Raw genomic sequence first — 47090 nt, forward strand, 5'->3', positions numbered from 1 at the left:
TGGGTGATGGTCATGGAAGTGTCCACTTCTAAGCGTAGTGGACACTATGGTTAGCGAGCTAAGCGGCTGGGGGAAGGTGAGTTTGCCGGGGGCTTACGGCGCACTAACAACCACCCGGGCCAACCCCGGCACGACCATCCGGTCGCCCCAAAAACAAAAAAGCCAGCATAAGCTGGCTTTCTTGCTAACAACTAACCGACCTGCATCAAGCAGCGGCTTGCTCACCTTCGGGAGCAGCAGCAACTTCAACTTCCGGGCGGTCCAGCAGTTCGACAAACGCCATCGGTGCGTTGTCGCCATCACGGAAACCGCATTTCAGGATACGCAGGTAGCCGCCATTGCGGGCGGAGAAGCGCGGACCCAGCTCGTCAAAGATCTTGACGACGATCTCACGATCGCGGAGGCGATCGAAAGCAAGACGGCGGTTTGCCAGGCTCGGCTTCTTGCCGAGGGTGATCAGGGGCTCAACAACCTTGCGGAGCTCCTTGGCCTTCGGCACGGTGGTCTTGATGACTTCGTGACGGAGCAGGGAGTTCGCCATGTTGCGCAGCATCGCCTGACGGTGGCTGCTGGTGCGGTTGAGCTTGCGAAGACCGTTACGGTGACGCATTTGTAATTACCTCTTCTTCGTTACGCTCAACCGAGCTTTTCCAGCCCGGCCGGCGGCCAGTTTTCAAGTTTCATGCCCAGCGTCAGACCGCGCGAGGCAAGGACTTCCTTGATCTCGTTCAGCGACTTGCGGCCCAGGTTGGGCGTCTTGAGCAGTTCGGTTTCGGTGCGCTGGATCAGATCACCGATGTAGTAGATGTTCTCAGCCTTGAGGCAGTTCGCCGAACGAACGGTGAGCTCGAGATCATCGACCGGGCGCAGCAGAATCGGGTCGATCGCCGGAGCCTTCGGTGCTTCCACCGCAGTCGGCGTACCTTCCAGATCAGCAAATACCGACAGCTGGTCCATCAGCACACGAGCCGCAAAGCGGACAGCCTCTTCCGGATCAACCGCACCATTGGTCTCGATATCGAGAACCAGACGATCAAGGTCGGTACGCTGCTCGACACGAGCGCTCTCGACCGAGTAGCTCACACGACGAACAGGGCTGAACGAAGCGTCCAGCACGATCCGGCCGATGGCCTTGGACTCGCTGGCAGCAGGACGCTGATTGCCAGGAACGTAGCCACGACCCTGCTCGACCTTGATCTGCAGGTCAAGCTTGCCACCCGGCGCCAGGTGCGCGAGCACGTGGTCGGGATTGATCACTTCGACATCATGCGTAACCTCAATGTCCGCAGCAGTCACCACACCTTCACCGGACTTGACCAGAGAAAGCGTCGCTTCATTACGACCGTGCAGCTTGAGCACAACACCCTTGAGGTTCAACAAGAGGTCGACCACGTCTTCCCGAACGCCATCCAGCGTCGAGTACTCGTGCAGTACGCCCTCGATCGACACTTCCGTCGGCGCGTAGCCCGGCAGAGAGGAAAGCAGAATCCGCCGGAGCGCATTGCCCAGCGTATGACCGAAACCGCGCTCAAACGGCTCCATCGTCACGCGAGCGTGCACCGGCGAAACGTTCTGCACCTCAATGATGCGCGGTTTCAGCAGAGCATTACTTTGCATCGACAATCCTTCTGTAGCGTCGCGCCGAACCCGGCGCGACTACCATTAACGCGAATACAGTTCGACTACCAGACCTTCGTTCAGGGTCGCCGGCAGCTCCGCACGTTGCGGATAAGCCTTCAGCGTGCCCTTACCAGCCTTGGCGTCAACCGACAGCCATTCCGGGAAACCGCGGGAATCAGCGGCTTCGAGCGCAGCCTTGACGCGCAGCTGATTACGAGCGCTGTCGGTCAGCTGGATCTCGTCGCCCGGACGAACGGTGTAAGACGGGATGTTGACCCGCTTGCCGTTGACCAGCACGCCGTTGTGACGCACGACCTGACGAGCTTCAGCGCGGGAGGCACCAAAACCCATGCGGTAGGCGACAGCATCCAGACGGCCTTCCAGCAGCTGCAGCAGGTTCTCACCGGTCTGACCCTTGCGGCGATCAGCTTCGGCATAGGTCTTGCGGAACTGACGCTCGAGAACGCCGTACAGACGACGGATCTTCTGCTTTTCACGCAGCTGCACGCCATAACCGGACAGACGCTGGCCGGACTTCTGGCCGTGCTGACCAGGAGCGTACGAGCGACGTTCAATCGCGCACTTGTCGGTAAAACACTTTTCGCCCTTCAGGAAGAGCTTCTCACCCTCACGACGGCACTGACGGCACTTGGGGTCAAGATTACGAGCCACTGTTCAACTCCTTGTCAGATGCGACGCTTCTTCGGCGGGCGGCAACCGTTATGCGGGATCGGCGTGATATCGGTGATCGTGGTGATCTTGATACCCAGCGCGTTCAGGGCGCGCACGCTCGACTCGCGGCCAGGGCCAGGGCCCTTGACACGCACTTCCAGATTCTTGATGCCGCACTCGACGGCCACCTTACCGGCTGCTTCAGCAGCAACCTGCGCGGCAAACGGGGTACTCTTGCGAGAGCCCTTGAAGCCAGCGCCACCGGAGGTAGCCCAGGAGAGCGCATTGCCCTGGCGATCGGTGATCGTGATGATCGTGTTGTTAAAAGAAGCGTGGACGTGGGCGATACCCTCGGCCACGTTCTTCTTGATCTTCTTGCGAACCTTCGCAGCAGTCTTTGCCATGTCTTATCCCTGATTACTTCTTGCCGGCGATCGCCTTGCGCGGACCCTTGCGGGTACGGGCATTGGTACGCGTGCGCTGGCCACGAAGGGGCAGACCACGACGATGGCGCACCCCGCGATAGCACCCCAGATCCATGAGGCGCTTGATACTCATAGTCACTTCACGGCGCAGGTCACCTTCGACGGTGAACTTCGCGACTTCGTCGCGGAGCCGTTCCATGTCGGACTCGGTGAGATCCTTGATCTTGGCCGAACGACCGACGTTGGCCGCGTCACAGATTTGCTGTGCACGAGTACGTCCGATACCGAAAATCGCGGTAAGAGCGATCTCGGTGTGCTTGTGGTTGGGAATGTTTACCCCTGCAATGCGGGCCATGCGTTCACCCCAAAATGCTAAACATTAAATTATAAAGAATGCGGGTGACCGCATCAACCCTGACGCTGCTTGTGACGCGGATCGGTACAGATCACGCGAACGACACCTTTGCGACGGACAATCTTGCAGTTTCTGCAAAGACGCTTGACCGATGCTTGAACTCTCATTTCTAGCTCCTAACTACTAATCTGTTATTTCGCTCGGAATACGATCCGGGCCCTGCTCAAATCATACGGCGTCAACTGCACCGTCACCTTGTCGCCCGGTAGGATCCGGATGTAGTGCATCCGCATCTTTCCGGAGATGTGGCCGAGTACTACGTGACCATTTTCAAGTTTGACCCTGAAGGTCGCATTGGGGAGATTCTCGAGAACCTCACCCTGCATCTCGATGTAGTCTTCCTTCGACATAAGCTCTTACTTGAGAGGTGCCCTCGAGCCCTTGAAGTTAGCCTTCTTCAAAAGGCTTTCGTACTGGTGAGACATGATGTACGCCTGAACCTGGGCCATGAAGTCCATCGTGACGACAACGATGATCAACAGGGAGGTTCCACCAAAGTAGAACGGCACGTTCCACTTCAGGATCAAAAACTCCGGCAACAAGCAGACCAGCGTGATATACACCGCACCAGCCAACGTCAGCCGCATCAAGATCTTGTCGATGTAGCGTGCCGTCTGCTCACCCGGACGAATACCCGGAACAAAGGCCCCACTCTTCTTCAGATTGTCCGCAGTCTCCTTCGAGTTGAAGACCAGCGCGGTGTAGAAGAAGCAGAAGAACACAATCGCCGCCGCATACAGGATCACGTAAATCGGCTGACCCGGTGCAAGCGTCGAACCAAGATCCTTCAACCACGTCATGCTCTCGGACGACCCAAACCACTGGGCAAGCGTCGCCGGAAACAGAATGATGCTCGACGCAAAGATCGGCGGGATCACACCAGCCATGTTCAGCTTCAAAGGAAGATGCGAACTCTGGCCACCGTAGATCTTGTTACCAACCTGGCGCTTTGCGTAATTGACCAGAATCTTCCGCTGACCACGCTCCACGAACACAACCACTGCCGTCACGACCACCACCAGCACGCAGATCACGAGTGCGGTGAAGGGATGCATCGCACCGGTGCGAACAAGCTCGAACAAACCACCCAGCGAGTTCGGCAGACCAGCCGCAATACCCGCAAAGATGATGATCGATATCCCGTTACCGAGGCCACGTTCCGTGATCTGCTCGCCAAGCCACATCAGGAACATCGTACCGGTGACCAGCGTTGACACAGTGACGAACCGGAACATGAACCCCGGATCCAGCACCAGCCCCTGCTGAGACTCAAGCGCAACCGCGATACCCAACCCCTGAAATAGGGCAAGAGCAAGCGTGCCGTAACGCGTGTATTGCGTAATCTTCCGACGCCCCGCCTCACCCTCCTTCTTCAGCGACTCAAGCTGCGGCGACGCAACGGTGAGCAACTGCATGATGATCGATGCCGAAATGTACGGCATGATCCCGAGGGCGAAGATGGTGAACCGAGAGAGCGCACCACCGGAAAAAAGGTTGAACACCCCGAGGATGCCACCCTTCTGACTCTTGAACAGATCCGCTAGTGCAACGGGATCGATTCCAGGAACCGGGATGTGCGCACCAATCCGATAAACGATCAGTGCGCCCAGCAGGAACATCAAGCGACGCTTGAGATCCCCGAATTTTCCCGGCGCCGCCAGCGCAGACGGTTGATTAGCCACGAAGCCTTACTCAGCAGACTGAACGGAACCGCCGACAGCTTCGATTGCAGCCTTGGCACCCTGAGTGACACCAACACCGCGCAGATTCACCTTGCGGCTGATGGAACCAGACAGAATCACCTTGGCGGCAAGCGCGTCGGCAGCGACAACACCGGCCTGTTGCAGGACGAGCAGATCGATGTCGTCAACCGGCAGCGCTTCGAGCTCCGACAGACGCACCTCAGCGATACGGGCACGGGTCAGCGAAACAAAACCACGCTTCGGCAGACGACGCTGCATCGGCATTTGACCGCCTTCGAAACCGACCTTATGGAAACCGCCGGTACGGGACTTCTGACCCTTGTGACCGCGACCCGCGGTCTTGCCGAGGCCGCTGCCGATACCACGACCGACACGCTTGGCAGCGTGCTTGGCGCCCGCTGCAGGTTTGATGGTATTCAGGCGCATTTAAGCCTCACACTTAACGAGGTACGCAACCTTGGTGATCATGCCACGCACCGCAGGAGTATCCTGCAGTTCCACCGTGTGGTGGAGGCGACGAAGACCAAGACCGCGAACAGTTGCACGATGGGATTGCTTCGTACCGATAATGCTCTTGACGAGCGTCACCTTGATTTTCTTATCGGACATGATTTACCCCTGAATCTCTTCGACGGTCTTGCCACGCTTTGCAGCGATGACGGACGGCGCATTGGTCGCCATCAGGCCGTTCAGCGTCGCACGAACGACGTTGTAAGGATTGGTCGAGCCGATCGACTTCGCGATGATGTCGGTAACGCCCATCACTTCGAAGACCGCACGCATCGCACCGCCGGCGATAATGCCGGTACCGGTGGGAGCCGGCTGCATCAGCACGGAGGACGCGCCATGCTTGCCGATCACGGAGTGATGCAGGGTGCCGTTCTTCAGGGACACTTTGTTCATCTTGCGACGAGCTTCTTCCATCGCCTTCTGAACGGCAACCGGCACTTCGCGGGACTTGCCCTTGCCCATGCCAACGCCACCGTCGCCATCACCAACAACGGTCAGTGCGGCAAAGCCGAGGATCCGGCCGCCCTTCACCACCTTGGTGACGCGATTGATGGAGACCATCTTTTCGCGCAGGCCGTCATCGCGCTCGTCGGAGGCCTGCACTTTCTTATTACCTTGCTGCTTAGCCATGCTAAACCTCGCTTAGAACTTCAATCCGCCTTCGCGGGCGGCATCGGCAAGCGCCTTGACGCGGCCGTGGTATTGAAAACCCGAGCGATCGAAAGCCACAGCCTCGATGCCGGCAGCCTTTGCACGCTCAGCGATCAGCTTGCCAACGAGTTCCGCAGCGGCCTTGTTGCCGCCGTTCGCCACCTGGGTGCGCACATCCGCCTCGACGGTGGACGCGGCCGCAAGGACCTTGGAACCGCAACCGGCGATGATCTGCGCGTAGATGTGGCTGTTGGAACGGAACACGGACAGTCGGACTGCCTTCATTTCCGCGATCTTGGCACGGGTTTTCCGTGACCGGCGCAAACGCGTTTCCTTCTTGGTCGTCATGATCCGCCCTTACTTCTTCTTCGTTTCTTTCAAGGTGACCACTTCGTCGGCATAGCGGACGCCCTTGCCCTTGTAGGGCTCAGGTGCGCGATAGGCACGAACTTCAGCAGCAACCTTACCGACAGCCTGCTTGTCGACACCCTTGATCAGAATTTCCGTCTGAGTCGGGGTCTCCACCTTGATGCCAGCAGGCATCTGGTGAGCAACAGGATGGGAAAAGCCGAGAGTCAGATTCAGCTTGTCGCCCTGGGCCTGAGCACGATAACCCACACCAACCAGCGTGAGCTTGCGTTCAAAACCCTTGGAAACGCCGGTGACCATGTTATTGACCAGCGCACGCATCGTGCCGGACATGGCCTTGCTGTTCACAGCGCCTTCAATGGCGGAGCACTGGACACCAGCTTCGCCGCGCTCGACCTTGACGGAGGGATGCAGCGGCTGAGTCAGCGTACCGAGCGGACCCTTGACAACGATATTGCTTGCGTCGATGTTGACTTCAACACCAGCCGGAATGGCGACCGGATTCTTGGCTACGCGGGACATTTCATTCCTCCCTTAAGCCACGATGCACAGCACTTCGCCGCCGGCACCGGCAGCGCGCGCAGCGCGGTCAGTCATCACACCCTTGGGGGTGGACACAATCGCCACACCCAGGCCGTTCATCACGCGCGGCAGATCATCGCGACCCTTGTAAACGCGAAGGCCGGGACGGCTGACGCGTTCAATGCGCTCGATGACCGGACGACCGGCGTAATATTTCAGCGACAGGCCCAGTTCAGCCTTGCCTTCAGCTTGATTCACGACGAAGTCGTCAATGTAGCCTTCGCTCTTCAACACCTTGGCGATCGCAACCTTCAGCTTGGACGAGGGCATCGCGACCGAGCTCTTTTGCGCCTGCTGCGCGTTACGAATGCGCGTCAGCATATCGGCGATCGGATCAGACATGCTCATCTTCGACCCCTTACCAGCTAGCCTTGGTCATGCCGGGCACTTCACCGCGGAAGGCAACTTCACGCAGCTTGTTGCGACACAGACCGAATTTACGGAAAACACCACGCGGACGGCCGGTCTGCTCGCAGCGATTGCGCTGACGGCTCGGGCTGGAGTTGCGCGGCAGTTGCTGCAGCTTCAGACGAGCAACCATGCGCTCTTCGTCGGACAGCTTGGCGTTGTTGATCTGCTCGAACAGGGCAGCACGCTTGGCCGCGAATTTCGCAACCGTTTTAGCACGCTTCTCTTCGCGATTGATCAGAGACAGTTTCGCCATAAAACCCTCAGTTCTTGAAAGGGAACTTGAACGCGGCGAGCAGAGCGCGCGCCTCGTCGTCAGTCTTAGCAGTCGTCGTGATGCTGATATTCATCCCACGCAGAGCATCGATCTTGTCGTACTCGATTTCGGGGAAAATAATCTGCTCCTTGACGCCCAGGTTGTAGTTACCACGACCATCAAAACCCTTGCCAGCGATACCGCGGAAGTCGCGGATACGCGGCATGGCGATCGTAACCAGGCGATCGAGGAACTCGTACATACGAGGACCACGCAGCGTGACCATGCAGCCGATCGGGTAACCATCACGAATCTTGAAGCCAGCAATGGACTTCTTGGCCTTCGTGGTCACCGGCTTCTGACCAGCGATCTTCTGCAGATCGCCAACAGCATAGTCGAGAACCTTCTTGTCGCCGACAGCCTCACCAACACCCATGTTCAGGGTGATCTTGGTGATACGCGGGACTTCCATGACCGACTTGTAGCTGAACTTCTTGAGAAGCTCAGGGGCAACGGTCTCTTTGTAGAATTCTTGCAGGCGAGCCATGACTATCCCTTACGCATCCACTACTTCGCCGGTGGACTTGAAGATGCGAACCTTCTTGCCATCTTCGAGAACCTTGAAGCCGACACGGTCAGCCTTCTGGGTCGCGGCATTGAACAGCGCGACGTTCGAAATCTGAAGCGGCATTTCCTTTTCGACGATGCCACCCACCTCGCCCTTCATGGGGTTCGGGCGCACGTGCTTCTTGACACGATTGATGCCTTCGACGACGACAACGCCCTCATCGACTCGCAGAACCGTACCGCGCTTGCCCTTGTCTTTCCCCGTCAGGACGGCGACTTCGTCGCCTTTGCGAATCTTATTCACAACTACTCCTTAGAGAACTTCGGGCGCCAGGGAGACGATCTTCATGAACTTCTCGGTACGCAGCTCGCGCGTCACCGGCCCGAAGATACGCGTACCAATCGGCTCGCCCTTGTTGTTAAGCAGGACAGCAGCGTTGCTGTCGAACTTGATCAGCGAGCCATCGGGGCGACGAACACCCTTGGCGGTACGAACCACCACGGCGCTATAGACGTCACCCTTTTTGACACGACCACGCGGAGCCGCATCCTTGATACTCACCTTGATGATGTCACCCACCCCGGCGTAGCGACGCTTAGAGCCGCCAAGCACCTTGATGCACATCACATAACGCGCGCCGGTATTATCGGCGACGTCCAGCATCGTTTGCATTTGGATCATTTAAACTCTCCAACTTGACACGCTATGGGCGGCCAGTCTTGGATCCCGTTCGGGTTGATTGGACTTGCGCAGGAACCGCGCAAGAGCAAAGACGGCAATAATAATGGCTTGCCAATCTCTTGGCAAGCCATTTGTACAACTAATACAACTTAAACCACTACGCTCTGCTCAAGGACCTTGGTCACCCGCCAGGTCTTGGTCTTGGAGATCGGGCGGGTTTCCTCGATTTGAACGAGATCGCCTTCCTTCGCAACACCAGCCTCAACGTGGGCGTGGTACTTGGCGGTACGCGTAATCACCTTGCCATACAGCGGGTGCTTCACGCGGCGCTCAACCAGCACCGTCACGGTGTTGGTCATCTTGTCGCTAACAACGCGACCAACTTCGACGCGCTTGTTCTTCTTGACCTGATCGTTCATTTCGCACCCGCCTTCTCACGAAGAATGGTCTTGACCCGTGCGATGTCCTTGCGAACCTTGCCGAGCTGCGACGTGTTGCTGAGCTGCTGGGTCGCGATCTGCATGCGGAGGCTGAATTGAGCCTTCAGCAACTCGAGCATTTCCGCGTTCAGCTGGTCAGCGTCTTTCGCACGCAATTCCGAAGCTTTCATGTTTTACCCCACCATCCGGACAACGAAGACGGTTTCGATCGGAAGCTTGGCAGCAGCCAGGCGGAACGCCTCGCGAGCCAGCGCTTCGTCAACACCATCCATCTCATAGAGAACCTTGCCGGGCTGGATCTCGGCAACCCAGTATTCCGGGCTACCCTTACCGTTACCCATCCGCACTTCCGCCGGCTTCGAAGAGATCGGCTTGTCCGGGAAAACGCGAATCCAAATACGACCGCCACGCTTGATGTGACGGGTCATCGCACGACGAGCAGACTCGATCTGACGAGCAGTAAGACGACCACGCCCAACCGCCTTCAGACCGTACTCGCCAAAGCTAACCTTGGCGCCGCGGGTGGCGAGACCCTTGTTGCGGCCCTTCTGCTCCTTACGATACTTCCTTCTCGACGGCTGCAGCATCATTCACTCCTGCTTCTTTCTTGGTCCGTTTTGCACCATCAGCCTGATCACCGCTCGTGCGGCGCGCGGGACGCTTGGCACCCGGCTTGCTGTCGGCACCCTCGTTGCGACGACGGCCGCGGCGATTGTCGCCTTCGTTCTCCGTCGTTGCGGGCTGCTCGTTACGGGCGAGCGCTTCGCCCTTGTACACCCACACCTTGATGCCGATGACACCGTAGGTGGTGTGCGCTTCCGAAACACCGTAGTCGATGTCGGCACGCAGGGTGTGAAGCGGCACGCGACCTTCGCGATACCACTCGGTACGCGCGATTTCGGCGCCATTCAGACGACCGGAACTCATGATCTTGATGCCCTGGGCACCCAGACGCATGGCGTTCTGCATCGCACGCTTCATCGCGCGGCGGAACATGATCCGCTTGACGAGCTGCTGGGAGATCGAGTCGGCGATCAGCTGAGCGTCGATTTCCGGCTTGCGAACTTCTTCGATGTTCACATGCACGGGCACGCCCATGATGCCTTGCAGATCAGCCTTCAGCTTCTCGATGTCCTCACCCTTCTTGCCGATCACAACACCCGGACGGGCGCTGAAAACGGTGATGCGGGCATTCTTGGCAGGACGCTCGATGACAACACGGCTCACGGAAGCGTGGGCAAGCTTCTTCTTCAGATGCGCGCGAACCTTCAGGTCCTCGTTGAGCATCGTCGAAAAATCGCTACCAGCAGCAAACCAGCGAGAGCCCCAATTACGCGTGACCGCCAGACGGAAGCCGGTCGGATGGATTTTCTGTCCCATGGGATCTCCTTACTCTCCGACCGTCACGTAAATATGGCAAGTCGGCTTGCTGATGCGATTGCCGCGGCCCTTGGCGCGCGCGGTGAAGCGCTTCAGCGTCATACCTTGCTCAACGTAGATCGTCTTGACGCGCAGCGCATCGATGTCAGCGCCGTCGTTGTGCTCGGCGTTGGCGATGGCAGACTCGACAACCTTCTTGATGATCTTCGCGCCCTTTTTCGGGCTGAAGGTCAGGATGTTGAGCGCCTGCTCGACCGTCTTGCCGCGAACCAGATCCGCCACGAGCCGACCTTTTTGTTCCGACAGGCGAACGCCGCGGAGAATGGCTTTGGTTTCCATACTCATATCTCCTTAGCGCTTGGCCTTCTTGCTGGCGGCGTGACCCTTGAACGTCCGGGTCAGCGCGAATTCGCCGAGCTTGTGACCAACCATGTTTTCGGAAACGTACACCGGAATGTGTTGACGGCCGTTATGGACGGCAATCGTCAGACCCACAAAATCCGGCAACACGGTGGAGCGGCGCGACCAAGTCTTGATCGGACGCTTGTCATTCGAGGCCCGAGCGGCGTCAACCTTCTTCAGAAGGTGAGCGTCGATAAAGGGGCCCTTCTTAATAGAACGTGCCATGTCTTACCTCTTATCGCTTGTGCCGACGCTGAACAATCATGGAGTCGGTACGCTTGACGCTGCGGGTACGATAACCCTTGGTCGGCTGACCCCACGGGCTGACAGGCACGCGGCCTTCGCCGGTACGGCCTTCACCACCACCGTGCGGGTGATCCACCGGGTTCATCGCGGTACCACGAACCGTCGGACGGATACCACGCCAGCGGTTCGCACCGGCCTTGCCGATCTTGCGCAGGCTATGCTCTTCGTTGCCGACTTCACCGATGGTGGCGCGGCATTCGATGTGCACGCGGCGAATTTCGCCGGAGCGCAGCCGAACCTGGGCGTAAATGCCTTCACGAGCCAGCAGCTGCACGGAGGTTCCGGCAGCGCGAGCGAGCTGAGCGCCCTTGCCCGGGATCATCTCAACGCAGTGAAGCGTCGAACCGACCGGGATGTTACGGATCGGCAGAGCGTTGCCGGACTTGATCGGAGCCTCGGAACCGCTAACGACGGTCTGACCAACCACCAGCCCCTTCGGGGCGATGATGTAGCGACGTTCGCCATCGGCATAGCACAGCAGCGCGATATTGGCGGAGCGGTTCGGGTCGTACTCGATACGCTCAACCTTGGCAACGATGCCGTCCTTGTTGCGACGGAAATCGACGACACGATAGTGCTGCTTGTGACCACCACCCTTGTGACGGGTAGTGATGTGACCATTATTGTTACGGCCGGCGGTCTTGGACTGCTTCTCAACCAGAGAGGCCAGCGGGGCGCCCTTGTAAAGGCTGGCATTGACAACCTTAACAACAGCGCGGCGACCTGCCGAAGTCGGCTTGACTTTAACGAGTGCCATCTAGATTACTCCCCGGCCGCAAAGTTGATTTCTTGGCCCGGTTTGAGGCACACATAGGCCTTCTTCCAGCCCTTGCGACGCCCCATCATCTTGCCAAAACGCTTCTGCTTGCCCTTGACGTTAGACACCTGAACAGCCTTCACTTCAACCTTGAAGAGAAGCTCGACAGCAGCCTTGACTTCAGGCTTGGTCGCATCGCTGGCAACGCGAAAAATCACCTGCTCGTTCTTGTCAGCGATGTAAGTCGCCTTTTCAGAGATCTGGGGAGCGAGCAGCACCTGCATCAGACGCTCTTCTTTAAATCCGCTCATTGCCACATCTCCTCCATCTTGGCGACCGCAGCCTTCGTGACGAGCACGTTGGGGAAGCGAACCAGGGAAACCGGATCGGTTTCGCTCACTTCCAGAACGAGGACGTTCGGAAGATTGCGGGACGAAAGGTACAGGTTCTCATCGAGCGTATCGGTGATCACCAGCACGGAGTCCAGACCCATGCCCTTGAGCTTCTGCGAAAGCAGCTTGGTCTTGGGCGCCTCAACAGCAAAACCCTCAACCACGGACAGACGACCATCGCGAACCAGTTGAGACAGGATCGCAGCCACACCGGCGCGATACATCTTGCGGTTCACTTTGTGGGTGAAGTTCTCATCCGGCGAATTCGGGAAGGCACGACCGCCCCCACGCCAGATCGGGCTCGAGCCCATACCAGAACGCGCACGGCCGGTACCCTTCTGACGCCACGGCTTGTGGGTCGTATGGGACACTTCGTCACGGCCCTTTTGGGCACGATTGCCGGAGCGGGCATTGGCTTTGTAGGCAACAACGACCTGGTGAACCAGGGCTTCGTTGTACTCACGGCCAAACAGCGCGTCGGACGCCTGAAGGGTCGCAGACGCCTGACCCTGTTCGTTCAACAGCTTCAGTTCCATCACGCCTCCAGTCAGTTGCCAGCCTTGACAGCCGGACGAACGATAACGTCGCCGCCGTCATGACCAGGCACACCGCCCTTGATCAACAAAAGGCCGCGCTCAACATCAACGCGAACCACTTCAAGGTTCTGCACGGTGCACTTCGCAGCACCCAGGTGACCAGTCATGCGCTTGCCCGGGAAAACACGACCCGGATCCTGCGCCATACCGATAGAACCCGGCACATTGTGGCTACGAGAGTTACCGTGAGTAGCGCGACCGGACGCGAAGTTGTGACGCTTGATGGTGCCGGCATAGCCCTTACCAATCGAGACGCCGCTCACGTCGACCTTCTGACCCACAGCGAAGATATCAACACCGACCACATCACCCGCCTTAAGCGAGGACAGACGATCAGCATCAACGCGGAATTCCTTGAGAACATGACCCGCCTCGACACCAGCCTTGGCGAGATGGCCGGCAGCAGCCTTATTAACACGACTGGCACGCCGAACACCGAAGGTCACTTGAACGGCGGAATAGCCGTCCGTTTCAGCCGTTTTGATCTGGGTCACACGGTTATTGGACACATCCAGCACAGTCACGGGAATGGAAGCACCATCCTCAGCGAAAATGCGAGTCATGCCCACCTTGCGCCCGACAAGGCCTAGACTCATTTTATTCTCCTTACCCTGGTTGCGATTGACCAGGACCGATTGTCGTTACAAACTGCGCCAAAAAGCGCAAGGGCCGGATTATACCGGCCCTTGCGCCGTGAGCGCAATAGGTTTAGTTACTGCAGCTTGATTTCGACGTCAACGCCAGCCGGCAGATCCAGCTTCATCAGCGCATCGACCGTCTTGTCGGTCGGATCGACGATGTCCATCAGACGCAGATGGGTGCGGATTTCGAACTGGTCGCGGGAAGTCTTATTGACGTGCGGGGAACGCAGCAGGTCAAAGCGCTCGATGCGGGTCGGCAGCGGCACGGGGCCACGAACGACAGCGCCAGTACGCTTCGCGGTATCCACGATCTCGAGGGCCGACTGATCGATCAGCTTGTAATCAAAGGCCTTAAGGCGGATACGGATCTTTTGGTTTTGCATTTTATTTCCCAAAGAGCAGACGGTGCGGCACCCCATGCGCCGCACCCATACGAATATTACTCGATAACCTTGGCAACGACACCGGCGCCGACGGTACGACCGCCTTCACGGATGGCGAAACGCAGACCTTCTTCCATGGCGATCGGGGCGATAAGCTTGACGGTCATGGAGATGTTGTCGCCCGGCATGACCATCTCGGTGCCTTCCGGCAGGCTGATGGAACCGGTCACGTCCGTGGTACGGAAGTAGAACTGCGGACGGTAGTTGTTGAAGAACGGGGTGTGACGGCCGCCTTCTTCCTTCGACAGCACGTACACTTCGCCAGTGAAGTGGGTGTGCGGCTTGATGGAACCCGGCTTGCACAGCACCTGGCCGCGCTGGACGTCTTCACGCTTGGTGCCGCGCAGCAGCACGCCGACGTTGTCGCCAGCCTGACCTTGGTCCAGCAGCTTGCGGAACATTTCGACGCCAGTGCAGGTGGTCTTGACGGTCGGGACGATGCCGACGATCTCGATTTCTTCACCAACCTTGACGATGCCGCGCTCGACACGACCGGTCACCACGGTGCCACGGCCGGAGATCGAGAACACATCTTCAATCGGCAGCAGGAACGGCAGGTCAACCGCACGTTCCGGGGTCGGGATGTAGGAGTCGAGGGCATCAGCCAGACGGAAGATCGACGGTTCGCCGATTTCGGACTGGTCGCCTTCGAGGGCCTTCAGGGCGGAGCCCTTGACGATGGGCACATCGTCGCCCGGGAAGTCGTACTTGGAGAGGAGCTCGCGCACTTCCATTTCGACCAGCTCGAGCAGCTCTTCGTCGTCAACCATGTCGCACTTGTTCAGGTAGACGATGATGTACGGGACGCCAACCTGACGGGCAAGCAGGATGTGCTCACGGGTCTGGGGCATCGGGCCGTCAGCGGCGGAACAGACCAGGATCGCGCCGTCCATCTGGGCGGCACCGGTAATCATGTTCTTCACGTAGTCAGCGTGACCCGGGCAGTCAACGTGGGCGTAGTGACGAGCCTCGGTTTCGTACTCGACGTGCGCGGTGTTGATGGTGATGCCGCGAGCCTTTTCTTCCGGCGCCGCGTCGATCTGGTCGTAGGCCTTGGCCTCGCCACCGAACTTGCGCGACAGAACGGTCGTGATTGCAGCGGTCAGCGTGGTCTTGCCGTGGTCAACGTGACCAATCGTGCCGACGTTTACGTGCGGCTTTTTCCGCTCGAATTTTTCCTTAGCCATTTTTTAGCTTCCTGATAGGTTTAAACGACAATTATTTCTTGTTGATGATGGCTTCGGCGACGTTCCGCGGAGCTTCGTTGTAGTGCTTGAACTCCATCGAGTAAGTCGCACGACCCTGAGTCAGCGAACGCAGCTGGGTAGCGTAGCCGAACATCTCGGCCAGGGGCACTTCCGCCTTGATTTCCTTGATACCGCCAGGCAGGTCGTCCATACCCTGAACGATGCCGCGACGACCGGACAGGTCGCCCATGACGTTACCCATGTAATCTTCAGGGGTTTCGACAACGACGGCCATCATCGGCTCGAGCAGAACAGGATTGGCCTTGCGCATGGCGTCCTTGAATGCCATGGACGCAGCCATCTTGAACGCGTTTTCGTTCGAGTCCACATCGTGGTAGGAGCCATCGAACAGGGTGACCTTGACGTCAACAACCGGGAAGCCCGCCAGCACGCCGTTCGGCAGGGTTTCCTGCAGACCCTTGTCCACCGCCGGGATGTATTCACGCGGAACCACACCACCCTTGATGGCATCGACGAACTCGTAGCCCTTGCCCGGCTCATTCGGCTCAAGCTTGATCCAGACGTGACCGAACTGACCACGACCACCAGACTGCTTGACGAACTTACCTTCCTGCTCGACAGCCTTGCGAACCGCTTCACGGTAAGCAACCTGCGGAGCGCCGACGTTGGCTTCAACGTTGAACTCGCGCTTCATGCGATCGACGATGATTTCCAGGTGGAGCTCGCCCATGCCGGAAATGATGGTCTGACCGGACTCTTCGTCGGTGCGGACGCGGAAGGACGGATCTTCGGCAGCCAGACGACCCAGCGCCATGCCCATCTTTTCCTGGTCAGCCTTGGTCTTCGGCTCGACGGCGACGTGAATCACCGGATCCGGAAAGACCATGCGCTCGAGGATGATCGGCGCGTTGACATCACACAGGGTTTCACCGGTAGTGACGTCCTTCAGACCCACGACGGCCGCGATGTCGCCGGCAAGCACTTCCTTGATTTCTTCACGATCGTTCGCGTGCATCTGCAGCAGGCGGCCGATACGCTCCTTCTTGCCCTTGACCGAGTTCAGCACCGAAGAGCCGGACTCGAGCACGCCGGAGTAGACGCGAATGAAGGTCAGCTGACCAACGAACGGGTCGGTCATCAGCTTGAATGCCAGGGCGGAGAACTTCTCGCTATCCAGCGCGTGACGGACGACTTCCTTCTCGTCGTCATCCACACCAGCGACCGGCGGGATATCGACCGGCGACGGGAGGTACTGAATGACGGCGTCGAGCATGCGCTGCACGCCCTTGTTCTTGAACGCGGTACCGCAAAGCATCGGCTGGATTTCGCAAGCCAAAGTGCGAGCACGCAGACCGGCAACAACTTCCTCTTCCGACAGCTCGCCGTTTTCGAGGTACTTGTCCATCAGTTCTTCAGACGCTTCGGCAGCAGCCTCAACCATCTTCTCGCGCCACTCGGCAGCCACACCTTCGAGTTCAGCCGGGATGTCGCGGTAGTCGAACTTCATGCCCTGGGAAGCTTCGTCCCAGAAGATCGCCTTCATCTTGAGCAGATCGACGACACCGACAAAGGTGTCTTCAGCGCCAATGGGGATGACCACCGGAACAGGATTGGCGCTCAGACGGGTACGCATCTGATCGACGACCTTGAAGAAGTTTGCGCCGGAGCGGTCCATCTTGTTCACGAAGGCAAGGCGCGGAACCTTGTACTTGGTGGCCTGACGCCAAACGGTTTCGGACTGGGGCTGAACACCACCCACAGCGCAGTAAACCATGCACGCACCATCAAGAACACGCATGGAGCGTTCAACTTCAATGGTGAAGTCCACGTGTCCCGGGGTGTCGATGATGTTGAAACGATGCTCGGGGAAGGACTGGTCCATGCCCTTCCAGAAACAGGTCACGGCAGCGGAGGTAATCGTGATGCCACGCTCCTGCTCCTGAGCCATCCAGTCGGTCGTAGCGGCACCGTCGTGCACTTCACCGAGCTTGTGGCTCACGCCGGTGTAATAAAGGATGCGCTCGGTGGTAGTCGTCTTCCCGGCGTCGATGTGTGCGGAGATACCGATGTTGCGATAGCGCTCGATAGGAGTCTTGCGTGCCACAGGCCTAACCTTGCCTTCCTGAATTTGCGAAGCCACGGATCAACCCACGACTTCGTACTGATACTTTACAAATAAATCGAGCCCCTTTCAGGGCCCGACTTCGATTGCGCCTGAGAAATCAGAAGCGATAGTGCGAGAAAGCCTTGTTGGCTTCCGCCATACGGTGCACTTCTTCACGCTTCTTCATCGCGGCGCCACGGCCTTCGGCGGCCTCGAGCAGCTCACCAGCCAGGCGCTGGGCCATGGACTTCTCGGAGCGCTTACGGGCAGCTTCGCGCAGCCAGCGCATGGACAGCGCCATACGACGGGCCGGACGAACTTCAACCGGAACCTGGTAGTTGGCACCACCAACACGGCGGCTCTTCACTTCAACAACCGGACGCACGTTGGAGAGCGCAGCGGAGAAGACCTCCAGCGGGTCCTTGCCGCCGCCCTTGGCGACGATGGTTTCGAACGCGCCATACACAATGCGCTCGGCAACAGACTTCTTGCCGCTTTGCATGATGGCGTTGATGAACTTGGAAACATCCTGGGAACCGAACTTCGGATCCGGCAGGACTTCACGCTTGGGTACGTCACGGCGACGGGGCATGATTGACTCTCGCTATTCTTTGAATGCCGACAATTAAGACTTCTTCGGGCGCTTGGCACCGTACTTCGAGCGGGACTGCTTACGATCCTTGACACCCTGAAGGTCAAGGGAGCCGCGCACGATGTGGTAACGCACACCCGGCAAATCCTTAACACGGCCGCCGCGGATCAGAACAACAGAGTGCTCCTGGAGGTTGTGACCTTCACCGCCGATGTACGAGATGACCTCGAAACCATTGGTCAGACGAACCTTGGCCACCTTACGCAGCGCGGAGTTCGGCTTCTTCGGAGTCGTGGTGTAAACGCGGGTGCAGACACCACGCTTTTGCGGGCAAGCCTCGAGCGCGGGAACCTTGCTCTTGGAAACGGGCGCTTGCCGGCCCTTACGAACGAGTTGATTAATTGTTGGCATAGCTAAGAATTTCCCAAAACACCGAGGCAGCCCGACAGGACCGCCTCGGATGGTTATTCCGGCTGCGACTGACTACGATTGGCCAGTCCGCAAAAAGAGGCCGGAGTATATCTTCTTCGTCAAGTTTTCGTCAACCGGCTTGTTGCGCGTTCTCGGTTTCGGAAACTTCCGGCTGGGGTGCCCAGGCATGACCTTCACCGAGGTCCTCGCCAATCGCCTGCGACTTGCGGTTACGGTGATAGGCAAGGCCGGTACCGGCCGGAATCAGACGACCGACGATGACGTTCTCCTTCAGGCCACGCAGCTCGTCGCGCTTGCCAAGAATGGCAGCCTCGGTAAGCACACGGGTGGTTTCCTGGAAGGATGCGGCCGAGATGAACGAGTCGGTGGACAGGGACGCCTTGGTGATACCCAGCAGCAGGAAGCTGTAGCTGGCGGGCAGCTTGCCTTCGGCAACAACCTTGTCGTTCTCGTCCAGCACTTCGGCGCGCTCGACCTGCTCTTCACGGATGAAGCCGGTATCGCCCGGATCGGTGATGACCACGCGACGCAGCATCTGGCGAACGATCACCTCGATGTGCTTGTCGTTAATCTTCACGCCCTGCAGACGATAGACGTCCTGAACTTCGTCGATGATGTAACGGGCCAGGGCCTCGACGCCCTGCAGACGCAGGATATCGTGCGGATCGGCGGGACCATCGACGATCAGTTCGCCCTTGTTCACAACCTGACCGTCGTGGACCATGACATGCTTGTCCTTCGGGATCAGGAACTCGTGGACCGTGCCATCCGGCTCGGTAATCACGAGGCGCTGCTTGCCCTTGGTGTCCTTGCCGAAGGACACGGTACCCGTGACCTCGGCCAGAACGCCTGCATCCTTCGGCGCACGGGCTTCGAAGAGTTCCGCCACACGCGGCAGACCGCCGGTAATGTCGCGGGTCTTCGCGGATTCCTGCGGGATACGTGCAAGCACGTCACCCACGGAAACCTGCTGACCATCCTTCACGGTGATCAGCGAGCCGACCTGGAAGGTGATGGACACGGCGTGGTCGGTGCCGGCGATGCGCACTTCTTCGCCAGTTTCGGTGAGCAGCTTGACCTGCGGGCGCACGCCCTTGGAGGTGCTGGCACCGCGACGCTTGGCATCGATCACCACGAGGGTGGACAGGCCAGTCACTTCGTCGATCTGCTTCGCGACGGTGACGCCCTCTTCCACGTTCTCGAACTTCACGAAACCGGCGTATTCGGTAATGATCGGACGGGTGTGCGGATCCCACGTGGCGAGCTGGGTGCCGGCCTTGATGGCCAGACCTTCGTCCACCGACAGGGTTGCGCCGTACGGGATCTTGTGACGTTCACGCTCACGGCCAAGCTCGTCGGCGACCACCACTTCGGCGGAGCGGGAGATCACGATCTTCTCGCCCTTCGCATTCGCCACGTAACGCATGTTCTGGGTGAAGCGGATCACACCAGCAGACTTCGCCTCAACGGCGTTGGCCGCAGCAGCCCGGGATGCAGCACCACCCACGTGGAAGGTACGCATGGTGAGCTGGGTACCCGGCTCGCCGATCGACTGGGCCGCGATGACACCGACGGCCTCACCGGCATTCACCAGCGAACCGCGGCCGAGGTCGCGACCGTAGCACTTGGCGCACAGACCGTAGCGGGTTTCGCAGGACAGCGGAGTGCGCACGCGCACTTCGTCGAGGCCCACGCTCTCGATTTCGTCGACCATGTCTTCATCGAGCATGGTGCCCGCTTCGATCAGGGTCTCCTGGGTGTCCGGATGGACCAGATCATCGGTCGTCACACGGCCGAGGATACGGTCGCGCAGCGGCTCGACAACTTCACCACCTTCGATCAACGCCTTCATCAGGAAGCCGCTCTTGGTGCCGCAGTCGTCCTCGATGACCACCAGATCCTGGGTCACGTCCACCAGACGACGGGTGAGGTAGCCGGAGTTTGCGGTCTTCAGCGCGGTATCCGCGAGGCCCTTACGAGCACCGTGGGTCGAGATGAAGTACTGCAGAACGTTCAGGCCTTCACGGAAGTTGGTGGTAATCGGGGTTTCGATGATCGAGCCGTCCGGCTTCGCCATCAGGCCCCGCATACCCGCCAGCTGACGGATCTGGGCGGCAGAACCCCGGGCGCCGGAGTCGGCCATCATGTAGATGGAGTTGAAGGACTCCTGCTTGACGGTGTCGCCCTTGCGGTTGACCACGTCTTCCTGGCCGAGTTGGTCCATCATCGCCTTGGCGACCTGGTCACCGGCGCGCCCCCAGATATCCACCACCTTGTTATAGCGCTCGCCGTCGGTCACGAGACCGGAGGTGTACTGCTGGGCGATCTCCTTGACTTCCTGCTCGGCGGCGTGGATCAGCGGGTGCTTGAGTTCCGGCACCAGCATGTCCTTCACCGCGATCGAGATGCCGGCGCGGGTGGCGAGGCCGAAACCGGCCTGCATCAGCTTGTCTGCAAACACGACCGTCGCCTTCAGGCCGCAGCGGCGGAAGGAGGCGTTGATCAGCTTCGAGATTTCCTTCTTCTTCAGGGGCTTCTGCAGCACGCTGAAGGGCAGGCCCGCCGGCAGGATCTCGGAGAGGATCGCGCGGCCGACGGTGGTCTCGTGGCGGGTGATCTTCTCGATGGACTCGCCTTCGGGGCCGAGGTCCCATTCCTTCAGGCGGACGATGACCTTGGCGTGCAGGGCCACCTGACCGGATTCGTAGGCGCGCTTGACTTCACCCACATCGGCGAAGGCCATGCCCTCGCCCTTGGCGTTCACGCCTTCACGGGTCGCGTAGTACAGGCCCAGCACGATATCCTGGGACGGCACGATGATCGGTTCGCCGTTGGCGGGGGACAGCACGTTGTTGGAGGCCAGCATCAGGGTGCGGGCTTCCATCTGCGCTTCCAGCGAAAGCGGGACGTGGACGGCCATCTGGTCGCCGTCGAAGTCGGCGTTGAACGCCACGCAGACCAGCGGGTGCAGCTGGATCGCCTTGCCTTCGATCAGGACCGGCTCGAACGCCTGGATACCGAGACGGTGCAGCGTCGGCGCACGGTTCAGCATGACCGGATGCTCGCGGATCACCTCTTCGAGGATGTCCCACACCACCGGCTCCTGGCTTTCGACCATCTTCTTGGCCTGCTTGATGGTGGTCGCGAGACCCATCAGCTCAAGCTTGTTGAAGATGAAAGGCTTGAACAGCTCCAGCGCCATCAGCTTCGGCAGGCCACACTGGTGCAGCTTGAGCTGCGGACCCACGGTAATCACCGAACGGCCGGAGTAGTCGACGCGCTTGCCCAGCAGGTTCTGACGGAAGCGACCGCCCTTACCCTTGATCATGTCGGCCAGGGACTTGAGCGGGCGCTTGTTGGCGCCGGTCATGGCCTTGCCGCGACGACCGTTGTCGAGCAGGGAGTCGACGGACTCCTGCAGCATCCGCTTTTCGTTGCGGACGATGATCTCCGGCGCCTTGAGCTCGAGCAGACGCTTCAGACGGTTGTTCCGGTTGATCACGCGACGGTAGAGGTCGTTCAGATCGGACGTGGCGAAACGGCCGCCATCGAGCGGAACCAGCGGACGCAGGTCCGGCGGCAGCACAGGCAGGACTTCCAGGATCATCCAGTCCGGCTTGATGCCGGAGGACTGGAAGGCCTCGAGCACCTTCAGGCGCTTGGAGATCTTCTTGATCTTGGCTTCGGAACCGGTGGTTTCCAGCTCGGAACGCAGCTTCTCGATCTCGTGCGGGAGATCCAGCGAGCGCAGCATCTCGCGGATGCCTTCGGCGCCCATCAGCGCGGTGAAGTCGTCGCCATACTCCTCGACCTTGGCCAGATAGTCGTCTTCCGACAGGATCTGGGCACGGTTCAGCGGGGTCATGCCGGGATCGGTGACCACGTAGGCTTCGAAGTACAGCACGCGTTCGATGTCGCGCAGGGTCATGTCGAGCACCATGCCGAGACGGCTCGGCAGGCTCTTCAGGAACCAGATGTGGGCAACCACCGAGGCCAGCTCGATGTGCGCCATGCGCTCACGGCGAACCTTCGAGAGGGTCACTTCGACGCCGCACTTTTCGCAGATCACGCCGCGGTGCTTGAGGCGCTTGTACTTGCCGCACAGGCACTCGTAGTCCTTGACCGGGCCAAAGATCTTGGCGCAGAAGAGGCCATCGCGTTCCGGCTTGAAGGTCCGGTAGTTGATGGTCTCGGGCTTCTTCACCTCGCCATAGGACCACGACCGGATCGTCTCGGGAGACGCCAGGCTGATGGTAATGGCGTCGAACTCTTCCTCGTTCGGCAGGCTTTGCTTGAACAGATCAGCGAGCAAACTTTTCATCAATCACTCCATCCAGGGTGAGCACTCATCGATCGAACCAACCGCTCAGTAGCGGTCGAGGTCGATGTCGATAGCCAGAGAGCGAATTTCCTTGACCAGCACGTTGAAGGATTCCGGCATGCCGGCATCGATCTTGTGCTCGCCCTTGACGATGTTTTCGTACACCTTGGTCCGGCCGGTAACGTCATCCGACTTGACCGTGAGCATTTCCTGCAGCGTGTACGCGGCACCGTAGGCTTCCAGCGCCCACACTTCCATTTCCCCGAAACGCTGGCCACCGAACTGGGCCTTACCACCAAGCGGCTGCTGGGTGACGAGGGAGTACGGGCCGGTCGAACGGGCGTGCATCTTGTCATCGACCAAGTGGTGCAGCTTCAGCACGTGCTTGTAGCCGACAGTCACCTGACGCTCGAAGGGCTCACCGGTACGGCCGTCGAACAGGTTCACCTGGCCGCCGGAAGGCAGCCCGGCGAGTTCGAGCATGGCCTGGATCTCGGATTCCTTCGCACCGTCGAACACCGGGGTTGCGAAGGGCACGCCCTTGCGCAGGTTCTCGGCCAGTTCGAAGATCTCGCCATCGGTGAAGTCGGACATGTCTTCCGGCTTGCCGTTGTCGTTGTAGATCTGGTTGAGCAGCGAACGGACTTCGTCGGCGGTAGCCTTGGCACGCACCATCTTGTCGATCTTGTTGCCCAGACCCTTGGCGGCCCAGCCCAGGTGGGTCTCGAGCACCTGACCGATGTTCATCCGTGACGGAACGCCCAGCGGGTTCAGCACGATGTCCATCGGGGTGCCGTCTTCCATGTACGGCATGTCCTCGACCGGGACGATCTTGGAGACCACACCCTTGTTACCGTGACGGCCGGCCATCTTGTCGCCAGGCTGCAGGCGGCGCTTGACGGCGAGGTAGACCTTGACCATCTTCTGGACGCCCGGGGGCAGCTCGTCGCCCTGGGTGAGCTTCTTCTTCTTGGCTTCGAAAGCCAGGTCGAAGTCCTTGCGGGTCTTCTCGAGGGCTTCGCGGACGGACTCCATCTGGGCGGCGAGGGTCTCGTCGGCCATCCGGATGTCGAACCAGGTGTAGTGGTCGAGACCTTCCAGGTATTCCTTGGTGATCGCGGTGCCCTTGGCGAGACGCTTCGGACCGCCGTTGGCCGGCTGACCGTTGATCATGCGCTCGATACGCTCGAAGGCGTCGCGCTCCACGATCCGCATCTGGTCGGCGAGGTCGGTCTTGAAGCCGCGCAGCATGTCGTCGATGATCGACTGGGCACGCTTGTCGCGCTCGATGCCTTCGCGGGTGAACACCTGGACGTCGATCACGATGCCGTTCATGCCGGAAGGCACGCGCAGCGAGGTGTCCTTCACGTCGGAAGCCTTCTCGCCGAAGATCGCGCGGAGGAGCTTTTCTTCCGGCGTCAGCTGAGTCTCGCCCTTCGGCGTGACCTTGCCGACCAGCACGTCACCGGCTTCGACTTCCGCACCGATGTAAACGATGCCGGATTCGTCGAGGCGGGACAGTTGGGCTTCGCCGAGGGACGCGATGTCGCGGGTGATTTCCTCAGGGCCAAGCTTCGTGTCACGGGCAACGACGGTCAGCTCCTCGATGTGGATCGAGGTGAAGCGGTCGTCGGCCACTACGCGTTCGGAGATCAGGATCGAATCTTCGAAGTTGTAGCCGTTCCAGGTCATGTAGGCGACCAGCATGTTCTGGCCGAGGGCCAGTTCGCCCATGTCGGTGGATGCACCGTCGGCGATCACGTCGCCACGGGCCACACGATCACCCACCTTCACCACCGGACGCTGGTTGATGTTGGTGTTCTGGTTGGAACGGGTGTACTTGATCAGGTTATAGATGTCGACGCCGACTTCACCGGCAACGGTTTCATCATCGTTCACCCGGATCACGATACGGTTGGCATCGACGTAGTCGACGATGCCACCACGCAGCGCCTGTTCCGCCGTGCCCGAGTCGACGGCCACGGTGCGCTCGATGCCGGTACCGACAAAGGGCTTCTCGGGGCGCAGACACGGCACCGCCTGACGTTGCATGTTGGCGCCCATCAGCGCGCGGTTCGCGTCGTCGTGCTCGAGGAACGGAATCAGCGAGGCTGCGACGGACACGATCTGGCCCGGCGCGATGTCCATGTACTGCACGGTGTCGGCGGTCGCCAGGGTGAATTCACCCTTGTTACGGCAGGACACCAGATCGCCGGTGAGACGACCGTTTTCATCGACCTCGGCGTTCGCCTGGGCGATGACGTACTGGCCTTCTTCGATCGCCGACAGGAAGTCGATCTGCTCGGTGACCGCGCCATCGACCACCTTCCGGTACGGGGTCTCGAGGAAGCCGTACTGGTTGGTGCGGGCGAACAGCGCCAGCGAGTTGATCAGACCGATGTTCGGACCTTCCGGGGTCTCGATCGGGCATACACGGCCGTAGTGGGTCGGGTGCACGTCGCGGACTTCGAAGCCGGCGCGCTCGCGGGTCAGACCGCCCGGGCCAAGGGCCGACACGCGGCGCTTGTGGGTGATCTCGGCGAGCGGGTTGGTCTGGTCCATGAACTGGGACAGCTGGCTCGAACCGAAGAATTCCTTGATGGCGGCGCTGATCGGCTTGGCGTTGATCAGGTCGTGCGGCATCAGGTTGTCGCTCTCGGCCTGACCGAGGCGCTCCTTGACGGCACGCTCGACACGGACCAGACCGGCACGGAACTGGTTTTCGGCCAGTTCGCCGACGGAACGCACACGACGGTTGCCCAGGTGGTCGATGTCGTCGATCTCGCCGCGGCCGTTGCGCAGCTCGACCAGCACGCCGACTACCGCGAGGATGTCGTCGTTGGAGAGGGTGCCGACGCCTTCACCGCCCATCGGGCCGACGCGCTCGTAGAAGCGCTTCTGCCATTCCGGCGCCTTGTCGTCCAGCTTTTCAGGGTAGGCGCGGCGGTTGAACTTCATGCGGCCGACGACCGACAGGTCATAGCGCTCGGGCAGGTAGAACAGGCCCTGGAACAGCGCCTCGACGGCATCTTCCGTGGGCGGCTCGCCCGGACGCATCATGCGGTAGATCGCCACACGGGCAGCCCACTGGTCGACGGTTTCGTCAACGCGCAGCGTCTGGGAGATGTGGGAGCCACGATCAAGATCGTTCAGGTACAGGGTAGTGACCTGGGTCACGCCGGCGTCACGGAGCTTGTCGAGGATGTCCTCGGTGATCTCGTCGTTGGCACGGGCAACCAGCTCGCCGTCCTGGCTCACCACGTTGGTGGCCAGCACGCGGCCGAGCAGGAAGTCATCGCCGACATTGACCGTGTCGATACCGGCGTTGGCCAGTTCGCGGATGTGCTTGGCGGTGATCCGCTTGTCCTTGGTGACGATGACCTTGCCGGACACGTCCACCACGTCGAACTTGGCGACTTCGCCACGCAGACGATCCGGGACCAGCGCAAAGCTGGCGCCTTCGGACTGCAGCGTGAAGGATTCGAAGTCGTGGAAGGTCGCGAGGATCTCTTCCGGCGTCATCCCGATCGCCTTGAGCAGGATGGTGACCGGCATCTTGCGGCGACGGTCGACACGGAAGTAGAGGTAATCCTTCGGATCGAACTCGAAGTCCAGCCAGGAGCCGCGGTACGGAATGATCCGCGCCGAGAACAGCAGCTTGCCGGAAGAGTGGGTCTTGCCGCGATCGTGCTCGAAGAACACGCCGGGCGAACGGTGCAGCTGGGACACGATGACCCGCTCGGTACCGTTCACGACGAAGGAGCCGTTGTTGGTCATGAGCGGAATCTCGCCCATGTACACTTCCTGCTCCTTGACTTCCTTGATGGTCTCCTTGGCCGCTTCCTTGTCGAGGATGACAAGGCGGACGCGGGCACGCAGCGGCGACGCGAAGGTCAGGCCGCGCTGCTGACATTCCTTCACGTCGAAGGCGGGTTCACCGAGATTAAACTGCACGAATTCCAGCCGGGCGTTGCCGCTGTGGCTGGTAATCGGAAAAATGGAATTGAAGGCAGCCTGAAGGCCCTGATTCGCCCGCACCGCCGGCGGGGTTTCCGCCTGCAGGAAGGATGCATAGGATTCAAGCTGAGTGGCCAGCAGATAAGGCACATTCTGTACGGCTGCGCGCTTGGCGAAGCTTTTACGGATGCGCTTTTTCTCGGTGTAGGAGTACGCCATAGATGCTCCGGGTCAGAGAAGTCGGACGTCAGAAGACAAAAGACAGCATTTCGGGCAGTTGATTCCGCGCAGATTGCGCTTTAACCTACTTCGAACGCTCTTTTTTGTCGTCTGGGGCGACGGATGCTGCAGACAACTGAAACTGAAAGCACAAAAGGGCCGATGCCGTAATGGCATCAGCCCCCAGGGCAAAGTCGAAATTACTTGATTTCGACCTTGGCGCCAGCGTCTTCGAGTTGCTTCTTGAGCGCTTCGGCGTCGGCCTTGGCGATGGCTTCCTTGACGGGCTTCGGAGCGCCATCAACGAGGTCCTTCGCTTCCTTCAGGCCCAGGCCGGTGACGGCGCGGACAACCTTAATCACTTCAACCTTCTTGTCGCCGGCGGCCAGCAGGATGACGTTGAACTCGGTCTGCTCTTCAGCAGCGGCGGCAGCAGCGCCACCAGCGCCAGGAGCGGCGACAGCCAGGGAAGCGGCGGAAACGCCGAACTTCTCTTCGAACGCCTTGACCAGGTCGTTCAGTTCCATCACGGTCATCGAGCCAACGGCTTCGAGGATGTCTTCTTTGGTAATTGCCATCTCAAAATACTCCAGTTCTAATTTCGTAAGCGTAGTCAGCAACCGGGCGCTCAGGCCGCGGTTTCTTCTTCACGTTTCTTCGCGAGCGCGGCCAGCAGACCGGCAAAGCCGGACACCGGGGCCTGCATGACGCCCAGCAGCTTGGCGAGCAGTTCTTCGCGGCTCGGGATCGCGGCCAGGGCTTGCACGCCAGCCTTGTCGAGCACCTTGCCAGCGTAGGAACCCGCCTTCAGCACGAGCTTGTCGTTGGTCTTCGCGAAATCGGCGAGAACCTTTGCGGCAGCCACGGGATCGGCGGAGATGCTGTAAATCAGCGGGCCGGTCATCTGGTCGGCCAGGCTGGCAAACGGCGTGTCAGCCACTGCGCGGCGAGCCAGGGTGTTCTTCAGCACACGGAGGTAAACGCCAGCTTCACGCGCCTTGGCACGCAGCACGGTGAGGTCGCCGACCTCGATCCCTGCATATTGCGCCACGACGATCGTCTGAGCATTTGCCACTTGCGCCGACACCTCAGCCACTACGGCTTTTTTGTCGTCGAGATTCAGACTCAAGGTCTTTCCTCCTATCAAGTCAACACGCGATGAAAGCTTCCATCGCACCTACGGCGACCTGGATCAGGAGATTGGCACCACGAAGGGCTCGCGATGCGGTAATCCTGTTCTGGGACACCGTCTACGCAGGTTTTCGGTGATTAAGCGTTTGCCGGAGCATCCGCACCTGCGGTCTTTGACGATCCGGCTGCCCTGCCTGTTCAGCGGAGCAACCGGCCCAAAGTTCTTACTGTTGCTGCTGGCCCGACACGGTGGCGGGTTCGACGCGAACGCCGGCACCCATCGTGGAGGAGACAGCAACCTTGCGCAGGTACACGCCCTTGGAGGCGGCCGGCTTGGCCTTGACCAGCGCGTCGATCAGGGCGGCAACGTTCTGCTGCAGCGCTTCGACGGTGAAGGAAGCACGACCCACGGTGGCGTGGATCAGACCGGCCTTGTCGGTACGGTACTGGACCTGACCGGCCTTGGCGTTCTTCACGGCGGTGGTGACATCCATGGTCACGGTGCCGACCTTCGGGTTCGGCATCAGGCCACGGGGGCCGAGGATCTGACCGAGGGCGCCGACGACACGCATGGCGTCCGGGGTGGCGATACACAGATCGAAGTCGATCGTGCCGCCCTTGACCTGCTCGGCGAGGTCGTCGAAACCGACGACATCGGCGCCAGCGGCGCGAGCTGCTTCAGCCTTGTCGCCCTGGGCGAAGACCGCCACGCGGACGGACTTGCCGGTACCGGCAGGCAGAACGACGGAGCCACGAACCAGCTGGTCGGACTTCTTGGCATCCACGCCCAGGTTCACGGCGATGTCGATGGACTCGTCGAACTTGGCAGTGGCGCATTCCTTGACCAGCGACAGGGCTTCGGTCAGGGGGTAGTTCTTGTTGCGATCAACCTTGGCACGCAGGGCCTGAACGCGCTTGGACAGCTTCGCCATGATTACATGCCCTCCACGGTGATGCCCATGCTGCGCGCAGAGCCAGCGATGGTACGAGCAGCGGCGTCGAGGTCCGCAGCGGTGAGATCCTTCATCTTGGCCTTGGCGATTTCTTCGCACTGGGCCTTGGTGATCTTGCCGACCTTGTCGGTATGGGGCTTCGGAGAACCCTTCTGGATGCCGGCGGCCTTCTTGATCAGAATGGTCGCGGGCGGGGTCTTCATCACGAAGGTGAAGCTCTTGTCCGCAAACGCGGTGATCACCACCGGAATCGGCAGGCCGGGCTCAAGACCTTGGGTCTGCGCGTTGAACGTCTTGCAGAACTCCATGATGTTGAGGCCGCGCTGACCAAGGGCCGGGCCGATCGGGGGGCTGGGGTTGGCTTTGCCTGCAGGAACCTGCAGCTTGATGTAGCCAATAATCTTCTTTGCCATTAGGCAACTCCTTTTTGAGTTCTAGCGCACAGCAAAAACCGCCGCGCTCCTCTTGCCCTTGCGGGCGCGAAACGGGGTGCCTTGCAGCACCCCACGAAGATCAGGTCTTCTCGACCTGACCAAAATCCAGTTCGACCGGCGTCGCACGACCGAAGATGGTCACCGACACGCGGATCTTGCTCTTCTCGTAGTTCACGTCTTCGACGGAACCATTGAAATCGGTGAACGGACCTTCCTTGACGCGAACCATCTCGCCCACCTCGAACAGCACCTTCGGACGCGGCTTATCGACGCCTTCCTTCATCTGCTGCATGATCTTCTCGACTTCCTTCTCGGAAATCGGCGTCGGCTTGTTGGCGGTACCGCCGACAAAACCGGTGACCTTCGGGGTGGACTTGATGAGATGCCACGTATCGTCGTTCATCTCCATTTCCACCAGCACGTAGCCGGGGAAGAACTTGCGCTCGGTGATGCTCTTCTGGCCGTTCTTCATCTCGACGACTTCTTCGACGGGAACGAGAATCTGACCAAACAGGTCTTGCATACCATCACGCGCGACACGCTCGACAAGCGCGCGCTGGACCGACTTCTCGAAGCCGGAATAGGCATGTACCACGTACCAACGCTTGCTCATGATTTCTTCCAACCCAGGATCAGATCGTAGAGAGCCCACTCGAGGGTCTTGTCAGTAACCCAAAGAAAAACCGCCATGATCACGACGAAAGCAAAGACGATCCCGGTGGTCTGGAACGTCTCCTTGCGCGACGGCCAGGCGACTTTCTTGGTTTCGGCAACGGTCTCGTTGGCAAAAACGGCAAAACGCTGCCCGGCCTCGGTCTTCCAGGCTACGGCAGCGCAAAGGGCAACACCGGCGAGCACCGACAGAACGCGCAGCACCATGGCCTGCTCGGAGAGCAGATAGAAGCCCACAACGCCGGCCACCAGTAGAACCAGTGCCAGCGCAAACTTGATTTTGTCGGCCATTGAAACGTGAGTCCGAATGAAACGGTGGCAGGGGCAGAGGGAATCGAACCCCCAACCTTCGGTTTTGGAGACCGACGCTCTGCCAGTTGAGCTATACCCCTGCAGCAGAGACTACGGGACGCCCCGCGGGGAGCGGGGCATTCCGAGTACGACTATCGAGAATTACTCGATAACCTTGGCAACGACGCCAGCGCCGACGGTACGACCGCCTTCACGGATGGCGAAACGCAGACCTTCTTCCATGGCGATCGGAGCGATCAGCTTGACGGTCATGGAGATGTTGTCGCCCGGCATGACCATCTCGGTGCCTTCCGGCAGGCTGATGGAACCGGTCACGTCCGTGGTACGGAAGTAGAACTGCGGACGGTAGTTGTTGAAGAACGGGGTGTGACGGCCGCCTTCTTCCTTCGACAGCACGTACACTTCGCCAGTGAAGTGAGTGTGCGGCTTGATGGAACCCGGCTTGCACAGCACTTGGCCGCGCTCGACGTCTTCACGCTTGGTGCCGCGCAGCAGCACGCCGACGTTGTCGCCAGCCTGACCCTGATCCAGCAGCTTGCGGAACATTTCGACGCCGGTACAGGTGGTCTTGACGGTCGGCTTGATACCGACGATCTCGATTTCTTCACCAACCTTGACGATGCCGCGCTCGACACGACCGGTCACCACGGTGCCACGACCAGAGATTGAGAACACGTCTTCGATCGGCAGCAGGAAGGGCTGGTCGATGGCACGTTCCGGGGTCGGGATGTAGGAGTCCAGGGCGTCGGCCAGACGGAAGATCGACGGCTCACCGATGTCGGACTGGTCGCCTTCGAGGGCCTTCAGGGCGGAGCCCTTGACGATGGGCACATCGTCGCCCGGGAATTCGTACTTGGAGAGGAGCTCGCGCACTTCCATCTCAACCAGCTCGAGCAGCTCTTCGTCATCAACCATGTCGCACTTGTTCAGGTAGACGATGATGTACGGGACGCCAACCTGACGGGCAAGCAGGATGTGCTCACGGGTCTGGGGCATCGGGCCGTCAGCGGCGGAACAGACCAGGATCGCGCCGTCCATCTGGGCGGCACCGGTAATCATGTTCTTCACGTAGTCAGCGTGACCCGGGCAGTCAACGTGGGCGTAGTGACGAGCCTCGGTTTCGTACTCGACGTGCGCGGTGTTGATGGTGATGCCGCGAGCCTTTTCTTCCGGCGCCGCGTCGATCTGGTCGTAGGCCTTGGCCTCGCCACCGAACTTGCGCGACAGAACGGTCGTGATTGCAGCGGTCAGCGTGGTCTTGCCGTGGTCAACGTGACCAATCGTGCCGACGTTTACGTGCGGCTTTTTCCGCTCGAATTTTTCCTTGGCCATATCATCAACTCCGCAAAAAAATCAGGAAATTGGAAACTACTTTGAACGCCGCACCATTGAATCGATGGTGCCCATGGGCAGGATTGAACTGCCGACCTCTCCCTTACCAAGGGAGTGCTCTGCCACTGAGCTACATGGGCCTCACACACGCAACCTGGAGCGGGTGAAGGGAATCGAACCCTCGTCATAAGCTTGGAAGGCTTCTGCTCTACCATTGAGCTACACCCGCGCTTTACAACGCACGACTCACAACACCGCTCACGTCACCGCAACTCACGGACGGAGCACACAGCAAATCTGTTGGTGGAGGGGGAAGGATTCGAACCTTCGAAGGCAGTGCCGTCAGATTTACAGTCTGATCCCTTTGACCGCTCGGGAACCCCTCCAAGCGAGAAGCTGCGCATTCTAGACATCGGCTTGCCGGTTGTCAAACACAATCGTCGTTTTTCTTGTGACCTCTGTGCTTTAATCCGTTAGGACTACCACGCTGTCGGATAACGCATGTCAATGGACAAGGATTTGCTGGTCGACGCCGTGCTGGCCAGCGGGGTCGTGCTCCCTGCGCCCGGCCCCGGCTTTCTGCGCCTGCGCGCGGTGGCGGCCGACGATGATGCCGGCCCCCGGGAGATGGCGCAGGCGGTGAGCCAGGATCCGGCGATCACCGGTGCGCTGCTGCGTGTCGCCAACTCGCCGGTGTTCCGCCCCCGCAGCGCGCCCCGCTCCGCCCAGGATGCTATTGCGATGCTAGGGCGCACCCGTACGCTCGCCACGGCCGCGAGCGTTGCGCTCAAGGCCCAGAGCGACGGACTCGACCCCAGGGTTGTCGATGCGATCTGGTCTGGCTGCGCGCGGGCCGCCGAGTACAGCTTTGCGGTGGCGCGGGCGACCCGCTTCAAGTCGCTGGCCGACACCGCCTATCTGGCAGCCCTGATGCAGGACGCAGGGATCGCCGTGGTGTTGAGGCGGTCGCCCCAGCACGCGGCGCTGCTGATCGGCGACGGGCCGACCCTCGAGGCCGGCGCCCGGGCGCTCGACGCCCTCAGCGGCACCGACCACGCCGCCGCCGGTTATCTCGTGGCGCGCAACTGGAAGCTGCCGGTGGAGGTATGCGAGGCGATCCGCGCCCACCACGACCCAAAGCTGTCCCGACGGCTCGGCGACGAAGCGCGCCGGCTGGCCCGCCTGCTGGCGGCCGGGCGACGCGTGCGGGACGGCGTCTCGCCGGACTGGGTGGATTGGGCCGACGATGTGGCCGGGGAGTTTGGCCTCGGCGAAGCGGATCTGGACGAACTGGCGGCTGACGCGCGCTGATCAGCCGGCGTCTTCGGCGCCGAGGCGGAAGCGGATCGGCACCACCACCGACGCCTCGACCGGCTCGCCACCGCGCCGCGCCGGCACGAAACGCCAGTGCCACACGGCGGTGACGGCGGCTTCGTCGAGGGACTCATGCCCGCCACTCTCGCGCACCTTCACCGCCACCGGAATGCCCTCGGCCGACACCCGCACATCCAGGCGGACGGTGCCTTCCAGCCCACGCCGCCGGGCGATCATCGGATAGCCCGGCTTGGGGTTGTCGAGATACCTGGCGCCAAAACTGGGCGGCGTGTAGCTCGCCGCAGCGGCGGCCGCGACGGGCGGTGCAGTCACCGCAGCCGGAGCCGGCGTCTGGTTTGCTGCCACCGCGGGCGCCGGGGCGGGAGCGGTGGCGATGGCCGGCGCGGGATGGTCGGCCCGCGCCTCGGCCACCAGCCGCTGCTGGGGCACGACGGGCTCGGGCCGTGCAACCGCCTTGGGCGGATGGGGCGTTTCAGCCGGCGTCGACTTGTGCGGCCGTGGCTGGGGCGGCGGCGGTTCGACGTGGGGTTTTTCGGGGGTCTTCTCGGGCAGGACTTCCTGCACCAGCCGGGCTTCGAGCAGACGCGGCGGCTCGGTGACCGACGACTTCAATCCGCCCCCCATGCCGAGCACCAGCGCATGGGCGCACAGGGATGCGCCCACCGCCATCACCAGGCCGCGATCGGAGATCACAGCGCCACACGCAGGCCCAGCCGCAGGCTGCGGGGCTCCGAGGGGTGGGCGTGGATGTCAGCGACGGGGAGACTTTCGGACTTCAATTGGGACTCGTAGTAGTAATCGATGTCGCTCACCCGACGGTTGAAGAGGTTGAGCACATCCAGCGACAGGGTGATTCTCCTGTCCAGGCGGAAGCCTACCTTAAGATTGGTCAAGGTCGAGGACGCGGATCGTACCGAATTGTCTTCGATCAGGGGGCGTGCGCCAAAATGTCGCAGGCGCAGGCCGCCAAACCAGCGCTCGCCGGGATCGACGCCAACACCCACCGACGCGACCACGCCGGCAGCGCCCGGCACCCTCGCGCCGGCCGCATCCGTATCCCGGAAGCGCGCGCTCGACACCGCCAGGTCGGCGTCCACGCTCACGCCGGGCAGTGGCGTCCAAAGGTTGGTCCACTCCACACCCTGACGGCGGGACGGCCGGCTCGGCTCGGTGATGCCCGCGTCGCCGACGAACAGCAGTTCGGAGGCGATGTCGAGCCGCCAGAGGGCCAGCGTCGTCACCCAGCCGGCCGCTGGCGCGCTGCGCAGTCCCAGCTCGCCACCACGGGCGCGGACCAGGGGTCGTACCCGCGCCACGGGATCGCCGAACTCCGCGCTACGCGGATCGGGATTCACTCGGATCGTCGTGCCGCGGGCGTCGTTGCTGTGAAAGCCGTGGCCGTAGTTGGCGTAGAGCTCGGTCTGCGCCCACGGGCCGGCGACGATCCCAAGCTTCGGCGCGGCCAGAAAGGCATCAGCCCGGCCGCTGTTGGCTGCACCGATCGGCGTGCCGTCGCCCGTCACCTGAAAACGATACTGGTCGGCACGCAGCCCAAGGGTGGCGCGTAGCTTTTTCAACACCTGAATCTGGGCGTCGCCATATACCCCGACGCTGGTCTGATCCACCTTGTCGCTGCGCACCTGGGCGTGGCGCTGGCGGGCCTCGGTGAGGAACAAGCCGACCTGGCCGATGTGATCGTGGCGCAGCTGGCTGCCGAGGGTCAGCTCCACCGGGCGGCCCGCCCAGTCGGCAAACCACGTGCGGCTGCCGCCAGCGCCGACGATCTGGCGGCGATCCACCTGCTCGAACTGGTCGCCTCGCACCGGGTCGTCCATCGCGTAGGTGAAGTTGGAGAACAGGTCGAGGCCGTAGTCGATGAGGTAGGCGTTCGCCCGGCTGCGCCCGCTGGCGTCGCTTTCGGCCCATTCACCCGACAGACTGGCGCGCCGGGTACGGCCGCCGCTGCTGGGATCGAGACTTCCGAAGCGGCCGATCAGCCCCTGCGCCACGGCCCGGCGGGGCACCTGATCGGTGGCCGACCAGTGGGAGTCGAAGGCCATCAGCGTTGCCGCCCAGCCGTTGTCGACGCTACCCGACGACAGGCGCAGCACGCCGTTCAGCTTGCTCAGGTTCTCGCGCTCGGCCCACGGCCCGTTGTTGTAGGCGGCTTCGATGGCGCCCAGCAGCACCGGCCCGCCGTCAGTGAGCGGACGAGAGCCCGCCGCCACCAGCCGGTTGTAATGATGCTGGCCCAGCTCGATCTGCACGAAGTCTGCCGGCAGGCTGCGGAAGTAATCGAGCCGCGCCGAGCCGGCAGCCGAGAAATCCCCGTCCGCCGCGTGGTACGGCCCCTTGCGGTAGCGCACCGACGCGACGAGCTCGGGAATCAGCAGGTTGAGATCGGTGTAACCCTGCCCGTGGGCGTGGGTGGGCATGTTGATGGGCATGCCCATCAGCCAGGTGGCGAAGTCGGTGCCGTGGTCGAGGTTGAAGCCGCGCAGGTAGTACTGATTGGCCTTGCCGTCGCCGCTGTGCTGGGAGACGACCAGCCCGGGCACCGTTTCGAGCACCTCGGCGGGGCGCAGCAGCGGGCGGGTGGCGAGCTGCCTGCCGCTCACCGTGCCCTCGGTGGCGCTGGCGGCGACGCCGATCAGGTTGGCACTGCCAGCCTGCACTTCGACAGTCTCGAGCGTGGGCACGCCGCCGGCGATGGCGCCCGGCGCGACCGTCCACACAATTAAGCAGAAAAGTTTATTCATCCTACCGCGGCACGCAAAAAACGGCGGGCTCAGCCCACCGCCTCCGGCGCCGGATCGCGGGCGAGATGGATGCCCAGAATGAAGCTCACGAAGATCACCCCGATCACGCCAAACCCCAGCGCCAGCTCCTTGCCCTCGCCCCAGGCCTCGACACCCGGCCAGGCCATCCGCGCCGCACCCCAGGCCGCCACCAGCAGGCTCATGCCACCCACGGCGAGCGCCATCACCCGGGAGGCGATTCGTGCGGTGCCGTCGGCGCGGGCGATCAGCCGGGCGATCCAGAAGCCGTTGGCGCCATCGGCCAGCAGCATGCCAAGCATGAAGGTGAGCCCCAGCCCCACTGCGTGGGCCGCGCCGCCGGCCTGCACGCCGGCCACCGCAAACAGCGCGGCCTGGCTCACCGTGTCGAAGGACAGCGCGAACAGCGCCCCCACCAGCGCCACGCCCGCCGGGTGGGCGATGCGGCCGAGCCGCCCCAGCCAGCGCCCCTTGAGGCCGACCGGCTGCACCATTTCGTGCGCTTCGGCGGCCAGCACCGCACGCAAATTGAGCACACCCAGCAGCGTGAGGAAACCGATGGAGATCCACGCGCCGGAGACTTCGAGCCATTCCGGCGTCGTCCAGTGGCGCGAGAGCAGGCTCACCGCCAGGGCGATGGCGACCACCACCGCGCCGTGGCCGAGGGAGAATAAGGTGCCGCAGAAGCGTGACCAGCGCGGGTTGGCGCGGGCGTTGAAGCGCGTCAGGCCGTCGATGGTGGCGAGGTGGTCGGCATCGAAGCCGTGTTTCACACCGAAGACGAAGACCAGCAGGACGAGGGCGAGTCCGTCGGCAGGCAGGGCGGTCATGGCGGTTTTCCGGATGCGCGTATGAACAAATGATTTTAGTGCATACAACATCCGTGCCAAGCCGTCAGGCCCGCAGATCCGGCCCGCGCCGGCCGCACACCGATCAGATCATGACCAGCGCGCCAACCAATCAGGCAGCCGGGTTTCCAGCCAGCGGCAGGCGCAGCACGAACTCGGCACCGCCATCGGGGTGGTTGCCGGCCTGCAGCACGCCGCCGTGGCGCTCGACGATGCCGTAGCTGATCGACAGCCCCAGCCCGGTGCCCCGCCCCACCGGCTTGGTGGTGAAGAAGGGATCGAAGATGTGGGGCAGGTGGCGGGCGTCGATGCCCGGGCCGTTGTCGTGGAAGCGCAGCACGGCCACGTCGCCCTCGACGCAGCCCGTGATGCGCAGCCGCGCGGTGGGCTGGCCGGCGGTGGCGTCGGCGGCGTTCTGGACGAGGTTCATCACCACCTGCTGCATCGGGCCGGAGGCGCCCACCACCGGCAGGCTGTCGGGGATGTCCACCGTCACCTCGAAGCGCTCCGGCGCGGCCTTGCACACCCAGGTCACCGAGCGCTCCACCACCGCGCCAAGCTCGAAACGGCTGCTCTCGTCCCGGTCCAGCGCCGAGAAGCGCTTGAGGCCGTCGACGATGTCGCGGGTGCGCTCGGCGCCTTCGATGGTGCCCTCGATCAGCGGATCGAGATCGCCCAGGATGCGGTCGATGCGCAGGCGCTCGCGCAGGGCCTGGATGTCCTCCGGCACGCCGCCGGCGTGGACGGCGCCCAGATATTCGCCCAGCCGGGACGCGTAGCGGCGCAGCGCGTGGGTGTTGCCGAGGATGAAGCTGATGGGGTTGTTGAGCTCGTGGGCGACGCCCGCCACCAGCCGCCCCAAGGACGCCATCTTCTCGGAGTGGAGCAGCTGCTGCTGGGTGCGCTTCAGGTCGTCGTGGGCCTGGCGCAGGGCCGAGTACGCCTTGCGCAGTTCGCCCACCGGACGGCCGGTGACCACCACGCCGAGCGATTTGCCCACCGACGAGTAGCGCGGCGTGCAGTTGAGGGACACCGGCACCGCCGAGCCGTCCGCCGCGCGCAGGGCCAGCTCGCAGTCGTGCACCGGCGCGTCGCTGCGCAGGGCGAACAGGCCCTTGGCCACGTCCACCGCCGCCGGATCGGCCAGCAGGTCGAAGAACAGCGTGCCGCGCAGGCTCTCCACCGAGCGGCCGGTGAAGACTTCCAGCGAGCGATTCACGTCGTCGATCCGACCGCTGCGGTCGCACACCACCAGGATGTCCGAGATCGAGGTGAGCACCGACAGGATGAAACCCTGGCTCTCCTCCAGCTTGGCGTTCTTCTCTTCGAGGGCGACTTCGTACTGGAGGAGGTCGGAATACACCTCGTCCATCTTCTGGATCACGTCGATCCAGGCGCCCTCGCCCACCCCTTCCGGCGCGGCGGCCAGCAGGGCGGACGAATCGGGCAACGGACGCTCGGGCTTGGCCATCGCTTACGACCGCGGCCGGTAGTGGCCGTGGGGATGGGGGTGGGCGTGGCTGTGCTCGCCGTCGCCGTGGCTGTGGGGCTGGTTGCGGAAGTCGGCGGTGACGAGATTGAGCGCCCCGTGGCGCACGCCGGGCCTGGCGATCAGCCCTTCGGCGAAGGCCCGCACCTGGGCGGTGGGCCCACGCAGGATCACGCTCTCCATGCAGTTATCGTGATCCAGGTGGGCGTGCAGCGTGGCCACGCAGAGGTCGTGGTGTTCGTGCTGGTCGTGGGTGACGCGCTCGGCGAGCTCCCGCTCGTGGTGGTTGTACACGTACGAGAGGTTGGCGATGCAGTGGGGCGCCTCTTCCCGCGCCAGGCGGTTCTGTTCGAGCTGGGCGCGCAGGATGTCGCGCACCGCCTCCGAGCGGTTGGAGTAGCCTCGCGCGGCGATCAGCGCGTCGAAGGCGCGGGCCAGGTCTTCGTCTAGCGAGATGGTGAAGCGTTCCACGATGGGCTCCGGGCAGGACAGGCGGGTCATTCTGCCCGCCCCCACCGCCGGCGGCAATCGCCGGCCGCGGTGCCATAATCCGGCCTTTCCGACTTCCGCCGAGATCGCCCCATGGCCCGCATCAAGATCGAACTGCCCGCGCGCTTTGCGTTTTCCACCGAGGTGCCGATCCACATCGGCCTCATCAACTACGGCCACCACCTGGACAACGCCGCGCTGCTGTCGCTGGTGTCCGAGGCGCGGGTGCGCTTCTTCAAGTCGCTGGGCTACACCGAGCTGGACGTGGACGGCGTCGGCATCGTGGTGGCGGACGCCGCGGTGCAGTACAAATCCGAAGCCTTCCACGGCGAGATATTGGTATTTGAGATGGCGCCGGACGACTTCAACAAATACGGCTGCGATCTGGTGTGGCGCGCCACCGACAAGGCCAGCGGCCGCGAAGTAGCCCGGGGCAAGACCGGGATCATCTTCTTCGACTACCAGCAGCGCAAGGCGGCGCCGGTGCCTGCGGGCTTCGTCGCCAAGACCGCGCCCCAGGCTTGAGCTACACGTTCACATCCACCTGCTGGACGGTGCCCACGCTGCCGTCCTCGCCCACCCAGACGCCCGAGCTGCGCACCGCGCCCAGCTCTGCGCCGCCCTCCTTGAGGCTGAAGGGCGTCGCGCTGCGGCCGAGGTAAACCGCCCCGACGCCGCGCTCGCCCAGGCTGGCCACATCGCCGCCGCCTTTCTCATCTGGCGTCCATACGCCCAGCCGGCCGAACACCGGGTCGGCTTCGTCGATCCAACCGTTGCTGTCGCTGTCGTACGCGGCCAGATCGGCGAAGCCATCACCGCTTGCCGGCCCGAACAGCTGGCGGCCGGATTGCACCTTGCCCGACTCCACCGCGTCCAGCACCAGAAAGCCGCTGCCGCTGGCAAGGCGCGGCATGTCCACGTCCTTGCCATCGCCCATCAGGTCGAAACGGAAGCGCTGGCTGGTGAGGCTCGCCGCATTGCCGCCAAAGTTGATCACCAGCGGGTCCTTGCTCACCGCCGCGTTGCCGGCGCGCAGGCTCACGCTGCTGGTTTCGACCTCGCTGCGGCTCATGGACAGGCCGACGCTGAAGTTGATGTCCTTGCCGTCGGCGGTGCGGATCGTGCCGCTCGCCTCGAAGGTGCTGGCTTCAAAGGTCTCGCGGGTCTCGGTGCGGTCGTACTCGATGCCGAAATCGGGCGGCGGCGGGGCTGCCGGCTGATCGGCGATCTGCCCGCTCGCCATGTCGGTGGCCGACATCACCTCGATGCGCCGGCCGGTCATCATCTCGACGATGGACTTGATGAGCGCCAGCCGCGGGTCGATGTCGGCATCCTCGCCGTCGATCTTCGCGGCGGCATCGACGGAATCGCTCGGATCGAGATCCAGTGCCTGGCGAGCCGCGTTTGAAACCACCACACTGCGGGGCGTCGGGCGATCGGCATCCTCCGTCGGCCGCGCGCCGACCCAGGCCCGCAGACGCTCCGCCACCTCCACCCGGCTGGCGCTCAGGTGGGCAGCGGAAAGGCTCAGATCGGCGGAAGCGATTTTCATGGCGGGCTCCTCGAAGGGCAGTGACTTGCCCGATTCAACGGCGCCGCCCCAGCCGACTTGACCACCAGACAGGGGGACGACAGCCCATCCGCACGCCGGCCTCAACCGCGAAACCTGTGCTTACACACGGATCGCGACGGCGCCCCGCCAGCCCACTAAGATGCGATTGCACCCCTCGCGCGCCGCCCCTGCGGCGTGCCGATCACCCAACCGGGAACCGCCATGCCCAGCCTGTCCTCCCTGCGCCGCCCCCTCGCCGTCCTGGCGGGCAGCGCCGCCCTGCTCCTGCCCCTCACCGCCGCCGCGCAGAACGCCATCATCACCCAGCCCGCCCAGCTCTTCGCCGGCCCGGCGCCGGACTACCCGGTGATTGCCGCGGTTTATCCGGGGCTGGAGGTGAGCGTAATCGGCTGCCTGGCCGATTACATGTGGTGCGACGTGATGCTGCAGGACGGCCTGCGCGGCTGGGCCTACGGGCCGAGCCTGGCCTACGGCTGGATGGGCAACGCCCTGCCGGTGCCGGATTACGGGCCGTCCCTGGGGATTCCCCTCGTCACCTTCTTCATTGGCGACTACTGGGGCCGTCACTACCGCCACCAGCCGTGGTTCGACGAATACCGCTGGCGCCAGCAGCAGCACGCGCCGCGCTTCATCCCCCCGCCGGCACCCCATCCCCGTGACACCTGGCAGGCGCCCTACCCGCCCCGCTGGGTGCAGCCGGGCATGCCGCCCCGTGACGATCGGCGAGACGACCGGTGGGGCGATCGGCGTGACGACCGCTGGCGCGGCAACGACCAGCCCCCGCGCCGGGATTTCAACCGGGGCGACATGCCCCAGGCCGCACCGACGCCCCAACAGCCCCCCCAGCAACCGCCCCAGTTCCGCCAGGAACCCGGCCGCAACTTCAATCCCCGCCCGGACGACAACCGCGACCGGCGTAACGACGGCGCCCAACAGCAGCCCGCCCCGCCCCGCTTCGTGCCTGCACCTGCGCCGGCCCCCGTCGCCCCACAGGTTGCGCCACCGCAACCGCCCCGCCAGGAAAACCGCTTCACCCCGCCGCCCCAGCCTCAGCAACCCCAGGCCCAACCCCAGCCGCGTGGCGGCGACGGGCCGCGCAACCGCTTCGGCGGGCGGATGGACGAACGCTGAAGCTTGCGGCCCGCGGCCTTGACCTTTCCTGCACCGATGGCGACGGGCGGAAATGCCCGCGGGGGGTCGGCCGCAGGCTTGGCCGGGGAATCGCCCACCGGGCACGGGTGACGGCCCATCGAAGCCGACGTCGGCCAACCCGGGCTTGATGAAATTTCACCCGACGTCGATGAAATCCGACCCCCGAGGGGGTGCCGCCAACCCCCTGCGGGTAGAAACGCTCATCGACTTCGGCTTCGGCCCAGCCGATTTCGCCTCGACGCAACCCGACGCTGCCTAAAAATGAGTCGGAATGAGGGTGGCTGCGACCCCCTCGGGGGGTGGCGGACAGGGTCGTTGGGGGGCAACGGGAGCCGATGTCGATGAGCCATTACTCAAGGTCGGCTCCCGCGAGGTCGGGCACGGCTCGACGGTAGGCAACGCCCCTGAAGGCAGCCTCGCCCGCGCAGATCAATCGCGCGGCGCGGATGGACGAACGCTGAAGCTAGTGGACGGTACACACCATGCAGGGGTCGAAACTCCGCACCACGTGCTGCACCAGCAGCGGCGCGGCTTCCGGCAGGCCGACCAGCGCCTGCTCCAGCGCGCCGGGGGTGCCGGCGGCGTCGCGGGGGGAGAAGTTCCAGGTGGTGGGCGCGATGATCTGGTAGCGCACGATGTGGCCGCCACGCACCGTCAGCCAGTGGCCCAGCGCGCCCCGGGCGGCCTCCACCAGCCCGCAGCCGCGGCCGTCGGTGGGCAGCACCACCTGCTCGCAGAACGGCCCGTCGTCCAGCGCCGTGAGCCACTGCTCCATCGCCGGCACCACCAGCGCCAGCTCCAGCAGACGGGCGATCACGCGGCTCGCCACGTTGCCGCCGTTTTCCATCACCAGTTCGCGGATCAGCGGGTGGCCGGCCACCACCTGACGGGCCAGCGCGCCGCATTCGGCCACCTGCCCCTGCCAGCGGGGCGCCTTGCACCAGGTGTAGGCGCCGTCCTTGTGCTCGACGGGGCGGGTGTCGCCTTCGGAGGGATGACGCGGCACGTCGGCCTCCAGCACATCGCCGGGCTCGAAAGGCTGCAGCGCGCCGGCGGGCAGATCGAGCACGCCGCGCGGGAAGAGCCAGCCGGCGTCCTTGGGATAGGCGCCGTGGCTGAGGAAGCGGTCGGTGGCACGGCCGATCTGGGCGAGTTTCAGGTCTTCGGCAATGGCGAGGAACAGCCGGAAGTCGCTGGCCGTGGCCGGCCGGGCGTCCATCCAGCGGCGCAGGGCGGCAACCGAATCGATGCCGGCGATGGCCTCCAGCCGGTCGCCGAACAGCCGCCGCTCCAGCCACGCGCGAAACTCCCGCAGCGCCGCGAAGACCCGCAGCCGCTCGGCCATCTGCGGCGCCCGGGCCACGCCGCCGGGCTGCAGCGTCATGCTGTGGGGCCACTTGCCGGCCAGGCTGCCCATGATCTGCAAAAAGGCCGCCCGGGCCGGCAGGGCATCGGCGGTGGCGCTGCCGGTGGTGGCCTTGAAGCGCGCCGCGGCGGCGTCGAACCACGGCCGGCCGCGATAGGCGTCCCGCGCGAAATCCGGCGTGAAGAAGAGGTAGAAGTGGGTGAAGTGGTCGGCCAGGTTCTCGGCCGCCAGCACCAGATTGCTCACCCGCTGGCCGTTGGGCGTGGGCCGCACGCCGGCCAGATCGGCCAGCGCCGCCGCGGCCGCCGCCGACTGGGACACCGAGCAGATGCCGCAGATGCGCGGCACGATGGCTAGCGCGTCCATCGGCTCGCGGCCGATCAGGATCTGCTCGAAGCCCCGGAACAGCGGCGAATTGACGTAAGCCGCCGCCACCCGGCCGTCCTCGAAATCGAGGCTCACCTCCAGGTCGCCCTCGACACGGTTGAAGGGCCCCACCACCACACGATTCATTTCAGCACTCCCGTTGCCTGAGCGCCACCGGGGCCGGCCGCGCACGGCCGCCCCGAAGCGGCTGGCCCGCCCCCAAGTGGAGGGGTGAGGCAGGGAACTCATGGCGCACTGCGCCATGCCTGCCGAACGGCCCGGCCATGCAAAGCCGGGCCTCCGCACCCCAGGCGCGTTGAGGGGCGTCGTTCACTTCAGCCCCGTCTTGCGGATGGCCGGCGCGAGCAACGGCGTTTCGACCACCGCGTTCTGGCGCACCCGCGCCGGGGTGGCCGACTTGGACAGCGCGGCCAGCGCCACGAACCACGCCTTGGGCATGTCGGACGGCAGCCCGATGGGGATGCCGGCCACCTTGGGCGTGCGGTCGAAGGCATGGCCCGGCGACTCGAAGCCCGGCTCGGTGCAGCTGATGCACGGGTAGCCGCCGTTGGTGCACGAGCCGGCGCCGTTCCACGGGCGGGTGTTGCAGTCGGCGTGGGCCTGGGTGCCCTTGCAGCCCAGGTGCTCCATCATGCAGCCCAGGTCGCCGGGCTTCTCGGCGCTGGCCTTGAACTCGTAGAACTCGTTGCGGTTGCAGCCGTGATGCACCAGCTGGTCCGCGTAGAAGCGCGGCCGGCCGAGGGCGTCCAGGTCGGCCTCGCCGAACTGCCCGAGGGCGAGGGCCAGCAGGGTGTCGGTGACCCAGTCCGGGTGGGTCGGGCAGCCGGCCACGTTGATCACCGGCAGGCCGGCGGCCGAGCGGTAGTCGGCCCCCAGCAGGCCGCCCCGGTGGTCGCCGTCGTATTGCAGGCCGATGGCGCCGGCCGGGTTGTTGCCCGCCGCGGTGATGCCCCCGTAGGCCGCGCAGGTGCCCACGCCCAGGGTGTAGCGGGCGCGGGTGGCGAGGCTTTTCACCCAGTCGATCATCGGCCGGCCGGTGCCCGCCAGCATGTGGAAGCGCCCGCTGCCGTTGGGGCCAGTGAGGAGCGAGCCTTCGACGCACAGCAGGTCCAGCGGCCGGGCGCCGGATTCGAACTCGGCCAGCAGCGCGCGCACCTCGTCGCCCGAGGCCTCGGACAGCGACGGATGCCAGGCGAGGGTGATGCCGGCCGAACCGAGCAGCCCCAGCACGTCCCGCGCGCTGGAGCACAGCAGCGACATGGTGCAGCCGCCGCAGCCGCCGGACTGGAGCCACAGGAGGTTCATTCGTCGTCTCCTCCCTTGCCGCCGTCGAGGCCGAAGCGGGCCAGCTTGGCGCGCAGGCCCACGCGGGACAGGCCCAGCTCGTTGGCGGCGCGGGTCTTGTTCCAGCGCAGGCGGATCAGGGTCTCCTTGAGCACGCGGGCTTCCAGCGCATCGACGCGCTCCTGCAGGGTGCCGGAGAAGCCCACCGCGGCGAGCGCGTCCAGCGGCGCGTCGGGGCGGCCGGCGGCGCCGGCCTGGAGCACCCGGGGCGCCAGCAGGTGGGCGCGCAGCCGCGGCTCGGTGGCCAGCGCCAGCATGCGCAGGATGGCGTTCTGGAGTTCGCGCACGTTGCCCGGCCAGCGGTAGGCCGACAGGCAGGCCAGCGCCTCGGCGGTGAAACCGTCGGTGTCCTTGCCCAGCGCGCGGCGGCTGGCTTCGAGCAGGCGCTCGGCCAGTAGCGGGATGTCCATCGGCCGCTCGCGCAGCGGCGGAACGTGGATCGGCACGATGGCGAGGCGGTAGTACAGATCCTCGCGGAAGCGTCCTTCGCGCACCTCGGTTTCCAGATCGCGGTTGGTGGCGGCGATCACCCGCACATCCACCGTCACCGGGCGCGGGCTGCCCAGGGGGCGGAACTCGCCCTCCTGCAGCACCCGCAGCAGCTTGACCTGGAAGGCCGGCGAGGTCTCGCCGATCTCGTCGAGGAACAGCGTGCCGCCATCCGCCTGCTGGAACAGGCCGGTGCGGTCTTCATAGGCGCCGGTGAAGGCGCCGCGCTTGTAGCCGAACAGCTCGGCCTCCAGCAGCTCGTCGGGCAGCGCGCCGCAGTTTTCCACCACGAAGGCCTTGTCGGCGCGGCGGCTGCGGTAGTGGATGGCGCGCGCGATCATCTCCTTGCCGGTGCCGGATTCGCCGGAGATGAGCACCGACAGATCAAACGGCGCCACCTGGGCGATCAGGTCGCACACCGGGTTGAGGGGGCTGTCGGGCGCGCGGGTGAGGCCGTCGAGCCCGAACTCGCGCTTCACCCGCTCGTACTTCATCTCGACGCGCTTCTTGAGCACCGGGCCGGTGGTGCGCAGCTCCAGGCTCAGGCGCTGGTTCTCGGCCTGCAGGCGGTGCAGCTCTGCGGCGTTGCGCATGGCCATCAGCAGGTTGTCGGGCTGCCAGGGCTTGAGCAGGTACTGGTAGATCCCTGCGTCGTTGATGCCGGCGATGATGTCTTCCGAGTCGGTGTAGCCCGAGATGATGATGCGCACCACGTCGGGCCACTGCTCACGCACCCGCTTGAGGAAGGACACGCCGGATTCGCCGGGCATGCGCTGGTCGCACAGCAGCACCTGCACCGTCTCGCGCTCGAGGATCTTCCAGGCGTCCTCGGCGGAGGATGCGGTGAAGACCTCGAACTCCTCGTCGAGGGTACGGCGCAGGGCTTCCTGGGAGCGGACTTCGTCGTCCACCACCAGCACGGACGGCAATCGGGCGGCGGGTTTGATCGGGTTGTTCATCACTTGGCTGGGCTGGCCCCGGCGCGATCCCGGTGCCGGGCGAGGTGGCGCGGCGTCCAGGACTGGGGGCTCTTCATCACGAAATGGTAGCGTGCCCCGTGGTAGCTGGGGTCGAAGCCGTAGAAGTTGCGGCGCATCCGGGCGAGTTCTTCGTCCCGGTAGGCGGAGAGGGGTTTGGCGGCTTCGTCAGCCGCACGTCTCGCCTGCTTGGCGGCGAGGTGCTCGGCGTAGTCGGGCGCGGCGGCCAGCGCCTGGGCGCGGGCCAGCATCTCGGCCTCGAAGGCCGGGCGGTCGGCGCCGAAGGCGGCGTCGATCAGGCCTGTTCTTGCGGCGCGGGTGGCGCCCAGCGGCAGGCGTTCGGCCATGATCGCCCGGGCGGCGGCATCGCCCACCCGGCGCGGCAGCAGGTAGGTCCAGTACTCGGAGCCGTACAGGTTGCCCATGTTCTTGTAGTGGGGGTTGAGGATGACGCCCTCGCGCGCCCACACGTGGTCGGCCGCCAGCGCCAGGAAGCAGCCGCCGGCGCCGGCATTGCCGCGCATTGCCGCCACCGTGAGGCGGTCGGTGAGCTGCAGGATGGCGAGGCACACGTCGTCCATCGCGTTGATGTTGGCCCAGGATTCATCCGCCGCCGAACCGCCGGCCTGCTGCGCGGCCTCGATGCGGCCCAGGTGGATGCCGTTGGACCAGAAATCCGCCCCGCCCTCCAGCACCAGCACGCGGGTGGGCCGGCTGCGGGCGAAGTCGATGGCATCGATGAGGCGTCGGCACTGATCGGTGGCCATCGCACCGTTGTAGAAGTCGAAGGACAGCACGCCCACGGCGCCCGCCTCCCTGTAGCGCAGCTCGCCCCAGTCGGCGGCGTCGCGCATGAGCGGCGCCGGGCGCTCGGGCAGCTTGGCAGCCTCGGCCGCGAAGGCGACGGTGGCCGGCAGCTTGATGCCGCCGGGGCGCTTCACGTGGCCGATCCACACCGCGCCGTCGCGAGTGGCGCGCAG

The 47090-nt window shown here is 63.1% G+C and carries 55 protein-coding genes and 4 tRNA genes; 3 read left to right on the top strand and 56 right to left on the bottom strand.

All coding sequences use genetic code 11. From position 1 onward, the window contains the following. Positions 1-205 precede the first annotated feature (205 nt). The 46 genes from rplQ to QQK25_RS13010 all read right to left on the bottom strand — a co-directional run bounded on the left by rplQ (position 206) and on the right by QQK25_RS13010 (position 32270). A complete protein-coding gene (rplQ, locus tag QQK25_RS12785; protein ID WP_153162184.1) occupies positions 206-610 on the bottom strand; it encodes a 50S ribosomal protein L17 in 405 nt (134 codons plus the stop codon). Between the two features lie 26 nt (positions 611-636). After that, complete coding sequence (locus QQK25_RS12790) at positions 637-1617, bottom strand: DNA-directed RNA polymerase subunit alpha (protein WP_284188276.1); 981 nt, start codon at positions 1615-1617, stop codon at positions 637-639. A gap of 45 nt (positions 1618-1662) precedes the next feature. Further along, complete coding sequence (gene rpsD, locus QQK25_RS12795) at positions 1663-2292, bottom strand: 30S ribosomal protein S4 (RefSeq protein WP_153162182.1); 630 nt, start codon at positions 2290-2292, stop codon at positions 1663-1665. A 14-nt stretch (positions 2293-2306) separates the two neighbouring features. Beyond that, a complete protein-coding gene (gene rpsK, locus QQK25_RS12800; RefSeq protein WP_141354281.1) occupies positions 2307-2696 on the bottom strand; it encodes a 30S ribosomal protein S11 in 390 nt (129 codons plus the stop codon). A gap of 13 nt (positions 2697-2709) precedes the next feature. Beyond that, on the bottom strand, positions 2710-3072 hold the full coding sequence (gene rpsM, locus QQK25_RS12805) for a 30S ribosomal protein S13 (RefSeq protein ID WP_153162181.1): 363 nt from the start codon (positions 3070-3072) through the stop codon (positions 2710-2712). A 53-nt stretch (positions 3073-3125) separates the two neighbouring features. Then, positions 3126-3239 carry a 50S ribosomal protein L36 gene (gene rpmJ / locus QQK25_RS12810; protein ID WP_079432668.1) on the bottom strand — a complete coding sequence of 38 codons (114 nt, stop codon included), beginning with the start codon at positions 3237-3239 and terminating at the stop codon, positions 3126-3128. A 24-nt stretch (positions 3240-3263) separates the two neighbouring features. Next, on the bottom strand, positions 3264-3482 hold the full coding sequence (gene infA / locus QQK25_RS12815; RefSeq protein ID WP_153162180.1) for a translation initiation factor IF-1: 219 nt from the start codon (positions 3480-3482) through the stop codon (positions 3264-3266). Positions 3483-3488: 6 nt separating this feature from the next. Further along, positions 3489-4751, bottom strand: a complete 1263-nt coding sequence (gene secY, locus QQK25_RS12820) for a preprotein translocase subunit SecY (RefSeq protein WP_255425190.1) — start codon at positions 4749-4751, stop codon at positions 3489-3491. A 69-nt stretch (positions 4752-4820) separates the two neighbouring features. Further along, positions 4821-5261 (bottom strand): 50S ribosomal protein L15, encoded by a 441-nt coding sequence (gene rplO, locus QQK25_RS12825; RefSeq protein WP_284188277.1) that lies wholly within the window; start codon positions 5259-5261, stop codon positions 4821-4823. Continuing rightward, positions 5262-5444: a 50S ribosomal protein L30 gene (gene rpmD / locus QQK25_RS12830; protein WP_153162177.1), complete on the bottom strand. Its 183-nt coding sequence runs from the start codon at positions 5442-5444 to the stop codon at positions 5262-5264. A gap of 3 nt (positions 5445-5447) precedes the next feature. Continuing rightward, the gene (rpsE, locus tag QQK25_RS12835; protein WP_153162176.1) at positions 5448-5975 is read right to left on the bottom strand and encodes a 30S ribosomal protein S5; all 528 of its coding nucleotides are present in this window, start codon (positions 5973-5975) and stop codon (positions 5448-5450) included. A 12-nt stretch (positions 5976-5987) separates the two neighbouring features. Continuing rightward, on the bottom strand, positions 5988-6344 hold the full coding sequence (gene rplR / locus QQK25_RS12840; RefSeq protein ID WP_153162175.1) for a 50S ribosomal protein L18: 357 nt from the start codon (positions 6342-6344) through the stop codon (positions 5988-5990). Between the two features lie 9 nt (positions 6345-6353). Next, entirely contained in the window at positions 6354-6887 is a 534-nt protein-coding gene (rplF, locus tag QQK25_RS12845; protein WP_284188278.1) for a 50S ribosomal protein L6, read from the bottom strand. Between the two features lie 12 nt (positions 6888-6899). After that, positions 6900-7295, bottom strand: a complete 396-nt coding sequence (rpsH, locus tag QQK25_RS12850) for a 30S ribosomal protein S8 (RefSeq protein ID WP_153162173.1) — start codon at positions 7293-7295, stop codon at positions 6900-6902. Between the two features lie 10 nt (positions 7296-7305). After that, positions 7306-7611 carry a 30S ribosomal protein S14 gene (gene rpsN / locus QQK25_RS12855; protein WP_153162172.1) on the bottom strand — a complete coding sequence of 102 codons (306 nt, stop codon included), beginning with the start codon at positions 7609-7611 and terminating at the stop codon, positions 7306-7308. 7 nt (positions 7612-7618) lie between these two features. Then, the gene (rplE, locus tag QQK25_RS12860; RefSeq protein ID WP_153162171.1) at positions 7619-8158 is read right to left on the bottom strand and encodes a 50S ribosomal protein L5; all 540 of its coding nucleotides are present in this window, start codon (positions 8156-8158) and stop codon (positions 7619-7621) included. A 9-nt stretch (positions 8159-8167) separates the two neighbouring features. Further along, positions 8168-8482, bottom strand: a complete 315-nt coding sequence (rplX, locus tag QQK25_RS12865; RefSeq protein ID WP_153162170.1) for a 50S ribosomal protein L24 — start codon at positions 8480-8482, stop codon at positions 8168-8170. A gap of 9 nt (positions 8483-8491) precedes the next feature. After that, positions 8492-8860 (bottom strand): 50S ribosomal protein L14, encoded by a 369-nt coding sequence (rplN, locus tag QQK25_RS12870; protein ID WP_153162169.1) that lies wholly within the window; start codon positions 8858-8860, stop codon positions 8492-8494. Positions 8861-9009: 149 nt separating this feature from the next. Next, positions 9010-9279 (bottom strand): 30S ribosomal protein S17, encoded by a 270-nt coding sequence (gene rpsQ / locus QQK25_RS12875; RefSeq protein WP_284188279.1) that lies wholly within the window; start codon positions 9277-9279, stop codon positions 9010-9012. After that, entirely contained in the window at positions 9276-9470 is a 195-nt protein-coding gene (gene rpmC / locus QQK25_RS12880) for a 50S ribosomal protein L29 (RefSeq protein ID WP_153162167.1), read from the bottom strand. The genes rpsQ and rpmC overlap by 4 nt, the downstream gene beginning before the upstream one ends. A 3-nt stretch (positions 9471-9473) precedes the next feature. Next, positions 9474-9887, bottom strand: a complete 414-nt coding sequence (rplP, locus tag QQK25_RS12885) for a 50S ribosomal protein L16 (protein WP_153162192.1) — start codon at positions 9885-9887, stop codon at positions 9474-9476. Beyond that, on the bottom strand, positions 9856-10680 hold the full coding sequence (gene rpsC / locus QQK25_RS12890; protein ID WP_153162166.1) for a 30S ribosomal protein S3: 825 nt from the start codon (positions 10678-10680) through the stop codon (positions 9856-9858). Before rpsC ends, rplP begins: the two co-directional genes overlap by 32 nt. A 9-nt stretch (positions 10681-10689) precedes the next feature. Next, positions 10690-11019 (bottom strand): 50S ribosomal protein L22, encoded by a 330-nt coding sequence (gene rplV / locus QQK25_RS12895; RefSeq protein ID WP_153162165.1) that lies wholly within the window; start codon positions 11017-11019, stop codon positions 10690-10692. Between the two features lie 12 nt (positions 11020-11031). After that, positions 11032-11307 carry a 30S ribosomal protein S19 gene (gene rpsS / locus QQK25_RS12900; protein WP_011767136.1) on the bottom strand — a complete coding sequence of 92 codons (276 nt, stop codon included), beginning with the start codon at positions 11305-11307 and terminating at the stop codon, positions 11032-11034. A gap of 10 nt (positions 11308-11317) precedes the next feature. Continuing rightward, complete coding sequence (gene rplB, locus QQK25_RS12905; RefSeq protein WP_284188280.1) at positions 11318-12145, bottom strand: 50S ribosomal protein L2; 828 nt, start codon at positions 12143-12145, stop codon at positions 11318-11320. Between the two features lie 5 nt (positions 12146-12150). Then, the gene (rplW, locus tag QQK25_RS12910) at positions 12151-12456 is read right to left on the bottom strand and encodes a 50S ribosomal protein L23 (RefSeq protein WP_153162163.1); all 306 of its coding nucleotides are present in this window, start codon (positions 12454-12456) and stop codon (positions 12151-12153) included. Then, positions 12453-13073: a 50S ribosomal protein L4 gene (rplD, locus tag QQK25_RS12915; RefSeq protein WP_284188281.1), complete on the bottom strand. Its 621-nt coding sequence runs from the start codon at positions 13071-13073 to the stop codon at positions 12453-12455. Before rplD ends, rplW begins: the two co-directional genes overlap by 4 nt. 11 nt (positions 13074-13084) lie before the next feature. Beyond that, positions 13085-13729 carry a 50S ribosomal protein L3 gene (rplC, locus tag QQK25_RS12920; RefSeq protein ID WP_153162161.1) on the bottom strand — a complete coding sequence of 215 codons (645 nt, stop codon included), beginning with the start codon at positions 13727-13729 and terminating at the stop codon, positions 13085-13087. A gap of 116 nt (positions 13730-13845) precedes the next feature. After that, on the bottom strand, positions 13846-14157 hold the full coding sequence (rpsJ, locus tag QQK25_RS12925; RefSeq protein WP_079432648.1) for a 30S ribosomal protein S10: 312 nt from the start codon (positions 14155-14157) through the stop codon (positions 13846-13848). A gap of 56 nt (positions 14158-14213) precedes the next feature. Then, a complete protein-coding gene (gene tuf, locus QQK25_RS12930; RefSeq protein ID WP_284188282.1) occupies positions 14214-15404 on the bottom strand; it encodes an elongation factor Tu in 1191 nt (396 codons plus the stop codon). A 31-nt stretch (positions 15405-15435) separates the two neighbouring features. Next, a complete protein-coding gene (gene fusA / locus QQK25_RS12935) occupies positions 15436-17529 on the bottom strand; it encodes an elongation factor G (protein ID WP_284188283.1) in 2094 nt (697 codons plus the stop codon). Between the two features lie 118 nt (positions 17530-17647). After that, positions 17648-18121, bottom strand: a complete 474-nt coding sequence (rpsG, locus tag QQK25_RS12940; RefSeq protein ID WP_153162160.1) for a 30S ribosomal protein S7 — start codon at positions 18119-18121, stop codon at positions 17648-17650. A gap of 33 nt (positions 18122-18154) precedes the next feature. Next, the gene (gene rpsL / locus QQK25_RS12945; protein ID WP_079432645.1) at positions 18155-18532 is read right to left on the bottom strand and encodes a 30S ribosomal protein S12; all 378 of its coding nucleotides are present in this window, start codon (positions 18530-18532) and stop codon (positions 18155-18157) included. A 130-nt stretch (positions 18533-18662) separates the two neighbouring features. Then, on the bottom strand, positions 18663-22874 hold the full coding sequence (gene rpoC / locus QQK25_RS12950; RefSeq protein ID WP_284188284.1) for a DNA-directed RNA polymerase subunit beta': 4212 nt from the start codon (positions 22872-22874) through the stop codon (positions 18663-18665). A 45-nt stretch (positions 22875-22919) separates the two neighbouring features. Then, complete coding sequence (rpoB, locus tag QQK25_RS12955; RefSeq protein ID WP_284188285.1) at positions 22920-27050, bottom strand: DNA-directed RNA polymerase subunit beta; 4131 nt, start codon at positions 27048-27050, stop codon at positions 22920-22922. 200 nt (positions 27051-27250) lie between these two features. Next, entirely contained in the window at positions 27251-27628 is a 378-nt protein-coding gene (gene rplL, locus QQK25_RS12960; protein ID WP_153162157.1) for a 50S ribosomal protein L7/L12, read from the bottom strand. A 50-nt stretch (positions 27629-27678) separates the two neighbouring features. After that, positions 27679-28179, bottom strand: a complete 501-nt coding sequence (gene rplJ, locus QQK25_RS12965; RefSeq protein WP_284188286.1) for a 50S ribosomal protein L10 — start codon at positions 28177-28179, stop codon at positions 27679-27681. A gap of 226 nt (positions 28180-28405) precedes the next feature. Continuing rightward, on the bottom strand, positions 28406-29113 hold the full coding sequence (rplA, locus tag QQK25_RS12970; protein ID WP_153162155.1) for a 50S ribosomal protein L1: 708 nt from the start codon (positions 29111-29113) through the stop codon (positions 28406-28408). Between the two features lie 2 nt (positions 29114-29115). Continuing rightward, positions 29116-29547: a 50S ribosomal protein L11 gene (gene rplK / locus QQK25_RS12975; RefSeq protein WP_153162154.1), complete on the bottom strand. Its 432-nt coding sequence runs from the start codon at positions 29545-29547 to the stop codon at positions 29116-29118. A gap of 100 nt (positions 29548-29647) precedes the next feature. Continuing rightward, a complete protein-coding gene (nusG, locus tag QQK25_RS12980; RefSeq protein ID WP_153162153.1) occupies positions 29648-30181 on the bottom strand; it encodes a transcription termination/antitermination protein NusG in 534 nt (177 codons plus the stop codon). Beyond that, the gene (gene secE / locus QQK25_RS12985; protein WP_153162152.1) at positions 30178-30531 is read right to left on the bottom strand and encodes a preprotein translocase subunit SecE; all 354 of its coding nucleotides are present in this window, start codon (positions 30529-30531) and stop codon (positions 30178-30180) included. The genes nusG and secE overlap by 4 nt, the downstream gene beginning before the upstream one ends. A 25-nt stretch (positions 30532-30556) precedes the next feature. Continuing rightward, a tRNA-Trp gene (locus tag QQK25_RS12990) sits at positions 30557-30632 on the bottom strand. Between the two features lie 61 nt (positions 30633-30693). Then, positions 30694-31884, bottom strand: coding sequence for an elongation factor Tu (gene tuf, locus QQK25_RS12995; RefSeq protein ID WP_284188287.1), 1191 nt, complete (start codon positions 31882-31884; stop codon positions 30694-30696). 65 nt (positions 31885-31949) lie between these two features. Further along, positions 31950-32024: transfer RNA gene (locus QQK25_RS13000), tRNA-Thr, on the bottom strand. 15 nt (positions 32025-32039) lie between these two features. Then, positions 32040-32113 (bottom strand) — tRNA-Gly (locus QQK25_RS13005). A gap of 72 nt (positions 32114-32185) precedes the next feature. Further along, a tRNA-Tyr gene (locus QQK25_RS13010) sits at positions 32186-32270 on the bottom strand. Positions 32271-32385: 115 nt separating this feature from the next. On the opposite strand from QQK25_RS13010, the gene QQK25_RS13015 reads away from it, so the two are divergent. Next, on the top strand, positions 32386-33195 hold the full coding sequence (locus tag QQK25_RS13015; RefSeq protein ID WP_284188288.1) for an HDOD domain-containing protein: 810 nt from the start codon (positions 32386-32388) through the stop codon (positions 33193-33195). On the opposite strand, the gene QQK25_RS13020 is transcribed toward QQK25_RS13015, so the two are convergent. The 5 genes from QQK25_RS13020 to nikR form a co-directional block, all read right to left on the bottom strand. Beyond that, positions 33196-33912: an energy transducer TonB gene (locus QQK25_RS13020; RefSeq protein ID WP_284188289.1), complete on the bottom strand. Its 717-nt coding sequence runs from the start codon at positions 33910-33912 to the stop codon at positions 33196-33198. It abuts the gene before it with no gap. Continuing rightward, positions 33909-35978, bottom strand: coding sequence for a TonB-dependent receptor (locus QQK25_RS13025; RefSeq protein ID WP_284188290.1), 2070 nt, complete (start codon positions 35976-35978; stop codon positions 33909-33911). The genes QQK25_RS13020 and QQK25_RS13025 overlap by 4 nt, the downstream gene beginning before the upstream one ends. A 29-nt stretch (positions 35979-36007) precedes the next feature. Beyond that, a complete protein-coding gene (locus tag QQK25_RS13030; RefSeq protein ID WP_284188291.1) occupies positions 36008-36826 on the bottom strand; it encodes a HoxN/HupN/NixA family nickel/cobalt transporter in 819 nt (272 codons plus the stop codon). A 130-nt stretch (positions 36827-36956) separates the two neighbouring features. Next, the gene (locus QQK25_RS13035; protein ID WP_284188292.1) at positions 36957-38294 is read right to left on the bottom strand and encodes a sensor histidine kinase; all 1338 of its coding nucleotides are present in this window, start codon (positions 38292-38294) and stop codon (positions 36957-36959) included. 24 nt (positions 38295-38318) lie between these two features. Further along, the gene (nikR, locus tag QQK25_RS13040) at positions 38319-38834 is read right to left on the bottom strand and encodes a nickel-responsive transcriptional regulator NikR (RefSeq protein WP_284188293.1); all 516 of its coding nucleotides are present in this window, start codon (positions 38832-38834) and stop codon (positions 38319-38321) included. An 81-nt stretch (positions 38835-38915) separates the two neighbouring features. Between nikR and QQK25_RS13045 the strand changes: the two genes are divergently transcribed. Further along, positions 38916-39347, top strand: a complete 432-nt coding sequence (locus QQK25_RS13045; RefSeq protein WP_284188294.1) for an acyl-CoA thioesterase — start codon at positions 38916-38918, stop codon at positions 39345-39347. Between the two features lies 1 nt (position 39348). Here QQK25_RS13045 and QQK25_RS13050 read toward each other — a convergent pair whose 3' ends face one another. Continuing rightward, positions 39349-40374: an SPM autocatalytic domain-containing protein gene (locus tag QQK25_RS13050; protein WP_284188295.1), complete on the bottom strand. Its 1026-nt coding sequence runs from the start codon at positions 40372-40374 to the stop codon at positions 39349-39351. Between the two features lie 222 nt (positions 40375-40596). Here QQK25_RS13050 and QQK25_RS13055 point away from each other — a divergent pair, with 222 nt between their 5' ends. Further along, a complete protein-coding gene (locus tag QQK25_RS13055) occupies positions 40597-41526 on the top strand; it encodes an SH3 domain-containing protein (protein WP_284188296.1) in 930 nt (309 codons plus the stop codon). A gap of 484 nt (positions 41527-42010) precedes the next feature. Here QQK25_RS13055 and QQK25_RS13060 read toward each other — a convergent pair whose 3' ends face one another. The 4 genes from QQK25_RS13060 to QQK25_RS13075 form a co-directional block, all read right to left on the bottom strand. Continuing rightward, the gene (locus QQK25_RS13060; RefSeq protein ID WP_284188297.1) at positions 42011-43426 is read right to left on the bottom strand and encodes a nickel-dependent hydrogenase large subunit; all 1416 of its coding nucleotides are present in this window, start codon (positions 43424-43426) and stop codon (positions 42011-42013) included. Positions 43427-43609: 183 nt separating this feature from the next. Continuing rightward, positions 43610-44605: an NADH-quinone oxidoreductase subunit B family protein gene (locus QQK25_RS13065; protein WP_284188298.1), complete on the bottom strand. Its 996-nt coding sequence runs from the start codon at positions 44603-44605 to the stop codon at positions 43610-43612. Then, on the bottom strand, positions 44602-46092 hold the full coding sequence (locus tag QQK25_RS13070; RefSeq protein ID WP_284188299.1) for a sigma-54-dependent transcriptional regulator: 1491 nt from the start codon (positions 46090-46092) through the stop codon (positions 44602-44604). The genes QQK25_RS13065 and QQK25_RS13070 overlap by 4 nt, the downstream gene beginning before the upstream one ends. Continuing rightward, on the bottom strand, positions 46092-47090 hold a 999-nt coding region (locus QQK25_RS13075; protein ID WP_284188300.1), incomplete at its 5' end, for an enoyl-CoA hydratase-related protein. The genes QQK25_RS13075 and QQK25_RS13070, both read right to left, overlap by 1 nt.

It is taken from the genome of Zoogloea oryzae, assembly GCF_030161255.1.
In the GTDB taxonomy this organism is placed as follows: Bacteria; Pseudomonadota; Gammaproteobacteria; order Burkholderiales; family Rhodocyclaceae; genus Zoogloea; species Zoogloea oryzae.

Coding starts and splice junctions, on each gene's coding strand:
- rplQ (WP_153162184.1), bottom strand. CDS start 610: ATGCGTCACCGTAACGGTCTTCGCAAGCTCAACCGCACCAGCAGCCAC.
- QQK25_RS12790 (WP_284188276.1), bottom strand. CDS start 1,617: ATGCAAAGTAATGCTCTGCTGAAACCGCGCATCATTGAGGTGCAGAAC.
- rpsK (WP_141354281.1), bottom strand. CDS start 2,696: ATGGCAAAGACTGCTGCGAAGGTTCGCAAGAAGATCAAGAAGAACGTG.
- rpsM (WP_153162181.1), bottom strand. CDS start 3,072: ATGGCCCGCATTGCAGGGGTAAACATTCCCAACCACAAGCACACCGAG.
- rpmJ (WP_079432668.1), bottom strand. CDS start 3,239: ATGAGAGTTCAAGCATCGGTCAAGCGTCTTTGCAGAAACTGCAAGATT.
- infA (WP_153162180.1), bottom strand. CDS start 3,482: ATGTCGAAGGAAGACTACATCGAGATGCAGGGTGAGGTTCTCGAGAAT.
- secY (WP_255425190.1), bottom strand. CDS start 4,751: ATGTTCCTGCTGGGCGCACTGATCGTTTATCGGATTGGTGCGCACATC.
- rplO (WP_284188277.1), bottom strand. CDS start 5,261: ATGCGCCTGAATACCATCAAACCTGCAGCGGGCGCCAAGCACGCTGCC.
- rpmD (WP_153162177.1), bottom strand. CDS start 5,444: ATGTCCGATAAGAAAATCAAGGTGACGCTCGTCAAGAGCATTATCGGT.
- rpsE (WP_153162176.1), bottom strand. CDS start 5,975: ATGGCTAAGCAGCAAGGTAATAAGAAAGTGCAGGCCTCCGACGAGCGC.
- rplR (WP_153162175.1), bottom strand. CDS start 6,344: ATGACGACCAAGAAGGAAACGCGTTTGCGCCGGTCACGGAAAACCCGT.
- rplF (WP_284188278.1), bottom strand. CDS start 6,887: ATGTCCCGCGTAGCCAAGAATCCGGTCGCCATTCCGGCTGGTGTTGAA.
- rpsH (WP_153162173.1), bottom strand. CDS start 7,295: ATGAGCATGTCTGATCCGATCGCCGATATGCTGACGCGCATTCGTAAC.
- rpsN (WP_153162172.1), bottom strand. CDS start 7,611: ATGGCGAAACTGTCTCTGATCAATCGCGAAGAGAAGCGTGCTAAAACG.
- rplE (WP_153162171.1), bottom strand. CDS start 8,158: ATGGCTCGCCTGCAAGAATTCTACAAAGAGACCGTTGCCCCTGAGCTT.
- rplN (WP_153162169.1), bottom strand. CDS start 8,860: ATGATCCAAATGCAAACGATGCTGGACGTCGCCGATAATACCGGCGCG.
- rpsQ (WP_284188279.1), bottom strand. CDS start 9,279: ATGAACGATCAGGTCAAGAAGAACAAGCGCGTCGAAGTTGGTCGCGTT.
- rpmC (WP_153162167.1), bottom strand. CDS start 9,470: ATGAAAGCTTCGGAATTGCGTGCGAAAGACGCTGACCAGCTGAACGCG.
- rplP (WP_153162192.1), bottom strand. CDS start 9,887: ATGCTGCAGCCGTCGAGAAGGAAGTATCGTAAGGAGCAGAAGGGCCGC.
- rpsC (WP_153162166.1), bottom strand. CDS start 10,680: ATGGGACAGAAAATCCATCCGACCGGCTTCCGTCTGGCGGTCACGCGT.
- rplV (WP_153162165.1), bottom strand. CDS start 11,019: ATGGAAACCAAAGCCATTCTCCGCGGCGTTCGCCTGTCGGAACAAAAA.
- rpsS (WP_011767136.1), bottom strand. CDS start 11,307: ATGGCACGTTCTATTAAGAAGGGCCCCTTTATCGACGCTCACCTTCTG.
- rplB (WP_284188280.1), bottom strand. CDS start 12,145: ATGGCACTCGTTAAAGTCAAGCCGACTTCGGCAGGTCGCCGCGCTGTT.
- rplW (WP_153162163.1), bottom strand. CDS start 12,456: ATGAGCGGATTTAAAGAAGAGCGTCTGATGCAGGTGCTGCTCGCTCCC.
- rplD (WP_284188281.1), bottom strand. CDS start 13,073: ATGGAACTGAAGCTGTTGAACGAACAGGGTCAGGCGTCTGCGACCCTT.
- rplC (WP_153162161.1), bottom strand. CDS start 13,729: ATGAGTCTAGGCCTTGTCGGGCGCAAGGTGGGCATGACTCGCATTTTC.
- rpsJ (WP_079432648.1), bottom strand. CDS start 14,157: ATGCAAAACCAAAAGATCCGTATCCGCCTTAAGGCCTTTGATTACAAG.
- tuf (WP_284188282.1), bottom strand. CDS start 15,404: ATGGCTAAGGAAAAATTCGAGCGGAAAAAGCCGCACGTAAACGTCGGC.
- rpsG (WP_153162160.1), bottom strand. CDS start 18,121: ATGCCCCGTCGCCGTGACGTACCCAAGCGTGAAGTCCTGCCGGATCCG.
- rpsL (WP_079432645.1), bottom strand. CDS start 18,532: ATGCCAACAATTAATCAACTCGTTCGTAAGGGCCGGCAAGCGCCCGTT.
- rpoC (WP_284188284.1), bottom strand. CDS start 22,874: ATGAAAAGTTTGCTCGCTGATCTGTTCAAGCAAAGCCTGCCGAACGAG.
- rpoB (WP_284188285.1), bottom strand. CDS start 27,050: ATGGCGTACTCCTACACCGAGAAAAAGCGCATCCGTAAAAGCTTCGCC.
- rplL (WP_153162157.1), bottom strand. CDS start 27,628: ATGGCAATTACCAAAGAAGACATCCTCGAAGCCGTTGGCTCGATGACC.
- rplA (WP_153162155.1), bottom strand. CDS start 29,113: ATGGCGAAGCTGTCCAAGCGCGTTCAGGCCCTGCGTGCCAAGGTTGAT.
- rplK (WP_153162154.1), bottom strand. CDS start 29,547: ATGGCAAAGAAGATTATTGGCTACATCAAGCTGCAGGTTCCTGCAGGC.
- nusG (WP_153162153.1), bottom strand. CDS start 30,181: ATGAGCAAGCGTTGGTACGTGGTACATGCCTATTCCGGCTTCGAGAAG.
- secE (WP_153162152.1), bottom strand. CDS start 30,531: ATGGCCGACAAAATCAAGTTTGCGCTGGCACTGGTTCTACTGGTGGCC.
- tuf (WP_284188287.1), bottom strand. CDS start 31,884: ATGGCCAAGGAAAAATTCGAGCGGAAAAAGCCGCACGTAAACGTCGGC.
- QQK25_RS13015 (WP_284188288.1), top strand. CDS start 32,386: ATGTCAATGGACAAGGATTTGCTGGTCGACGCCGTGCTGGCCAGCGGG.
- QQK25_RS13025 (WP_284188290.1), bottom strand. CDS start 35,978: ATGAATAAACTTTTCTGCTTAATTGTGTGGACGGTCGCGCCGGGCGCC.
- QQK25_RS13030 (WP_284188291.1), bottom strand. CDS start 36,826: ATGACCGCCCTGCCTGCCGACGGACTCGCCCTCGTCCTGCTGGTCTTC.
- nikR (WP_284188293.1), bottom strand. CDS start 38,834: ATGACCCGCCTGTCCTGCCCGGAGCCCATCGTGGAACGCTTCACCATC.
- QQK25_RS13045 (WP_284188294.1), top strand. CDS start 38,916: ATGGCCCGCATCAAGATCGAACTGCCCGCGCGCTTTGCGTTTTCCACC.
- QQK25_RS13050 (WP_284188295.1), bottom strand. CDS start 40,374: ATGAAAATCGCTTCCGCCGATCTGAGCCTTTCCGCTGCCCACCTGAGC.
- QQK25_RS13055 (WP_284188296.1), top strand. CDS start 40,597: ATGCCCAGCCTGTCCTCCCTGCGCCGCCCCCTCGCCGTCCTGGCGGGC.
- QQK25_RS13060 (WP_284188297.1), bottom strand. CDS start 43,426: ATGAATCGTGTGGTGGTGGGGCCCTTCAACCGTGTCGAGGGCGACCTG.
- QQK25_RS13065 (WP_284188298.1), bottom strand. CDS start 44,605: ATGAACCTCCTGTGGCTCCAGTCCGGCGGCTGCGGCGGCTGCACCATG.
- QQK25_RS13070 (WP_284188299.1), bottom strand. CDS start 46,092: ATGAACAACCCGATCAAACCCGCCGCCCGATTGCCGTCCGTGCTGGTG.